General features: G+C 65.6%; 50 protein-coding genes, 2 tRNA genes, 1 other RNA gene and 1 riboswitch (1 of these 54 only partly in view). Of the genes, 30 read left to right on the top strand and 23 right to left on the bottom strand.

The window, feature by feature from the left end; genetic code table 11:
* The 10 genes from FVD38_RS02950 to FVD38_RS02905 all read right to left on the bottom strand — a co-directional run.
* A protein-coding gene (locus tag FVD38_RS02950) for a hypothetical protein (protein ID WP_123068712.1) crosses the window boundary here: on the bottom strand, nt 1-71 show its start. It extends 187 nt beyond the left edge of the window; 71 of the gene's 258 nt are visible here — the first part of the coding sequence; its start codon is at nt 69-71; its stop codon lies beyond the left edge, outside the window.
* A gap of 83 nt (nt 72-154) precedes the next feature.
* Nucleotides 155-230: transfer RNA gene (locus FVD38_RS02945), tRNA-Lys, on the bottom strand.
* A 78-nt stretch (nt 231-308) separates the two neighbouring features.
* Entirely contained in the window at nt 309-1,064 is a 756-nt protein-coding gene (gene ybgF / locus FVD38_RS02940) for a tol-pal system protein YbgF (RefSeq protein WP_123068697.1), read from the bottom strand.
* 101 nt (nt 1,065-1,165) lie between these two features.
* Nucleotides 1,166-1,690, bottom strand: coding sequence for a peptidoglycan-associated lipoprotein Pal (gene pal, locus FVD38_RS02935; RefSeq protein WP_123068696.1), 525 nt, complete (start codon nt 1,688-1,690; stop codon nt 1,166-1,168).
* A gap of 34 nt (nt 1,691-1,724) precedes the next feature.
* Nucleotides 1,725-2,996 carry a Tol-Pal system beta propeller repeat protein TolB gene (gene tolB / locus FVD38_RS02930; protein WP_147933458.1) on the bottom strand — a complete coding sequence of 424 codons (1,272 nt, stop codon included), beginning with the start codon at nt 2,994-2,996 and terminating at the stop codon, nt 1,725-1,727.
* Nucleotides 2,997-3,027: 31 nt separating this feature from the next.
* Nucleotides 3,028-4,014, bottom strand: a complete 987-nt coding sequence (tolA, locus tag FVD38_RS02925; protein WP_147933457.1) for a cell envelope integrity protein TolA — start codon at nt 4,012-4,014, stop codon at nt 3,028-3,030.
* 10 nt (nt 4,015-4,024) lie between these two features.
* The gene (locus tag FVD38_RS02920; RefSeq protein WP_123068693.1) at nt 4,025-4,456 is read right to left on the bottom strand and encodes a biopolymer transporter ExbD; all 432 of its coding nucleotides are present in this window, start codon (nt 4,454-4,456) and stop codon (nt 4,025-4,027) included.
* Nucleotides 4,457-4,486: 30 nt separating this feature from the next.
* The gene (gene tolQ, locus FVD38_RS02915; protein ID WP_147933456.1) at nt 4,487-5,170 is read right to left on the bottom strand and encodes a protein TolQ; all 684 of its coding nucleotides are present in this window, start codon (nt 5,168-5,170) and stop codon (nt 4,487-4,489) included.
* A 20-nt stretch (nt 5,171-5,190) separates the two neighbouring features.
* Nucleotides 5,191-5,595, bottom strand: coding sequence for a tol-pal system-associated acyl-CoA thioesterase (gene ybgC / locus FVD38_RS02910; RefSeq protein ID WP_147933455.1), 405 nt, complete (start codon nt 5,593-5,595; stop codon nt 5,191-5,193).
* A gap of 237 nt (nt 5,596-5,832) precedes the next feature.
* Complete coding sequence (locus FVD38_RS02905; protein WP_147933454.1) at nt 5,833-6,579, bottom strand: SDR family oxidoreductase; 747 nt, start codon at nt 6,577-6,579, stop codon at nt 5,833-5,835.
* A 169-nt stretch (nt 6,580-6,748) separates the two neighbouring features.
* Nucleotides 6,749-6,868: riboswitch (ZMP/ZTP riboswitch) on the top strand.
* Between the two features lie 109 nt (nt 6,869-6,977).
* On the opposite strand from FVD38_RS02905, the gene glyA reads away from it, so the two are divergent.
* The 9 genes from glyA to FVD38_RS02860 all read left to right on the top strand — a co-directional run bounded on the left by glyA (nt 6,978) and on the right by FVD38_RS02860 (nt 13,825).
* Nucleotides 6,978-8,225 carry a serine hydroxymethyltransferase gene (glyA, locus tag FVD38_RS02900; RefSeq protein ID WP_147933453.1) on the top strand — a complete coding sequence of 416 codons (1,248 nt, stop codon included), beginning with the start codon at nt 6,978-6,980 and terminating at the stop codon, nt 8,223-8,225.
* A gap of 67 nt (nt 8,226-8,292) precedes the next feature.
* Entirely contained in the window at nt 8,293-8,760 is a 468-nt protein-coding gene (gene nrdR / locus FVD38_RS02895) for a transcriptional regulator NrdR (RefSeq protein ID WP_123068688.1), read from the top strand.
* 110 nt (nt 8,761-8,870) lie between these two features.
* On the top strand, nt 8,871-9,407 hold the full coding sequence (gene pilV / locus FVD38_RS02890; protein WP_147933452.1) for a type IV pilus modification protein PilV: 537 nt from the start codon (nt 8,871-8,873) through the stop codon (nt 9,405-9,407).
* Nucleotides 9,404-10,342, top strand: a complete 939-nt coding sequence (locus tag FVD38_RS02885; protein ID WP_147933451.1) for a PilW family protein — start codon at nt 9,404-9,406, stop codon at nt 10,340-10,342. Before pilV ends, FVD38_RS02885 begins: the two co-directional genes overlap by 4 nt.
* A gap of 7 nt (nt 10,343-10,349) precedes the next feature.
* Nucleotides 10,350-11,021: a pilus assembly PilX family protein gene (locus tag FVD38_RS02880; protein WP_229493373.1), complete on the top strand. Its 672-nt coding sequence runs from the start codon at nt 10,350-10,352 to the stop codon at nt 11,019-11,021.
* Entirely contained in the window at nt 11,018-11,470 is a 453-nt protein-coding gene (locus FVD38_RS02875; RefSeq protein WP_147933450.1) for a type IV pilin protein, read from the top strand. Before FVD38_RS02880 ends, FVD38_RS02875 begins: the two co-directional genes overlap by 4 nt.
* 8 nt (nt 11,471-11,478) lie before the next feature.
* Nucleotides 11,479-12,036, top strand: a complete 558-nt coding sequence (locus FVD38_RS02870; protein WP_229493371.1) for a GspH/FimT family pseudopilin — start codon at nt 11,479-11,481, stop codon at nt 12,034-12,036.
* 9 nt (nt 12,037-12,045) lie between these two features.
* Nucleotides 12,046-13,167 carry a bifunctional diaminohydroxyphosphoribosylaminopyrimidine deaminase/5-amino-6-(5-phosphoribosylamino)uracil reductase RibD gene (gene ribD, locus FVD38_RS02865; RefSeq protein ID WP_229493369.1) on the top strand — a complete coding sequence of 374 codons (1,122 nt, stop codon included), beginning with the start codon at nt 12,046-12,048 and terminating at the stop codon, nt 13,165-13,167.
* Between the two features lie 31 nt (nt 13,168-13,198).
* Entirely contained in the window at nt 13,199-13,825 is a 627-nt protein-coding gene (locus FVD38_RS02860; RefSeq protein WP_147933448.1) for a riboflavin synthase, read from the top strand.
* Nucleotides 13,826-13,829: 4 nt separating this feature from the next.
* On the opposite strand, the gene FVD38_RS02855 is transcribed toward FVD38_RS02860, so the two are convergent.
* The 6 genes from FVD38_RS02855 to FVD38_RS02830 form a co-directional block, all read right to left on the bottom strand.
* Nucleotides 13,830-14,108, bottom strand: coding sequence for a DUF3325 family protein (locus FVD38_RS02855; protein WP_187271463.1), 279 nt, complete (start codon nt 14,106-14,108; stop codon nt 13,830-13,832).
* Complete coding sequence (locus FVD38_RS02850) at nt 14,105-15,658, bottom strand: PepSY-associated TM helix domain-containing protein (protein WP_147933446.1); 1,554 nt, start codon at nt 15,656-15,658, stop codon at nt 14,105-14,107. Before FVD38_RS02850 ends, FVD38_RS02855 begins: the two co-directional genes overlap by 4 nt.
* Nucleotides 15,659-15,667: 9 nt before the next feature.
* A complete protein-coding gene (locus FVD38_RS02845; RefSeq protein WP_147933445.1) occupies nt 15,668-15,940 on the bottom strand; it encodes a hypothetical protein in 273 nt (90 codons plus the stop codon).
* Nucleotides 15,924-18,053, bottom strand: coding sequence for a TonB-dependent receptor (locus FVD38_RS02840; protein ID WP_147933444.1), 2,130 nt, complete (start codon nt 18,051-18,053; stop codon nt 15,924-15,926). The genes FVD38_RS02845 and FVD38_RS02840 overlap by 17 nt, the downstream gene beginning before the upstream one ends.
* A gap of 95 nt (nt 18,054-18,148) precedes the next feature.
* On the bottom strand, nt 18,149-21,052 hold the full coding sequence (locus FVD38_RS02835; RefSeq protein ID WP_147933443.1) for a M16 family metallopeptidase: 2,904 nt from the start codon (nt 21,050-21,052) through the stop codon (nt 18,149-18,151).
* An 84-nt stretch (nt 21,053-21,136) separates the two neighbouring features.
* Nucleotides 21,137-23,827: a two-component system response regulator gene (locus FVD38_RS02830; protein ID WP_229493367.1), complete on the bottom strand. Its 2,691-nt coding sequence runs from the start codon at nt 23,825-23,827 to the stop codon at nt 21,137-21,139.
* 329 nt (nt 23,828-24,156) lie between these two features.
* Here FVD38_RS02830 and ribBA point away from each other — a divergent pair, with 329 nt between their 5' ends.
* Genes ribBA through nusB form a run of 3 tightly spaced genes read left to right on the top strand, consistent with a single transcriptional unit; the run spans nt 24,157 to nt 26,271 of the window.
* Nucleotides 24,157-25,269: a bifunctional 3,4-dihydroxy-2-butanone-4-phosphate synthase/GTP cyclohydrolase II gene (gene ribBA / locus FVD38_RS02825; RefSeq protein ID WP_147933442.1), complete on the top strand. Its 1,113-nt coding sequence runs from the start codon at nt 24,157-24,159 to the stop codon at nt 25,267-25,269.
* Between the two features lie 32 nt (nt 25,270-25,301).
* Nucleotides 25,302-25,781, top strand: a complete 480-nt coding sequence (ribH, locus tag FVD38_RS02820) for a 6,7-dimethyl-8-ribityllumazine synthase (RefSeq protein WP_005671273.1) — start codon at nt 25,302-25,304, stop codon at nt 25,779-25,781.
* Nucleotides 25,782-25,800: 19 nt separating this feature from the next.
* Nucleotides 25,801-26,271 (top strand): transcription antitermination factor NusB, encoded by a 471-nt coding sequence (gene nusB, locus FVD38_RS02815; protein ID WP_123068672.1) that lies wholly within the window; start codon nt 25,801-25,803, stop codon nt 26,269-26,271.
* A gap of 281 nt (nt 26,272-26,552) precedes the next feature.
* Here the strand turns inward: nusB and FVD38_RS02810 are convergent, their stop codons facing one another.
* Nucleotides 26,553-27,404: a transglycosylase SLT domain-containing protein gene (locus FVD38_RS02810; RefSeq protein WP_229493365.1), complete on the bottom strand. Its 852-nt coding sequence runs from the start codon at nt 27,402-27,404 to the stop codon at nt 26,553-26,555.
* Here FVD38_RS02810 and FVD38_RS26390 point away from each other — a divergent pair.
* From FVD38_RS26390 to FVD38_RS02780, 7 genes are all read left to right on the top strand, one after another.
* Nucleotides 27,403-27,549: a hypothetical protein gene (locus FVD38_RS26390; protein ID WP_187271471.1), complete on the top strand. Its 147-nt coding sequence runs from the start codon at nt 27,403-27,405 to the stop codon at nt 27,547-27,549. The genes FVD38_RS02810 and FVD38_RS26390 overlap by 2 nt on opposite strands.
* A gap of 427 nt (nt 27,550-27,976) precedes the next feature.
* Entirely contained in the window at nt 27,977-29,461 is a 1,485-nt protein-coding gene (gene ubiD / locus FVD38_RS02805) for a 4-hydroxy-3-polyprenylbenzoate decarboxylase (RefSeq protein WP_147933440.1), read from the top strand.
* Nucleotides 29,462-29,539: 78 nt separating this feature from the next.
* An RNA gene (gene ffs, locus FVD38_RS02800) (signal recognition particle sRNA small type) lies at nt 29,540-29,638 on the top strand.
* 161 nt (nt 29,639-29,799) lie between these two features.
* Complete coding sequence (locus tag FVD38_RS02795; protein WP_147933439.1) at nt 29,800-31,938, top strand: DNA polymerase III subunit gamma/tau; 2,139 nt, start codon at nt 29,800-29,802, stop codon at nt 31,936-31,938.
* Between the two features lie 49 nt (nt 31,939-31,987).
* Entirely contained in the window at nt 31,988-32,317 is a 330-nt protein-coding gene (locus FVD38_RS02790; RefSeq protein ID WP_123068667.1) for a YbaB/EbfC family nucleoid-associated protein, read from the top strand.
* A gap of 48 nt (nt 32,318-32,365) precedes the next feature.
* Nucleotides 32,366-32,956, top strand: coding sequence for a recombination mediator RecR (gene recR, locus FVD38_RS02785; protein ID WP_147933438.1), 591 nt, complete (start codon nt 32,366-32,368; stop codon nt 32,954-32,956).
* 116 nt (nt 32,957-33,072) lie between these two features.
* A complete protein-coding gene (locus FVD38_RS02780; protein ID WP_147933437.1) occupies nt 33,073-34,281 on the top strand; it encodes a glycosyltransferase in 1,209 nt (402 codons plus the stop codon).
* On the opposite strand, the gene FVD38_RS02775 is transcribed toward FVD38_RS02780, so the two are convergent.
* Entirely contained in the window at nt 34,272-34,589 is a 318-nt protein-coding gene (locus FVD38_RS02775; RefSeq protein WP_123068664.1) for a hypothetical protein, read from the bottom strand. The two genes, FVD38_RS02780 and FVD38_RS02775, sit on opposite strands and share 10 nt — an antisense overlap.
* A gap of 280 nt (nt 34,590-34,869) precedes the next feature.
* On the opposite strand from FVD38_RS02775, the gene FVD38_RS02770 reads away from it, so the two are divergent.
* A complete protein-coding gene (locus tag FVD38_RS02770) occupies nt 34,870-37,305 on the top strand; it encodes a penicillin acylase family protein (protein WP_147933436.1) in 2,436 nt (811 codons plus the stop codon).
* 182 nt (nt 37,306-37,487) lie between these two features.
* Here FVD38_RS02770 and FVD38_RS02765 read toward each other — a convergent pair whose 3' ends face one another.
* The 4 genes from FVD38_RS02765 to FVD38_RS02750 form a co-directional block, all read right to left on the bottom strand.
* A complete protein-coding gene (locus tag FVD38_RS02765) occupies nt 37,488-39,638 on the bottom strand; it encodes a putative bifunctional diguanylate cyclase/phosphodiesterase (protein ID WP_147933435.1) in 2,151 nt (716 codons plus the stop codon).
* Between the two features lies 1 nt (nt 39,639).
* Nucleotides 39,640-42,519, bottom strand: coding sequence for a hybrid sensor histidine kinase/response regulator (locus tag FVD38_RS02760; protein WP_147933434.1), 2,880 nt, complete (start codon nt 42,517-42,519; stop codon nt 39,640-39,642).
* A gap of 221 nt (nt 42,520-42,740) precedes the next feature.
* A complete protein-coding gene (locus FVD38_RS02755) occupies nt 42,741-42,935 on the bottom strand; it encodes a YbdD/YjiX family protein (RefSeq protein WP_123070577.1) in 195 nt (64 codons plus the stop codon).
* The gene (locus FVD38_RS02750; protein WP_147933433.1) at nt 42,935-45,001 is read right to left on the bottom strand and encodes a carbon starvation CstA family protein; all 2,067 of its coding nucleotides are present in this window, start codon (nt 44,999-45,001) and stop codon (nt 42,935-42,937) included. The genes FVD38_RS02755 and FVD38_RS02750 overlap by 1 nt, the downstream gene beginning before the upstream one ends.
* 201 nt (nt 45,002-45,202) lie before the next feature.
* Between FVD38_RS02750 and FVD38_RS02745 the strand changes: the two genes are divergently transcribed.
* From FVD38_RS02745 to FVD38_RS02705, 9 genes are all read left to right on the top strand, one after another.
* Nucleotides 45,203-46,576: a cache domain-containing protein gene (locus FVD38_RS02745; RefSeq protein WP_123070580.1), complete on the top strand. Its 1,374-nt coding sequence runs from the start codon at nt 45,203-45,205 to the stop codon at nt 46,574-46,576.
* A complete protein-coding gene (locus FVD38_RS02740; RefSeq protein ID WP_123070575.1) occupies nt 46,566-47,210 on the top strand; it encodes a response regulator transcription factor in 645 nt (214 codons plus the stop codon). Before FVD38_RS02745 ends, FVD38_RS02740 begins: the two co-directional genes overlap by 11 nt.
* 92 nt (nt 47,211-47,302) lie before the next feature.
* Entirely contained in the window at nt 47,303-48,478 is a 1,176-nt protein-coding gene (locus FVD38_RS02735; protein ID WP_147933432.1) for an HDOD domain-containing protein, read from the top strand.
* A complete protein-coding gene (locus tag FVD38_RS02730; protein WP_147933431.1) occupies nt 48,471-50,525 on the top strand; it encodes a putative bifunctional diguanylate cyclase/phosphodiesterase in 2,055 nt (684 codons plus the stop codon). The genes FVD38_RS02735 and FVD38_RS02730 overlap by 8 nt, the downstream gene beginning before the upstream one ends.
* Before the next feature lie 159 nt (nt 50,526-50,684).
* Nucleotides 50,685-50,774 (top strand) — tRNA-Ser (locus FVD38_RS02725).
* Between the two features lie 177 nt (nt 50,775-50,951).
* Nucleotides 50,952-52,274 carry a tyrosine-type recombinase/integrase gene (locus FVD38_RS02720; RefSeq protein WP_308616325.1) on the top strand — a complete coding sequence of 441 codons (1,323 nt, stop codon included), beginning with the start codon at nt 50,952-50,954 and terminating at the stop codon, nt 52,272-52,274.
* 13 nt (nt 52,275-52,287) lie between these two features.
* Nucleotides 52,288-52,611: a hypothetical protein gene (locus FVD38_RS26615; protein ID WP_222706879.1), complete on the top strand. Its 324-nt coding sequence runs from the start codon at nt 52,288-52,290 to the stop codon at nt 52,609-52,611.
* Between the two features lie 337 nt (nt 52,612-52,948).
* Nucleotides 52,949-53,551 (top strand): type IV toxin-antitoxin system AbiEi family antitoxin domain-containing protein, encoded by a 603-nt coding sequence (locus FVD38_RS02710; RefSeq protein ID WP_147933430.1) that lies wholly within the window; start codon nt 52,949-52,951, stop codon nt 53,549-53,551.
* Complete coding sequence (locus tag FVD38_RS02705; RefSeq protein ID WP_147933429.1) at nt 53,548-54,405, top strand: nucleotidyl transferase AbiEii/AbiGii toxin family protein; 858 nt, start codon at nt 53,548-53,550, stop codon at nt 54,403-54,405. Before FVD38_RS02710 ends, FVD38_RS02705 begins: the two co-directional genes overlap by 4 nt.
* On the opposite strand, the gene FVD38_RS02700 is transcribed toward FVD38_RS02705, so the two are convergent.
* Nucleotides 54,402-54,656 carry a helix-turn-helix transcriptional regulator gene (locus FVD38_RS02700; RefSeq protein ID WP_147933428.1) on the bottom strand — a complete coding sequence of 85 codons (255 nt, stop codon included), beginning with the start codon at nt 54,654-54,656 and terminating at the stop codon, nt 54,402-54,404. The two genes, FVD38_RS02705 and FVD38_RS02700, sit on opposite strands and share 4 nt — an antisense overlap.
* 456 nt (nt 54,657-55,112) lie before the next feature.
* On the opposite strand from FVD38_RS02700, the gene FVD38_RS02695 reads away from it, so the two are divergent.
* Nucleotides 55,113-55,664 (top strand): hypothetical protein, encoded by a 552-nt coding sequence (locus FVD38_RS02695; protein ID WP_147933427.1) that lies wholly within the window; start codon nt 55,113-55,115, stop codon nt 55,662-55,664.
* The last annotated feature ends 397 nt before the right edge of the window (nt 55,665-56,061 follow it).

Here is a 56,061-nt window from a genome sequence, read left to right as displayed (position 1 = left end):
GCTTCGTCGTCGAGGTTGTAGATCTCGGTGAGCAGGGTCGTTACTTCATCGAGGAAGTCTTCGTAAGTCATGGCGCTATCGTCCTTGAGCAAAAGGGAAATAATAAGGTAAAAACAAAAACGCCAGCCCGAAGGCTGGCGTTTCTGAGAATCTTTGGTAGGCCGTGCGTGGCTCGAACACGCGACCAACGGATTAAAAGTCCGCTGCTCTACCAACTGAGCTAACGACCCGAAGAAACGAGATTATAGGGCCCGGCCTCGAACCTGTCAATTGCCGAGCCAGATCGGGGCGATGCTATCGCCCGACAATCACTTCAGCGAAGCCAGCCGATCGCGCGCCGTCTGCGCCGCGCTCGAGTCCGGGTACTTGGACACCAGCGTCTGCAGCGACTTCTTCGCGTTCTTGTTGTCCTTCAGCAGGGCGTAGCTGCTGGCGATGTTCAGCATGGCGTCCGGCACCTTGGCGCTGTCGGCGTAGGTGGTGGTCACCACCTGCTGGGCCGCGATGGCCTTCTTGTAATCGCCCAGTGCGTAATAGGTGTTGCCCAGCCAATACTGCGCATTCGACGCATACGCCGATTGCGGATACTGCTTGACGAATTCCTGCAGCGCGACGGAAGCGCCCTTGTAGTCGCCCGACTGGAACTGGGCGGTGGCGGCCTCATAGGCGGTCTTTTCGGTCGGCATCACTTCGGCGGTCTGGCCGTCGATGACTTCCTGGCGCGGCTCCATGCGCTTCAGGCGCGCGTCGAGGTCGGCGTACAGCTGCTTCTGGCTGTCCTGGGCCTTCGATAACTCATTTTGCAGTACTTCGATCTGGCCGCGCAGGCGCGCGATCTCGCGCATGGTCTGCTCGTGCTGGTTCAGCATTTCGATCTGGACCGTCTTGTCCGACTTGCCATCGATGCGCGTGGTCAGGTCGCGCGTGATGTTGTCGACCTTGGTGCGCAGGTCCAGGATGGCTTTGCGCGCCTCGTTGTCATCGAACGGGCCGGCCACGGCGTGCAGCGGCATCCACAGGGCCAGGACGAGGCAGGCGAGGCGGGACGGAGACAGTTTGATCATAAGCGTTGCTCTTTCTAAACCGGTTGCTGAGATAAAACGGGGCGGGTAGCAGTCTGCACTGCGTCCCGCCCCGTGTCAATCGGCTGAATCAGCCGTATTGATTACTGGTAAACGATGTCAGCGCGGCGGTTTTCAGCCCAGGCTTCTTCGTTGCTGCCGGTTGCTTTTGGCTTTTCTTCGCCCAGCGAGACGGCTTCCATCTGACCTTCCGACACGCCCAGCGATGCCATCGAGCGACGGACGGCTTCAGCACGCTTCTGGCCCAGGGCCAGGTTGTACTCGGTGCCGCCGCGTTCGTCGGTGTTGCCTTGGATCAGGACTTTACGCGAGGTGTTCTTGGTCAGGTAGCCCGAGTGGTTCTGCACCACTGGCTGGCCGTCGGCGCGGACCACGAAGCTGTCGTAGTCGAAGTAGACGCTACGGTTGGCCAGGACGCCTTTTGGATCGTTCAGTGGATCGACGGTGCCGGTTTCCACTGGGCGGATGTCACGTGCGTCAGCAACTGGTGCTGCTGGCTCTGGCGACTTTTCAACGACTGGGGTTTCTTCCAGTTTGGTTGGCGACGAGCAAGCGGCCAGCAGGGCGGCAGCGGAAGCGATGAAGGCGAGACTCTTGAAGTTGCGCATGGATTTTCTCCTGTTCTGGTTAAGGTTTTACTTCTTACTTCATGAAAGGACCCCAGCTGGGCTCCCGAATGTTTCCCGCTTTGGTCGTCAAGCGTTGCTTGACCCGTCCATCCACAGACACCACTGCAAGCGAGACGCGCCCGCCGCCCTTGGTTGCATACATGATGTACTTGCCGTTAGGCGAAAAACTCGGTTCGGTGGCCCCATCGGCCAGGCGAAGTTCCCGGCCGCTTGCCAGGTCCATCGCGTATAAGGAGAAAGCGCCGCCGCGCTGCGAAATCCAGGCCAGCGTCTTGCCGTCGGACGACACGCGTGGGCTGATGTTGTAGTTGCCGTTGAACGTCACGCGGGTGGCGTTGCCGCCCGAGACGCTCATCTTGTAGATCTGAGGACCGCCGCTGCGGTCGCTCGTGAAGTAAATGGTCTGGCCGTCGGCCGAGAACTGCGGCTCGGTATCGATGCCGGGATTATTGGTCAGGCGGCGATGGCCGCTGCCGCTCGAATTGACGGTATAGATTTCCGTATTGCCGTCCTGCGACAGGGCGACAGCCAGGGTCGAGCCATCCGGCGACCAGGAAGGCGCGGAGTTATTGCCCTTCTGGTTGGAGATCACGTTGCGGCGGCCGGTCATCAGGTCTTGCAGATAGACCACCGGCTTGCGGTTTTCCATCGACACGTAGGCGACCTTCATGCCGTCCGGCGACCAGGCCGGCGAAATGATCGGTTCCTTGCCCTGGGTGGCGATGATCTCGTTCTCGCCGTCGGCGTCGGCCACGGCCAGCGCGAAGCGGCTCGCCGCGCGGTCTTCCTTCACATACGCGATGCGGGTCGAGAAGATGCCGCGCACGCCGGTCAGCTTTTCATAGACGTCGTCGGCGATGCGGTGGGCCTGCAGGCGGGTGTAGCGGGGCTGGACTTCGCCGCCCAGTTGCGAGATTTCGCCGCCCTTGACGGTGTCGAGCAGCTTGTAGCGGATCGCGAAGCGGCCGTCCGGCTGGCGCGCCACGCTGCCGACCACGAGCGCGTCTGCGCCACTGGCCTTGAATGCACTCAGGTTCACCTGGCCGGCGTCGGCATCGCTGATCACCTGGCCGGCGTCGATGACCTTGAACACGCCGCTACGCTCGAGGTCGGCGCGGATAACGGCCGAGACTTTATCGGGGGCGACGGATTCGTCGGCAAAAGCAGCGATGGCCACCGGGATCTGGTTGCTGCCAACGCCAGCGATTTCGATCTGGATCTGCGCATTGGCTGTTGTCCCGATCGCCAGGGAAACGCTGAACAGCAAAATGTGAAGTTTTTTCATGGTGTCTCTAGTAAAACTGGTTCGAACCGAATCAATCGTAATCTTTCATCGAGAAATTCACGTCAAGCGTACGCTCCACGGTCCCGTCCTTCTTCTTGGGAAGTGGAGATGCTTTCTTGATACCATTTTCCACTGCTCTGTCAAATTCTGGCACACCGCTGCTTTTCACGAGGCGCACCGACATGATTTCGCCAGTTGGCAACTGCTCCACCCGGAAGGTGGCGCGTGGATTGCCGCCCACATCGGTATTGCCCGGATACGCCGTCGCGCTCTTGATCGCGGCCGTGATCGCGGCGATATAACCGCCATCGCTGCGCGGACCGGTCGATTTCGCGGCGGTTCCGCCACTACCCATGGCGCCTGCCATGCGTTGCATTTCTTCCTTGCGCAGCTTGTCGAGTCGGGCGTCTTCCGCCTTGGCGGCAGCCAGGTCTTTTTTCTTCTTCTCGGCAGCAGCGGCGTCGGCCTTTTTCTTATCAGCGAGTTCTTTCTTCTTGCGCTCGGCGTCCTCGAGTTTCTTCTTCTCAGCTTCGTCGCGTTTTATCTTCTCGGCTTCGTCGCGCTTTTTCTGTTCCGCTTCCTCAAGCTTCTTTTTCTTCTGCTCGGCCTCGGCTTCCTTGCGCTTCTTGTCCTCAGCAGCAGCCTTCTTCGCTTCTTCTTCCTTGCGCTTCTTTTCCTCGCGCAGCGCGATCTCAGGATCCGGCGTCGGCGCAGGGCGTTCCACCGCCGGCTCCGGTGGAGGAGGCGGCGGCGGCGGTTCCGGCGCAGGTTCGGGCTGCGGCTCGGGTTCCGGCGCCGGCTCGGGCGGCAATTCGGGCGCCGCGGCGGTCTGCACCGACATATCCCACACCTCGGCCTCGACCGATACCGGATTGACCTTCTGCCAGCTCACGCCGATCGCCAGGAAGGCCAGCAGCGCCGCGTGCACCGCCACCGCCAGCAGGAACGATGGCAGTGGTTTCGGTTCTGGCGGCACGTAGTAGGGCGAGCCGTCGTTGGCTGACTTCTTTGCGGTCATATCTTCGGCGTCACTGGGTGGCCAGGCCGACCCGGTTGATGCCCATCTTCTTGGCTTCCGAAATCAGCTGGATCACGTCGTCGTATTTGCTGTCGCGGTCACCTGCAATCAGGACCGGAAAGTCCGGATTCTCTTCGTGCAGCGCGCGCAGGCGTTGCAGCAGGGCGGAGCGGTCGGCCACTTCGTCCTGGGCGACCTTGACCTTGCCGTGCACGCCGATCGACAGCTTGTTGCCCGGCTCGATGGAAATCTGGATATACGTGTCCGGCGGCAGCGCGGATTTCTCGGCGCGCGGCAGATTGACGACGCTCGGCGCTTCATTCGCAGGCACCGCCATGAAAATGATGAGCAGCACCAGCATCACGTCGATATACGGCACGACGTTGATCTCGGCTTTGAACTTGCGGCGACGTCCGCCGCGCATGCTGCTGGAAAATGACATCCCGATGCTCTCCCGGTTCTCGTGGGCGGATCAGCGCGACTGGCGCTGAAGGATGTTCGAGAATTCTTCGACGAAGCTCTCGAAGCGGTTCGCCAGGCGGTCGATGTCGTGGGTGAAGCGGTTGTACGCGACCACGGCAGGGATTGCGGCGAACAGGCCGATCGCGGTCGCGATCAGCGCTTCGGCGATGCCGGGAGCGACCACCGCCAGGGTGGCTTGCTCGACGCTGGCCAGGCCGCGGAACGAGTTCATGATGCCCCACACGGTGCCCAGCAGGCCGATGTACGGCGAGACCGAACCGACCGAGGCCAGGAAGTTCAGGTGCGAATCGAGGGTGTCGAGTTCACGCTGGAACGAGGCGCGCATGGCGCGGCGGGCGCCGTCGAGCACCGAGTTCATGTCCAGGGCTTCGCGCGACGCCTGCTTGCCCTTGATGAATTCGCCCATGCCGGCTTCGAAGATGCGGGCCAGGGGGCCGCTCTGGTCGCGCTGGCTGCTGGCGCTCTGGTGCAGGGTGTGCAGGTTGCCGCCGGCCCAGAAGCTGCGCTCGAACTGTTCGGTCTGCGCGCGTGCGGCGCGGATCGCGAAGATCTTACGGAAAATATAAGTCCAGCTCACTATCGACAGCAACAGCAGCAATGCCATGATCAGCTGCACCAGGATATGGGCATTGGCGATCAGGGAGACAAACGAAAGGTCGTGGGTTGCAGTCATGGCTCAACTTATATGATTTTTCAGGCGGCACGCATTTTAGCAGCCACGTCGTCGGGCAGGGAGCGGGGGCGAGTGGTTCTTACGTCAACACAGCCGATTTTTACGTTGGCCGAATTGAGCAGCACCTCGCCGCGCCATGCTTCCTGGAGAAACTGAATCGAAGCGCCGCCCACTTTTGCCACGCTGGTGCGGATGCTCAGTTCATCGTCGAGACGGGCGGCCCAGCGGTAATCGAGGGTCATGCTCCTGACGACGAAGGCCGTATGGTCGGCGTCGATCAGTGCTTGTTGTTCGATCCCGAGCGCGCGCAAAAACTCGGTACGGCCACGCTCGAAGAACTTCAGGTAGTTGGCATGATAGACAATGCCTCCGGCGTCGGTATCTTCGTAATAAACCCTGACTGGCCAGTTGTACACTGAAGGCATTCTTTGTTGCCGAATTAATGAAAACGGGAAATATTTTACGCGACTTTCCACTTTAATATGTACGCTAACGTACGTTGAAAGTGGAAAAGTTTTACGTGCTGATAGCACGGGGTCGTGCTTTTGAGCAGTAGTAGACTTGAAACGTAGTTAAAAGACCAATCACTGTAACACTTTCTCACAAATGATAGGTGTGGGATTGGTTTTCATGGCTAGCTACGGGGGGACATGTAGGGGCGATTAACCCCGGCGCACGGCAAACGGCGAAAATCCCTGGCACGTCGGCATCAGCTCGATGCTGTTGACATTGACGTGCGGCGGCAGCGTCGCGATCCAGAAGGCGGTGTCGGCGATGTCCTTCGCGGTCAGCGGTTGCGTGCCTTCGTAGACCTTGGCCGCGGCGTCGTCGTCGCCCTTGAAGCGCACGTTCGAGAATTCGGTGCCACCGCACAGGCCCGGCGCGATATTGGTGGCGCGCACGCCGGTCCCGACCAGGTCGGCGCGCAGGTTCAGCGTGAACTGCTCGACGAAGGCTTTAGTTGCGCCATACACATTGCCACCTGGGTAAGGGTAGTGGCCGGCCACCGAGCCGATATTGATCACCAGGCCGCTTCCGCGCGCCACCATGTCCGGCAGCATGGCGCGGGTCATGGTCACCAGGCCCTGGCAATTCGTCGCGATCATGGTGTCCCAGTCTTCCAGCGGCACTTCGTAGGCCGGCGCCGTGTTCAGCGCCAGGCCGGCATTGTTCACCAGCACGTCGATCTGTTTCCATTCGGGCGGCAGGCCCGACAGTGCGGCCTCGATCGAGGCGCGGCTGGTGACGTCCAGGGTCACGGCCAGGGCGCTGTCGCCCAGTTCGCGCGCCAGGTCGGCGATGCGGTCGGTGCGGCGCGCGGCCAGGACGACGCGGTGGCCGTGGGAGACGAAAGTGCGCGCCATTTCGGCGCCGAAGCCGGCCGATGCGCCGGTAATGAAGACGTTCATGATGGGTCCTTGGATGGCAACAGGGTGACAGGCGAGAGAGGCAAGGCGCACTGCCGAACCGTAAAATTGTAGCCGAAACGACCATGAGTCCGCTGGGGGCCGCGCTTTCTCGGCCGGCACAGCGGTTTCCTTGCCCTACGATGGGGAGTTCAGTACAATTTGGAGTCCTTACGTCTCACGTAACTGGCGAAACACCGCGTGTGCGCACCATTCGGATGCACGGCGCGGCAAAGGTGGGTACCCACCGGGGAACGTGAGACGCCATACGCCGTTCGCCTGGGCAGCCATCAACCGGTACGCGTTCGATCGCGGCTGCCTGCGCCCGTGCCTACGGCCCGCCCCGGCTCCCGCCTTCCCATGCCACCAGTTGCCTGGATTACTATCGATTGGAGTTTTACATGTTTGCCAAAGATCATACGCTCGCCAATATCGACCCGGAACTGTGGGATGCAATTCAAAAAGAAAACGTTCGCCAGCAAGACCACATCGAGCTGATCGCCTCCGAGAACTACACCTCGCCAGCCGTGATGGAAGCGCAGGGCTCGCAGCTGACCAACAAGTATGCCGAAGGCTATCCGGGCAAGCGCTACTACGGCGGCTGCGAATACGTCGACGTCGCCGAGCAGCTGGCGATCGACCGCCTGAAGGAACTGTTCGGCGCCGAAGCCGCCAACGTCCAGCCGAACTCGGGTTCGCAAGCCAACCAGGGCGTGTTCTTCGCCATGCTCAAGCCGGGCGACACCATCATGGGCATGTCGCTGGCCGAAGGCGGCCACCTGACCCACGGCATGTCGCTGAACATGTCCGGCAAATGGTTCAACGTCGTCTCGTACGGCCTGACCGCTGAAGAAGACATCGACTACGAAGCGCTCGAAAAGCAGGCGCACGAGCACAAGCCGAAGATGATCATCGCCGGCGCGTCGGCATTCGCCCTGCGCATCGATTTCGAGCGCATCGCCAAGGTCGCCAAGGACGTCGGCGCCTACTTCATGGTCGACATGGCCCACTACGCCGGCCTGATCGCCGCCGGTGAGTACCCGAACCCGGTGCCGTTCGCCGACTTCGTCACCTCGACCACCCACAAATCGCTGCGCGGCCCGCGCGGCGGCATCATCCTGATGAAGGCCGAGCACGAAAAGGCCATCAACTCGGCGATCTTCCCAGGCATCCAGGGCGGTCCGCTGATGCACGTGATCGCCGGTAAGGCCGTCGCGTTCAAGGAAGCGCTGTCGCCGGAGTTCAAGGAATACCAGAAGCAGGTCGTCAAGAATGCCAAGGTGCTCGCAGAAACTTTGATCGCACGCGGCCTGCGCATCGTGTCGGGCCGTACCGAATCGCACGTGATGCTGGTCGACCTGCGCGCCAAGGGCCTCACCGGCAAGGAAGCGGAAGCGATCCTGGGCCAGGCTCACATGACCTGCAACAAGAACGGCATCCCGAATGACCCGCAGAAGCCATTCGTCACCTCGGGCATCCGCCTGGGCAGCCCGGCCTTCACCACCCGCGGCTTCAAGGAAGAAGACGCGGTCACCGTGGGTAACCTGATCGCCGACGTGCTGGACAACCCGCACGACGCCGCGACCATCGAGCGCGTGAAGGGCGAAGTCAAGAAGCTGACCGACAAGTACCCGGTCTACGCGCGTTAATTGCAATTCTCCCGGACCGGTTCGCCGGTCCGGTCGCATCATCCAGCAATACTGCAGCCCCGGCCCCATGAAATGTCCCTTTTGCCAGCATGAAGAAACACAAGTCCTCGATACCCGCGTATCGGAGGAAGGGGACGCCATCCGGCGCCGGCGCCGCTGCGGCAAGTGCGACAAGCGCTTCACCACCTATGAGCGCATCGAGCTGTCGATGCCGATCATCGTCAAGAAGAATGGCAGCCGCACCGAATTCGCATCGAGCAAGCTGCGCGGCAGCCTGATGCTGGCGCTGCGCAAGCGCCCGGTCTCGGCCGAGGCCATCGACGGCGCGGTCGCATCGATCGAGGAAAAGCTGCTCACCAGCGGCCGGCGCGAAGTCGACAGCGTGTATGTCGGCGAACTGGTGATGGAACAGCTCAAGCGGCTCGACAAGATCGCCTATATCCGCTTTGCTTCCGTCTACAAGAATTTCGAGGACCTGGATTCCTTCCAGGCGGCGTTGGCCGAAGTCGGCCACCAGCGCAAGCTCGACAACTGACCTCGTTTCCAAGTTCCTTTTTTTGCCCTGCGCACCCTTGCGGCCACGCATGGGCGCCTGAGCCCTGCCTGATAACTTCTCTGCTCGCACATCGTTAGCGGAGGATAGGCATGCAGGCGCATCTTCCCGGCCGTCCGGGCGGTTTCACCATGATCGAAGTTCTGGTGGCCTTGTTCGTGCTCGCAATCGGCGTGGTCGGCGCCAGCGCGGCGCAACTGGCGGCGCAGCGCACGCGCCAGCACGCGGCGCTGAGCTCCGAAGCGGCGATGCTGGCCACCTCACTGGCAGCACGCATGCAGGCCAACGCCCACGTGGCGAGCCTGCCGGATGGCGCCAACCCTTATTTTCCGCTCGATTACAAGGCGCTCGATGCTGGCCCGCCCGCGGGTGGCGCGCCGTGCTTTGGCGCCGGCGCCTGCGATCCGCTGGCACTGGCCGCCTACGATCTGCGCGAGACGCGCCTGGCGCTGCACCGGGGCTTTCCATCGGGCCGCATCGCGGTCTGCCGCGACGGTGCGCCGTGGGATGCGGAGCATAGCCGCTACCGCTGGGCGTGCAGCGGGGAAGTGACTGCGCCGGTGGCGATCAAGATCGGCTGGCATGGCACCGATGACGGGCCGGGCTACGTGTTGATGGTGGCGCGATGAGGGTCTCCAGTACATTCGGGCGCCAGACCGGTCTGACCATCGCCGAACTGATGGTGGCGATGGCGCTCGGCCTGGCGGTGCTGCTGGCCAGCGGCTCGCTGTTGATTACTAGCGTGCGCGCGCATGCCGCCGTCATGGAGGCATCCGAGATGGACGATAGCGGCCGCTACGCCGTCGATGCGCTGGCGCGCGCCATTCGTCTCGCGGCGCACGTCGACTGGGCGGCGCATCCAACGCTTGACCCGGCAGCGTCGGCGCGGCTGGCGGGCCTGGATGCCAGTTCACTGGAGCGCACCGGCGTCGGCATCGATGCGACTCTGCCTGACGAAGCCAATGGCAGCGACGTGCTGGCCTTGCGCTTTCCCGGCAGCGGTGCGCCGCCGGGTGGCGATGGCGCCACCCTCGATTGCGCGGGCTTTCCCGTTCACCGCGACGAAGACGGCTGGAGCATCTTCTACGTCGCGCGCAATGCCCAGGGCGATGCCGAATTGCGTTGCAAGTACCGGGGCGCTAGCAGCTGGTCGTCGGATGCGGTGGCGGGCCGGGTCGACGGTTTCCAGGTGCTGTACGGCCTGGATGCCGACGGCGACCGCGTTCCCGACCGCTACGTGAATGCGACCGAGCTGGGCGCGCTCGACGCGGCGCTGGTGCTGATCGGCGCCACGCCCGACGAACGCGCGGCTGACTTGCGCAAGCGTACCCACTGGAAACGGGTGGCGCTGGTGCGGGTCGCGCTGCTGCTGCATGGTCCGCCCCTCAACCCCGGGGCGGACGCCAGCGTCGTCTACGACTTGTTCGGGCCAGACCATGGCGCCGCCTTTTCCAGTGGCGACCACGGCACGCGGCTGGTGGGGGCGGTGCTCGATGATGGACGCGAGCCACGCATGCGCAAGGTCTATGGCGCGACCATCGCCTTGCCGGTGGCGCCGGATTGAACGTCGCATGCGCACCTTCTACGCACGGCGGGAAGGCGGCATCGCGCTCCTGACTGCCCTGGTGCTGATGCTGGCGGTGCTCATGACCGGCATCGCGTCCACCCGGGGCGCCATGCAGGGCGCGCGCGCCGCCGCGCACGAACGCGACCGCGTGCTGGCACTCCAGATGGCCGACGCCGCGCTGCTGGATGCGGAGCGCGACATCGAAGGCGGCGCGGAGCCTGGTTCGGCGCGCGCCAATGCGATCGCCGGCGGCAGCGCGGATGCCTTCGTCGCCGGTTGCGGCGGCGGGCGGCCATACAACGGCTTGTGCGCCTACGCGGCCGATCCCGACCAGCTATCCGAACTGCTTGCCGAGGAAGACGGTCCGGCGACCCTGTTCGGCAGCTTTACAGGGTTGAGCATGCCGGACGGCGAGGGCGCGCTGCCGCTCGCGGCGCCGCGCTACCTGATCGAGCTGATGCCGGCGGCGCCCGACGGCCAGCTGTATCGGATCACGGCGCGCGGCGCCGGCAGCATGCCCGGCACCCATGCCGCGCTGCAGGCCTATTACCGCAAGCCGACCGATGGCGCCCCCGGTCGGCGCGTCGGCTGGCGCGAGCTGGGGAACTGGAGTGAAGCGTTCGCAGTGCCTGCTGCCAGCGCGGCTGGCCACCCGACTGGAAAGGACAGGCGATGAGACGCGCCAGCAATGGGTTCACGCTGGTCGAACTGATGGCCGTGCTGGCCATCCTCGCCATCCTGGCCGCGCTCGACTATCCCTCGTATGCGCAGCAGATGGTGAAGGCGCGCCGCATCGAGGCCCAGCTGGCGCTGCTGGACATCATGCAACGCCAGGAGCAATACCGCGCGCTGCACCATTCCTACCTTGCGTTCTCGATCGATACCGACGATGCCGAGACCGGCGAATTCCCGGCCTGGATCGGCAACAGCGCCGCCACCAGCGCCTATGAGCTGGACGGCGACGCCTGTCCCGGCCAGGAGATCGCCCACTGCATCGAGCTGCGCGCCCGACCGGGCACCGCCAATGTCGACGCCGGTTTCGCCGACCCCGACTGCGGCGTCCTGACGCTCGACAGTACCGGCCGGCAAACGGCCAGCGGTCCGTCGGCGCGCTGTTGGCCATGAAGCCAACAATGAGACTGCATCGCTGCGCCGGCCTGTCCCTGGCCGAGCTGGCGGTGGTGCTGGGCATGGTCGCGGTGACGGCCGCGGTGGCCGCCCCCGACCTGCACGCGCTGGTGCGCGGCCAACAACTGCGTACCGCCTCGGGCGACCTGCATGGAGCGATCCAGCTCACCCGTTCTCAGGCGATCGCGCGCAACGAGCGGGTCAAGCTCACGCCCAACGACGAGGCGGGCCGCGACTGGTCGCGCGGCTGGACCGTCTACGTCGACCGCGACGACGACCGCCGTCCGGGGGAGGGCGACGAGATTCTGGCCGTGCGCTCGCCTCTACCGAACGGAATGCAGGTCAGCTATTCCTTCACGAGCCCTGCGCCGCCGCAATACATCGCCTACAATGGCGCGGGACGCAGCTGCAGCGACACCAACAGCGCCGCATCGCGTCTTGGCACGCTGTCGCTATTCCATGGCGGCCAGGTGCGCCGTATTAAAATCAATATGCTCGGGCGCGCACGCCTGTGCAACCCCGCCCGCGAAGACGGGTGCGACGGCGCCGCAGCGCCGCCCTGAAGGAAAGAGATGTCGACAAGCTATAGCGAACTGATCCTGAACGATACCGACGGCATGGCCCTGGCCCTGGACTGGGCGGCGCGCGGCATGTACATCACCGCGCCGAATCCGCGCATCGGTTGCGTGATCGTCAAGGACGGCATCGTGATCGGCGCCGGCCACACCCAGCCCGCCGGCCAGGCGCACGCCGAAATCCAGGCGCTGCGCGACGCCGCCGCGCGCGGCAACGATGTGCGCGGCGCCACCGCCTACGTCACCTTGGAACCGTGCAGCCACCACGGCCGCACGCCGCCATGCTCGGACGCCCTGGTGCAGGCCGGCCTGGGACGGGTAGTGGCGGCCATGGTCGACCCGAATCCGCTGGTGGCCGGCCGCGGCCTGGCCCAGCTCGAAGCCGCCGGCATCGAGGTCAAGGCCGGCGTGCTGGCCGAGGCGGCGCAAGAGCTGAACGTCGGCTTCTTCTCGCGCATGGTGCGCGGCCTGCCGTGGGTACGCCTGAAGGTGGCGGCCAGCCTGGATGGCGCCACCGCGCTAGCCGGTGGCGAAAGCCAGTGGATCACGGGTGAGGCGGCGCGCGCCGACGGCCATGCCTGGCGCGCGCGCGCCAGCGCGATCGTGACCGGCATCGGCACCGTCAAGGCCGACAACCCCCAACTGACCGTACGCGGCGTCGACACGCCGCTGCAGCCGCGCCGCGTGATCGTCGACAGCCGCCTTGAGATCGACCCCGGCGCCCGCATCCTGCAGGGCGAACCATGCTGGATCGTGGCCGCGGTCGAGAACCATGACAAGGCCGCGGCCCTGCAAGCGGCCGGCCATGAAGTGCTCATGCTGCCGAATGCGCGCGGCAAGGTCGACCTGCCGGCGCTGATGCGTGAGCTGGGCCGGCGCGAGATCAACGAGGTGCACGTCGAGGCGGGTTCAAAACTGAACGCCTCGATGGTGCGCGAAGGCTGCGTCGACGAGCTGCTGGCCTACCTGGCGCCAAGCCTCATCGGACCGGGGCAGGGCATGTTCGACCTGCCCGCACTCGAGCGTCTGGCGGACCGCCGACAGTTGCGCTTCCACGATGTGGCGCGCGTGGGCGACGACCTGCGCATCCTGGCCCGGTTCGTCGAACCGGCCGCCTGATACTGAATTTGACTTAACACGAAGGAATCACATGTTTACTGGAATCGTCGCCGCCGTCGGCAACATCACTTCCGTCGCGCCGCTGGCGGGCGGCCTGGACGCCGGCGTGCGCCTGGTCGTCGACGCCGGCCCGCTGCCGCTGGGCGACGTGGCCCTGGGCGACTCGATCGCCATCAACGGCGCCTGCATGACCGTGGTCGAGAAGACCGACAAGGCCTTCACCGTCGACGTCTCGCGCGAAAGCCTGAACAAGACGGTGGGCCTGGAAGCCCAGGGCGAAGTGAACCTGGAAAAGGCACTGACCCTGGCCGAGCGCCTGGGTGGCCACCTGGTCTCGGGCCACGTCGATGGCCTCGGCGTGGTGCATAGCTTCGCGCCGGTCGGCGAATCGTTTGAGCTGATCGTCGACGCACCGCAGGAGCTGGCCAAGTTCCTGGCCTATAAAGGCTCGGTGGTGGTCAATGGCGTGTCGCTCACCGTCAACCGGGTCGAGGACCTCGACGCGGGCGCCAACAAGATCTGCCGTTTCTCGATCAACCTGATCCCGCACACGATCGAGGTCACCACCCTCAAGCATCTGAAGGCCGGTTCGCAGGTCAATCTCGAGATCGACCTGATTGCGCGCTACGTCGAGCGCATGCTGTCGGCCGCGCGCTGATGCACTAGCGGCCTGCGCTGCGCCAGGTGAAGGCGACGGCGATCGACGCCGCCGAGATCAGCACGATCCACAGCAGGCTACCGAAGCTGGCGCCGTCGCGCCAGACGCATAGCCCATAGGCCAGCAGCAGCAGGCACAGGCCGGCAGGGCGCAGCCAGCGCGGCGCCGCAGTACCCTCGCGCCGCCATCCCATCCGTTCCCAGTGTTCGCCCATCGCCAGCGCCAGGCAGGCGAAGCCTGCGTAGCTCGTCAGACAGGCGAGTAGCAGTAGTGCCGCGCTCAAGACCGCACCTCCGCCCGCAACATTCGCGCGCGGGCCTGGACTGGTCTGGCCAGCCGGTGCGCGCTCCATGCCGCCAGCAGTGCCAGCACCAGCAACATCAGGTCGACGCCGGCCACCGCCCATTTCCCGTCCGCGAGCGCCCAGGCGACATGGTCGCCCGTCGTCACCGCATTGAGCAGCACGCAGGCCACGGCCAGCAGGCAGACGATCCAGGCTTGTTCGCGCCAGGCCGCTTTGCCGCGCCACCAGCCGTGGACAAAACTGGCCAGCCAGGCAAGATAAAAGGTCCAGACCTCGAGCGCGGCGCGTTCCTGGCCATCCGGTAGCAGTCGATTCGCCGCCAAAAAGGCGAGGGTCGCGATCACGATCCCGGTGACGCTGCCGACCGTCAGACCTTCCACCACGCGCACCCCGGCCAGTCCCTTCGCGGCATGGCGCGCGCGGCGAGCCTCGATCCAGAACAGGAAGCCGGTGGCGATCAGCACGCAGCCTGCCAGCCCGGCCAGGAAGTAGAGCCAGCGCAGCGTCCAGTGCTCGAACTGGATGAAGTGGATGCCGGAGATGAAACGCTGGGCCGACATCACGGGCGCGGCCTGGAAGCGGTGCAGCACCTGGCCGCTGGCCGCGTCGAAGAAGATCTGGTCCACGTTCATCGTGACCTCGCGCGCGTAGGAGCGGCGCAGTTCGACGTAGCTGTTGGCGTCGCCCGGATGCCAGACCCGCACGAAATATGGCTGGGATTCGGACTGCGTGCCGCCCCACTCGCGCCGCGCGACGTCGGCCATCGCATCGAGCGAGGCCAGGGCGCCGGGCGCGTTGGCCCTGGGCCGGCTGTACTTGCCATAGGCATCGGCGAAGAACGCGGCCTTGGCCGCCTTGCCTTCGCCGTAGGCGCCGGTGTACGCCTGCGGAAAATAAATCATCATGAAGATGACCATGCCGGACAGCGTAATAATGAAGTGGAAGGGCAGGCCCAGCACACCGACCAGGTTGTGCAGGTCCAGGCTGCTGCGCTGCAGGGATTTGCGCGGCCGGAACGTGAAGAACTGGGCGAATATCTTGCGGTGGACGATCACGCCCGAGACCAGCAACAGCAGCATGGCCATGCCCGCCACCCCGACGATCCACTTGCCGACCTCTTTCCACTGCAGGTGCAGGCCGTAGTGAAAGGGGAAAAAGAAGCCGCTGCCGCCCAGCGTGCCTTGCTCAGGCAGGAACGCCAGCCGCTGCGGATCCAGCTGGCGCGGCGCCGGCTCGTCATCGCCGGCCTTGTAGGTCAAGCGCAGCACCGGGGTGCGCTGGGTCGGCAGGTCGACCCGCCACTGGCTGGCGCCGGCGGGCACAGCCGGCAGCACGGTGCGCGCGACGGCGTCGAGCGAGATCGGCGCGCTTGCGGGCGCGAGCCGGGTGGCCGGCATCATCCAGCGGTCGATCTCGCGGTCGAACACGCTCAGGGTGCCCATCCAGAACACGGCGAACAGCACGCTGCCCAGCAAGACGCCGGCCCAGGTGTGGAGCCAGGCCATCGATTTGCGCAAGGTGTCTTCCATGACGCCGTCCTAGTCAAGCACGTGATTGACGGCGGCTGTCAGGACCATCCCGGCTGCCAGCACGATCCACAAGCGCGCCGCGGCGCGTACGCTGAACGCCCAGACCAGCAGCGCGAGATAGAACACGAAGCCCAGCATCGAGGACAGCGCGACGGCTTCCGAGCGCGCCATGCCGAGGCGGGCCAGCACGGCGCCGGCCGCGATCACCGTCGACACGGTGAGCAGGTAGCCGCCCACCACGGCGCCGACGATCCTGAGGCCGCGCTCAGAAGCCGAGCGCATAGCCCACGGTCACGGTGCGGCCGCGGCCGGCGAAGTAGCGGGCCGGCTCGACCAGTGCGCTCTGCGAGTAGTACGTGATGTAGTCCTTGTCGAGCAGGTTGGCCAAGCCCAGGCGCAGGTCGCCCTTGCGCAGCTTGTAGGTCAGGGCCGCGTCGACCAGGGTGTAGCCCGAGAAGCGTTTGGCCGGATCGTCGAAGTCCTGCGAGAACGCATGCTGGGCCTGCACTAGCGACGACAGGCGGTCGCCCCAGTTCGCGGTCCAGCTGGCCAGCACGCGGTCCGGGGAGACGTTCAGGCCGTCGAGCTTCGCGTCCAGGCTGCCGTCGTTATTGCTGTCGTAGCGGCCCTTGGTGCGCGCATACGAGAGGCTGGCGCGGTGCGCGTCATTGAAGCGGTGCGCGATCTTGGCTTCGACGCCTTCGAGGCGCGTCTTTTCGCGCGCCATCATGAACACGCCGCCGACCGAGACGACGCGCGCGCCGAAGTCGGAATCGGAACGGTAATAGCTGGCGTCGAATTCCCAGTCGCCCTTGCGCACGCGGGCGCCGGCCTCCACGCCGTCGGTCAGGATCGGTTCGAGGTTGCGCAGGCTGCCGATGCTCTGGCCAGGCGTGTTGATCGAGCGAAGCGTGCGGCCGATGTCCGGCAGGCCGAAGCCCTCCGAATAATTGGCGTACAGGGTGATATCCTTGACCGGCTCCAGCACCAGTCCCGCATTGAGCAGCGTTTCGTTGAACTTGATCTTGCCGCCTTCGACGAAAGTGTTGCTGTAGGCGGCCAGCGTGCGATAGCTGTCGACTTCGAGGTCGGCGTTCTCGCGCCGCGCGCCGGCATGCAGCGTCAGGTTGCCCGTCAGCTTGAATTCGCCCTGGGTGAACAGCGACAGGTTGCTGTACTTCGACTCCGGCACGAAGGTGCGCCCGGTGCCGTACATATCCTGCTTGCCCTTGTCGACCAGCGTGTCGAAGCCGGCGGTGAGCTTCAGGCGCCCATCGAACAGGCCCTCTTTCGTCAGGCCGACCTTGCTGCCGTATTTCGAGGCGACCGAACGCGACTGGTCGTACAGGGTGCCGCGCGGCGCGATCGTCACGTCCTGGAAGGTGGCCGAGTTGTCTGCGCCGAACAGCCCGACGAATTCCTGGCTATAGGCCATCGCCGACAGTTCCATGCCGGCCAGGCTGGTGTGGGTATAGCTGGCGCTGGTGGTCCAGACGTCGTTCCAGGCCGGCGTGCCGGGCGGCGTGCCCTCGACCGAGGTGGAGGGGATGCCGCGCGCGCGGTCGCCCGGCACGCCGAGGTAGCTGGCCTTCGACTTGATGCGATAGCGGTTGACCGAGAACTGCAGGCGCTGGTGTTCGTCCGGCCGGTAGCCGATCTTGGCCAGCACGTCGTAGCTGCGCGAATCCATCAGGTCGCCCTGGGTCACGTCGACCCCGATCGAACGGCCGGCGCCGTCCAGGTACAGCCCCTGGTCCTCGTAGCCGACCGAGAACAGGTATTCGAGCTTGTCGCCGCGGCCGTCGAGCCGGTAGGTGGTCTTGTAGCCGAGCAGGTCGCCGTTCACGTCGGAGGTGGGCGTCGTCACCTGCACGTCGACGTGCTGGTTGAAGCTGCCCGGGGCAGGGCGGCGCGTGATGATGTTGATGGTGCCGCCGGTCGCGCCGAGGCCGTTGATGGCGTTCGGGCCCTGCACGATCTCGATGCGGTCGACCATCGCATAATCGATGGTGTGGGCCTCGCGCCCGGTGGGGCGCACCGGATTCGATTGCGGCACGCCGTCGACCAGGATCAGCGGGGTGCGTCCGCGCAGCGTCTCGCCCGAGCCGTTCATCTTGCCGCGGCTCGGCGTGTACGAAGGCAGCAGGTTGCTCAGGACGTCGGACGTGTTGGTGGAGATGGTCAGCTGGCGCGCGATGTCTTCCTTGCGGATCACAACCACCGTCTGCGGCGCCTTGTCCACTTCGACGTTGGAGCGCGAGGCGGCGATGACGACCACGGCGCCGTCGCCATCGGCCGGCTGGGCCTGGGTGTGGGCGGCGAGGGTAAGCAAAGTGAGTGGAATGAGCGCCGCGAGTGGACGACGCGTGAAGGGGATGGCCTGCGATGACTGCACGAACGGCTCCATACTAACTGATAATGAGAACTATTATCAATTAGTATGGAGGTCGATGTCAATTCACCATTGGCTGTCGACGGGCAGCGCGCAGATCAGCTTCCCGTAGCGCCCGACTTGCCGGCCTTGGCCACCTTGGCCGCCGCCTGCGTTTCCGGATTGAGCACCACCTGCACGTAGTTGTTCGTGTCGAAGTAACGGCGCGCCGCCGTCTTGATGTCGTCCGCCGTCAGGGCCTGCACCTGCTTCTCCACCGAGAGGATCGAGGCCGGATCGGTGCCCTCGGTCAGTGCCGATTGCAGGTTCGCCACCCAGTAGCCGTTCTCGCGCAGCGAGCGGCGGTGGTTCTGGATCCAGCCGGTCTTGACCTTGTCCAGTTCGGCCGCGTCCGGGCCATGTTCCTGCAGGCGCGCGATCTCGGCGAAGGTCGCGGCGATCACCTTGTCCACGTGTTCCGGTCCGGTCGGCAGGCTGATGCCGACCGAGTAGTTCCCGTACGGGATCTTGCTCAGGGTGCCGCTGGCGCCGCCGCCGTAGATCATCGCCATCTTCTCGCGCAGCACCTCGATGATGCGCAGATTGGTCACTTCGATCAGGGCCGACAGGCGCAGCTGCTCGGCTTCGGTGAATTCGGCCGGGCCGGTGAAGTTGAGCGCGATGCTGCTCTTCGGCTCGGAGCCGCTGCGCACCTCGCGCTTGACCACGCCGGTGGCCGGACGCAGGCCCACGTCGCGGAAGGCGACCGGGATGTCCGGCGTGGGCAAGGTGCCGAGATAGGTCGCCAGCAGCGGCCGGATCTTTTGCTCGTCGAAGCTGCCGACCAGGATGAAGGTCAGGTCCTTGGCGCTCGAAAAGCGCTGGCGGAAGATGTCGATGCTGCGGTCCAGGTCGATCTTGGAGAATTCCTCGGCGTCGAGCGTGCGCGGCGCGCGCGGGTGGTTGTTGTACAGGGCCGCCACCAGCGCGTCGTTGAAGTAGCGTCCCGGCAGGCCGCTCTGGTTGCGCGCGATCTCGGCCTGCTTGTCGATGTAGGCGTGGAACAGGCCTTCGTCGCGGCGCACGTCGGCGAACTTCAGCCACAAGAGCTGCAACATGGTCTCGATGTCGGTGGCGCCCGAGGCGCCCGCGATCACGTCGGAATAGCTGCCCAGGCCCACGGTCACGCCGGCCGCCTTGCCGGCCAGGATCTTGCGCATGTCGAGCGGAGTAAAGTCCTTCACGCCCATGCTGGCCACGATCGCGTTCGAGAAGCGCGCATTGAGGATGTCGCCGTCCGGGAACAGGCTCTGGCCGCCGGGACGGGCCGCGCTCAGCATCACCTGGTCGTTGCGGAAGTCGGTGGGCTTGAGGATCACCTTGACCCCGTTCGACAGCGTCAGGCGCGTCAGGCCCAGCGCCTTGTCGTGCTGCTCGGCGGTGATTTTTCCAGGCTGCGCCGGGCGCTCCATCAGGCGCGTCGCCAGCAGTTTTTCGTCGTGCCGTTCAACGGGCTTACGCGCGGCTTCGCTGACGGCGGCCAGCAACTGCTCACCGGTCGGCGCGTCCGGCTGCTGGTCGCCCCTGCTCACGCCCGTGTACAGCACCAGCTTGCCCGAATCCGCAGGGATCGTGCGCTGCGCATAGTCGTTCATCTCGACCAGCGAAATGCCCGGCACCAGCTGCTGCACGTAGCGCCACTCGGTGTCGATACCGGGAATCGCTTCGTCCTGCAGGAAGTTGCGGATGTACTCGGCGGCGTAGGTCGCCGAGTCGCTCTTGGCGCGCTCGTTCCAGGCCTGCTCGTAGGTACGCACCAGGTTCTTCTTGGCCCGCTCGAGTTCCTGCTCGCCGAAGCCGTGCTGGCGCGCGCGCTCGTTTTCCTGGACCAGGGCCGCGATCGCCGGCAGGGCGCCGCGCGGGCCGATGGCGGCCGACGAATTGTACGAATGGTAGCGCGGCGTCAGCTTGCCGAGCGAGCTGCTCGCGCCCAGGTAGGGCGCGTCGGGCAGTTGCGCCAGTTCCGCCAGGCGCTGGTTGAGCATGGTCCCGAACAGCGATTGCACCAGTTCGTCGCGGTAGGCGCCGATGGTGCCCAGCTCACGCACCGGCTGCACCGGGTAGCGGATCAGGACCGCGTTGCCATTGGCTTCCGGGTCGGTGACGACCAGCGCCTCGGTATCGGCGCGCGCCGGAATGGCGGCGTAGTCGCGTGGACGCGGATTGGCCGGGTTCTTCAGGCGCGCAAAATGCTGCTTGACGAGCTTCTCGGCGCGCGCCGGGTCGACGTCGCCGACCACCACCACCGCCATCAGGTCGGGGCGGTACCAGTCGCGGTAGAAGCGTTTGAGGGTCTCCGGCTTGAAATTACGCAGCACGTCTTCGCGGCCGATCGGCAGCCGCTCGGCATACTTCGAGCCGTTGAACAGGCGCGGATAGATCTCCTTGCCCATGCGGTCCGAGGCGCCTTTGCCCAGGCGCAGCTCTTCCAGCACGATGCCGCGCTCCTTCTCGATCGCGTCGGCATCGAAGCGCACGCCATGGGCCCAGTCTTCCAGCACCTGGAAGGCCTTGCTCACGTGTTCCGGCTTGTCGGTCGGGATCGGGAGGATATAGACGGTTTCGTCGAACGAGGTGTAGGCGTTCAGGTCGGCGCCGAAGCCCACGCCGATCGACTGCAGATAGGACACCAGCTCGTGCTTGCGGAAGTTGGTGGTGCCGTTGAAGGCCATGTGCTCGACGAAGTGGGCCAGGCCACGCTGGTCTTCATCCTCGAGGATCGAACCGGCCTTGACCACCAGGCGCAGTTCGAGCTTGCGTTCGGGGCGCGCATTGCGCTGGATGTAGTAGGTGAGACCGTTGTCCAGTTTCCCGACCTTGACCTGCGGGCCGACCGGGATGGGCGATTCCATCTGCAGCGCCGGCGCCTGGGCCGCCTGCGGCGCGCCATGCGCCAGCGGGGACAGGCCCAGTATCGCGGCCAGCGCCATCAACGGCAGGCCGCGTACGAAGTTGTTGCTCATTCAATGGTTCCCAGAAGACTTGGTTATTGCATTCTACATGGCGCAAGGGCCTGCACGGATGAGCTTAAGGCTGCTCTAAACCTGTCAGAGGATGACCCGTCCCTTCGCCAGCAACTGGGCCATCTCGAAGGCCGGCACCGGCCGCCCGTACAGATAGCCCTGCAACACATCACAGCCGAGGGAGCCGAGAAAATCGCGCTGGCCGACCGTTTCCACACCTTCGGCCACCACCGCCAGCGACAGGCCCTGGGCCAGGGCGATCGTGGCCTGGGCGATGGCGGCGCTGCGCTGTTCGGTGGCGATATTGCGTACGAACGTCTGGTCGATCTTGAGCTTATCGAGCGGGAAGCGCGACAGGTAGCCGAGCGACGAGTAACCGGTGCCGAAGTCGTCCAGCGACAGCGAGACCCCCATCGCGCGCAGCTCGGCCATCTGTGCCTCGGCCGCGGCGCTGTCGCCCAGCATCACGCTCTCGGTCAGCTCGACCTCGAGCCATCGCGCTTCGAGGCCGCTGTCCTGCAGGGCGGTGCGTACCACCTGGGCCACGCTGCCGGCCTTGAACTGGCTGGCCGAGACATTGACCGCCACCCGCACCGGACCCAGGCCGGCGTTTTGCCAGGCCTTGTTCTGGAAGCAGGCCTGACGGATCACCCATTCGCCGATCGGGTGGATCAGGCCTGTGTCCTCGGCCAGCGGGATGAAGTCGGCGGGCGAGACCGACCCGATCTCGTCGCTGCGCCAGCGCAGCAGCGCTTCCATGCCGACCACCTGGCCATCCAGGCGCGAGACCTGCGGCTGGTAGTGCAGCGACAGCTCGTCGCGCTCGATCGCGCGCCGCAGGCGCGTCTCCAGCGCCAGCCAGCGCAGCGCCTCGGCGTTCATCTCGCCCTTGAAGAACCTGAAGCCGTTGCGGCCCGATTCCTTCACCAGGGTCAGCGCGGCGTCGGCCGCCTTCAGCAGGTCGCCCGGGACGTCGCCGTCGCGTGGATAGACGCTGATGCCGATGCTCCCGGTGACCACCACGTCGTGTTCGCCGACCAGCAGCGGCTGGGACACGGCATCCATCAGGCGCTGGGCGCAATAGATCACGTCGTCGGTGTCGTCGAAGCTGGTCAGCAGCAGCACGAACTCGTCGCCCGACAGGCGCGCCACGGTGTCGGTCGCGCCGGCTACTGCGCCGGCGCGGTGCGCCACCTCGCGCAGCACGGCGTCGCCGGCCGCGTGGCCCAGGCTATCGTTGATGCGCGACAGGCGGTCGACGTTAAACAGCAGCAGCGCCACCTGGGTCGCATCTTTACGTGCCGCGGCCAGCGCCTGCTGCATGCGGTCGTTGAACAGCGAGCGATTCGGCAGCAGGGTCAGGGCGTCGTGGTTCGACAAAAAATCGAGCTGGTGGTGGGCCGCCTTGAGCGCCGACAGGTCGGTCGACACCGATACATAGGCGGTGATCCTGCCATGGTCGTCGCGCACCGCGCTCAGGCTGGTGCGCTCGGGGTAGATCTCGCCGTTCTTGCGGCGGTTCCAGACCTCGCCGCGCCATTGCCCCTCATGCTCCAGGCACTCCCACATCGCGCGGTAGAAAGCCGGATCGTGGCGTCCCGAGCGCAACATGGCCGGGCTGCGGCCGAGCACCTCGGATTCGCGGTAGCCCGTGATTTCCTCGAAGGCGGGATTGACGGCGACGATCTTCGCGTCGGCGTCGGTCATCAGGATCGCCTCCTGCGTGCTGTCGAACACCTGGCGCGCCAGTTCCAGCCGGTGCTCGCTGTCGCGCAGGGCGGCGTCGGAATCGGCGCGCGCCATCGCCTCGAGCTGCAACTGGGCGGCGTGGCGCTGCACGACTTCGTACAGGTTCAGGTTCTCGTAGGCCACCGCCAGCTGGGCCGCCAGCGCCGTGGCCCAGCGTTCCTCTTCGTCCGAGAACGGCGCCGCGCCGACCCGACGCGTGCAATACAGCCAACCGAGTGGATGCTGGAGGTCGTGCACCTGCAGGCCGAGCAGGTGGCCAACCTCGGGGTGGTGCTGGGGCAGGGTGGCCAGCAAGGCGTCGTCGCCGTCCAGGCGCAGCGGGGCGCGGGCGCGCAGCAGCACGCCGGGCAGGTCTCGCTCGTTGAGCGCATAGGACTCGAGCAGGCCGCCTTCGACGCCATGGGTGGCCAGGTGGCGCACCGTGCGTTCGGTGCTGGCCAGCAGGCACAGGGCGACGCAGTCGGCGTTGAGCACGCGCCGCGCGGCGTCCACGAAGGCATCGGCCAGGGCCTCGACGCGGCGCTCGCCCACCAGCATCATGCACATGCGTTCCAGCTCGGACAGGCGCGCGCACAGGTCGAACGGCAGGTCGCGGTCGTGCTCGCGGCCGGAAGGCAGCGCCGGCGCCGGTGCGCCGTGCATCACGCCCAGTTCGGCGGCCACCGCGTCGAGGATGCGCTGCGGCTCTGAAGGCTTGCCCAATACCGTGGTCACGCCGCAGCGCGCCGCCATGGCCATCGTCTCGCGCTCCGAATAGACGGCCGAGAAGAAGATGACGCGGGTCGCGTGCAGGGCGGGATCGGCGCGCAGCTGCTGGACGAATTCGTAGCCGTCCATGGTCGGCATCAGGATGTCGGTGATGATCAGCTCGGGCCGCTCGGCGCGCGTGATGGCGAGCGCGCGGGCGCCGTCCTCGGCTTCGAGGATCCGGTGGTCGGTATAGCCGAGCAGGGCGCCGAGATAGCTGCGGTTGCTCGGACGGTCGTCGACGATCAGGATCGTGGCCATCAGCACCGCCCTGTGCATGGGGCGGCGCCTGGATGGCTGACTGGGACGGCTACCGGCATGGCAACTCCGAAAAATGGGCAGCACCGCCTGGATGGGTGCGCTAAAGATGTCTTAATAATAATCCAGTTGGATGTGGACACAGTACGATGTTGCACGTGAAAACATCGAGCTTAACAATTTAAAGCCGCAAAATCACTAGTTGTTGCTCAATCGTAACGCCAGTTGACGCGATAGTACGGCTGTGCTGCCAAATTGGGGAGAGGCAGGGGCCGACAATGCGGTTGAAAGCCTGTAAATCCATTAAAATAGCGGATTACGCATAACTCTCCCGTTTCAAGGAATCCCGTATGTCTATTTCCAGCACCGAGGACATCGTTGCCGAACTGCGCGCCGGCCGCATGGTCATCCTGGTCGACGAGGAAGATCGCGAGAACGAAGGCGACCTCGTGCTTGCAGCCGACTTCGTCACGCCCGAGGCGATCAACTTCATGATCCGCCATGCGCGCGGCCTGGTCTGCCTGACCCTGTCCGAAGAGATCTGCGACCGCCTGGCGCTGCCGATGATGACTTCGCGTAACGGCACCTCGTTCGGGACCAATTTCACCGTGTCGATCGAAGCGGCCGAAGGCGTCACCACCGGCATCTCGGCGGCCGACCGCGCGCGTACCATCCAGGTGGCGGTGAACAAGGGCACGACCCCGGACGACCTGGTGCAGCCGGGCCACATCTTCCCGCTGCGCGCCCAGAAGGGCGGCGTCCTGATGCGCGCCGGGCATACCGAAGCGGGTTGCGACCTGACCCATATGGCGGGCCTGACCCCGGCCTCGGTGATCTGCGAGATCATCAAGGAAGACGGCACCATGGCGCGCCTGCCCGACCTGATCGAGTTCGCGAAAGAACACAAGCTCAAGATCGGCACCATCGCCGACCTGATCCACTATCGCAGCCAGAACGAGTGCCTGGTCGAGCGCGTGGCCGAGCGTACGCTGTCGACCGAGGCCGGTGAATTCCAGCTCGTGGCCTTCCGCGACGCGCCGAGCGGCAGCGCCCACCTGGCCCTGGTCCACGGCGAGCTGTCGCCCGAGAAGGAAGCGCTGGTGCGCGTGCACCAGCCGGTGTCGATCCTCGACCTGCTCGAGAACCGCGCCACCACCCACTCGTGGGACATGGCGTCGGCCATGAAGACGATCAAGGCCAGCGATGCCGGCGTGATCGTGCTGCTCAATTGCGGCGAAAGCGCAGACCAATTGTTCGCCCAGCTGGCGCCGCAGGATGGCAAGGCCAGCCGCGCCGGCGCGCGCGCCGCATCGATGGACTTGCGTACCTACGGCATCGGCGCCCAGATCCTGCGCGCCCTGGGCGTGGGCAAGATGCAGCTGCTGGCCAATCCGCGCAAGATGCCGTCGATGACCGGTTTCGACCTGGAAGTCACCGGTTACGTGCCGCGTCCGGAAGCCTGAACAATCAACCAATCAACAAGAAGAGGTCAGCCATGACGGTAGGAACTTTTGAAAGCAATCTGCAGGGCGAAGACCTGCGTATCGGTATCGTGCAGGCCCGTTTCAACGCCGACGTGGGCCACGGCCTGCTGTCGTCCTGCCTGGCCGAACTCAAGCGCCTGGGCGTGGCCGACGAAGACATCCTGCACGTGACCGTGCCGGGCGCGCTCGAAGTGCCGCTGGCGCTGCAGCGCATGGCCGTGACCGAGCAGTTCGACGCGCTGATCGCGCTGGGCGCGGTGATCCGCGGCGAAACCTACCACTTCGAGCTGGTGTCGAACGAATCGGGCGCCGGCATCACCCGCATCGGCCTCGACTACGGCATCCCGATCGCCAACGCGATCCTGACCACCGAGACCGACGAGCAGGCCGAAGTCCGCATGGCCGAGAAGGGCGGCGACGCCGCACGCGTCGCGGTCGAAATGGCCAACCTCCTGATGGCGCTGGACGAGCTGGTGCCAGAGGACGAATAACAGTAAAGGCAAGAAAACAATGACTGACAAGAGTACGCACGCCAACCCGAGCAAGAACCGCACGCCGCGCCACCGCGCGCGCGAGTTCGCGCTCCAGGGTCTGTACCAATGGCTGCTGAATAATGAACCGGCACGGGTGGTCTCGACCAATATCCGCGGCGCCCATGGCTTCGACAAGGCCGACAGCGAGTTCTTCTCGGCGCTGCTCAATGGCGCGATCGGCACTTCGGTCGAGCTGCGCGAGTCGATCGCCCCGCTGATCGACCGTTCGATCGCCGAGCTGTCGCCAATCGAGCACGCGGTGCTGCTGCTGGGCGCCTATGAGCTGAAGAACCATCCCGAGATTCCGTATCGCGTCGTGATCAACGAGGCGGTCGAATTGACCAAGTCGTTCGGCGGTATCGATGGGCATAAGTATGTCAATGGCGTGCTGGATAAGCTGGCGTCGCGCCTGCGGCCGGATGAAGTGGCGGCGAACGAGCGTCGCTGATCGTTTTGCTTGCAGCTTGACGAGAAAAAGCCACCGTGCGCGAGCCGGTGGCTTTTTTGTCGTCGGTAGATTGCTTGGGACTTTGGTTCCCGCCTGCGCGGGAACGACGTTGATTGGGTCGATCGAACCGCCATTAACGCGACGTTGAATACGTACGTCAGCACGTCATTCCCGCGCAGGCGGGAATCCAAGCCCGCCGCGCAGCCCGAATCAACATATATAGAGCAAACGCAAAAAGCCACCGCCGCAGCGGTGGCTCCAAGGAACTTTCCCTCTTGATCTTACAGGCCGGCCAGCGGCTCCACGTTCGGCACGTGCGCGCCGACGGTGGAGGCAGTGGTGGTTTCCTGCATCGGCTTCGCTTCCGGCTTGACCGTATCGGACTCGGTCTGCTTGGCGGTGACGATCGTTGCCGGCAGCGGCGCCGCGCGTGGAGTGCGCACCGGGACGTTCTGGCCTTTCGAGACCTTCTTGAGCAAACGGTATTCGGTCAGCACCTTGTGACCATAGCCCGAGTCGGTGTCGAAGTTGGCTGCGCCGACGTAGGTTTTCAGGCCGCCTTCGACCGAGCCGGTACGCTTGACGTAATCCTTCAGAATCAGGGCGCCGACACGGATGTTGGCGACCGGATTCAGGGCCGCTTGCGGGCCGCCCACATCCTCGAACTTGTCGTGGTGGACCTTGGCCATGACCTGCATCAGGCCCTTGGCGCCCATCGCGCTTTCGGCAAACGGGTTCAGGCCCGATTCGATCGCCATCACCGCCAGGATCAGCAGCGGGTCGAGTTTCAGCTCGTGCGCCGTCAGGTAAGCGGTCGAGACCAGCATATTGGCGGCGTCGCCGGCGACGCGGTAGCGCTTCGACAGCCAAGTGGTGACGTACTGCTGCTGCTTGCTGTCACCCAGCATGGCATGCGAATCGCGCAGGTGCGTCGTTTCGACGGCCACTGCTTCGGCCACGGCCTTTGGCGTGGGCGCGACGATTGCCACCGGCTCTGCAGCGGCGACGACGACTGGCTGCGGATGCAGCATTTCAGAGACGCGCTTGGCGAAACTGTCATTGGTGTACAGCAGCGCCAGCATGGCAACTGCGGTCAGACCGAATACGGTCAGGGTAGTGCGGGCGGTTTTCATGAAACCGCTTGCCGTTTTGCTCACGGAAGACCACGTGATTGGCTGGCTGGCCATGGATTGCACGAGCCTTGCGCTCGTGGTTAAACGATGGAACATCGAATTTTCCCCTTGTCGCGGCGAAAAGAATCCCGTCGTGTCGCTGTGAGCGAAACGCGGAATGTGTTTGCCGTGCATCAGAAAATCGTTTGTCGCCGCGACGCGGCCGACTAACGCCGTCATTGCTTTGCTTCAGCTGGCTGCTAACCCGTAGGGCAGGGACCAGTGGCTCAACAACTGTCTCGGGGGATATGGGCAGACGCCCAAAAAGAAAACACTCCTTAAAATGTCGTGTGGGGCCCCGACCCCGTGAATGCATGAGAACAGCTAAAATTGTGGCAAAAAAAGTAAGGCCGTCTCATCAAGTAGGACGGATTGTAGGGGCGGACCTTATATCAAGTCAACCCTAGCACGCCTGTCTCTTATTACTTTTGGTTCTGATGAAGTGGCCTTCCAAATAGAAATACTTGACGAATCAATCACTTGGCTCCACCCTCTCACTTACGTTCTGCAATCGAAGAAATGCTCAAAACTTGATGAAATATACAGACTTGCGAGATTTTATGGCCCAGCTCGAACGCATGGGCGAGCTCAAACATATTGACATTCCGGTGTCGACCAACCTCGAAATGACCGAGATCTGCGACCGCACGCTGCGCGCCGAAGGTCCCGCGCTGCTGTTCCGGCAGCCGACCGGGCATACGATCCCCGTCCTTGGTAACCTGTTTGGCACCCCGAAGCGGGTGGCGCTGGGCATGGGGGCGCAGGATTTGAGTGAGCTGCGTCAAATCGGCCACGTGCTGGCGCGCCTGAAGGAGCCCGAGCCACCCAAGGGTTTCAAGGACATCATGGGCATGGGCTCGCTCGTCAAGGCGGTGTGGGATATGGCTCCGAAAGAAGTAAAAGGCGCGCCCTGCCAGGAAATCGTCTGGGAGGGCCAGGACGTCGACCTCGCTCGCCTGCCGATCCAGCATTGCTGGCCGGGCGACGTGGCTCCGCTGATCACCTGGGGCCTGGTGATTACCAAGGGGCCTAACAAGAAACGCCAGAACCTGGGCATTTACCGCCAGCAGGTGCTGGGCCCCAATAAAGTGATCATGCGCTGGCTGGCCCACCGCGGTGGCGCGCTCGATTTCCGCGAGCACGCGCTGGCCAATCCGGGCAAGCCGTATCCAATCGCGGTGGCGCTGGGCGCCGACCCGGCCACCATCCTCGGCGCCGTGACGCCGGTGCCGGACACGCTGTCCGAATACCAGTTCGCCGGCCTGCTGCGCGGCAGCCGCACCTCGCTCACCAAGGCGATCGGCAGCGAGCTGATGGTGCCGGCTTCAGCCGAGATCGTGCTCGAAGGGCATATCTATCCGGACGAGAACCACCCGTCCGGCTTCGAGCATGCGCTCGAGGGTCCATATGGCGACCACACCGGCTACTATAATGAACAGGACAGTTTTCCGGTGTTCACGATCGACCGTATCACGATGCGGCGCGATCCGATCTACCACTCGACCTACACCGGCAAGCCGCCGGACGAGCCGGCTGTGCTGGGCGTGGCGCTGAACGAAGTCTTCATCCCGCTGCTGCAGAAGCAGTTCACCGAAATCACCGATTTCTACCTGCCGCCGGAAGGCTGCAGCTACCGCATGGCGGTGGTGCAGATGAAGAAGCAGTACGCGGGCCATGCCAAGCGGGTGATGTTCGGCGTGTGGAGTTTCCTGCGTCAGTTCATGTACACCAAATTCATCGTCGTGGTCGACGAGGACGTCAATGTGCGCGACTGGAAAGAGGTGATCTGGGCTATCACGACCCGCGTCGATCCAACCCGCGACACGGTCATGGTCGACAGCACCCCGATCGATTACCTCGACTTCGCGTCGCCGATCAGCGGCCTGGGCAGCAAGATGGGTATCGATGCCACTAATAAATGGCCGGGTGAAACCAATCGCGAGTGGGGTACGCCGATCGTGATGGCGCCGGAGGTCAAGAAGAAGGTCGATGAGATCTGGGGGCAATTGGGGATCTGATCGCTCCAGGCAGGGGCGTCCGCTGCGGCGCCCCCTGCCATTTCCCCAAACGGCCTGCCCTGGGGTATAATGAGCGCTGGCGGGCCCCTGCGCATTGTGGCATGGTTTACCTGGTCAGGTCGGGAACGAAGCAGCCAAAGCCGTTCACCGCAAGTGCCGCAGATCAGGCTCGCCTCTTATCTCTTTTCAGTAGTACCTTCTCGGCAGTACCTCCCCATATTTTTTCTCAAGCAGCCAACGGCGCCCGCACGTCCGTCTCTCGCATTTTTCATGCCAGTTGCACAAGAGCCCGACCGTTGAATGTTCGCGACGACCGCCATCTGCGGTAAAATCGTGGCATGTCCTATCAAGTCCTCGCCCGCAAATACCGTCCCAAGAACTTCGACACGCTGGTTGGCCAGGAGCACGTCGTCCGTGCGCTGACCCATGCCTTGCGCACGGAGCGGCTGCACCATGCTTATCTGTTCACGGGCACGCGCGGGGTCGGCAAGACCACCCTGTCGCGCATCCTGGCCAAGTCGCTCAATTGCACCGGGCCGGACGGGCAGGGCGGCATTACCGCCGAGCCGTGCGGGCAGTGCGAGGCTTGCCGCGCGATCGACGCCGGCCGCTTCGTCGACTACATCGAGATGGATGCGGCGTCCAACCGCGGCGTGGACGAGATGGCCCAGTTGCTGGAACAGGCGGTCTACGCACCGAGCAATGCGCGCTTCAAGGTCTATATGATCGACGAGGTGCACATGCTCACCAACCACGCGTTCAATTCGATGCTCAAGACGCTCGAGGAACCGCCGCCGCACGTCAAGTTCATCCTGGCGACCACCGATCCGCAAAAGATTCCCGTGACGGTGCTGTCGCGCTGCCTCCAGTTCAATCTCAAGCAAATGCCGCCGGGCCATATCGTCGGCCACCTCGAGAACATCCTGGGCCAGGAAGGCGTGAGCTTCGAGCAGCCGGCGCTGCGCCTCTTGGCGCAAGGCGCGCACGGCTCGATGCGCGACGCGCTGTCGCTCACCGACCAGGCGATCGCCTATGCGGCCGGCCAGGTCACGCTCGATGCGGTGCAGGGCATGCTCGGCGCGCTCGACCAATCCTACCTGGTGCGCCTGCTCGATGCCCTGGCGGCGCAGGACGGCGCCGACCTGATGGCGGTGGCCGACGAGATGGCCAGCCGCAGCCTGTCGTACAACGGCGCGCTGCAAGACCTGGGCACCTTGCTGCACCGGATCGCGCTGGCGCAGTCGGTGCCCGGCGCCGTGCCGCAAGACCTGCCCGAGCTGGCCGACATCATGCGCCTGGCCGGCTCCTTCGAGCCGCAGGAAGTGCAGCTGTATTACCAGATCGCCGTGCACGGCCGCAACGAGATCGGCCTGGCGCCGGACGAATATGCCGGCTTCACCATGACCCTGCTGCGCATGCTGGCCTTTCGCCCCGGACAGGGCGGGGCAGAAGCATCTGCAGCACCGCCCGCCGCCGCGCCGGTAGGCGCTTCGCCTGCGCGCGCCGCCGCGGCAGCCGCGGCCAGCCATGCGGCGGTGACGCCGCGTTCGGCCCCGCCGTCGGCCGCACCGCCCGCACCTGCACCTGCGGCGCCGGTGCAGCCCAGTGCGCCGACCGCCGCCGCAGCCCCCGGCGCGCCGGCGATGACGTCGGCGCGGGCCGCGATCAATGCGGCGCTGGAAGCGGCGCGCGCCGCGTCGGGCATCCGCACCCCACCCAAGCGTCCAGGGGCCGAACCGGTCGCGCCGGCGCCGTCGGCGCCTGCGGCGCCGCCGCCAGCCGCGCCCGGACCGGCGGCCGCGATGTCGTCCCCTGGCGTCGGCATGCAGGCGCGGGCCGCTGCCGCACCGCCTCCATGGGAGGGCGGGCAGCCGCAGGCCATGGCCCAGCCGCAGCCGGCCATGCAGGCCCGCCAGCAGCCGCAGTCACAGCAGCCGCAGCAGGAAGACGACGTGCCGTCCTGGGTCACCGATTTTTCCGATGACACCGCCGTCGCCGCCGAGGCGCCGGCCGTGGTCGCACCCGCGCCCCAGGTGCGGGCACCGGCCGCGCCGCCGCATGCCTATGTCGTTACGCCCGTGCCAGAGATCAATTGGGACGGCAACTGGCCGGCGCTGGCCGGCAGCCTGCCGCTGCGCGGCGTGGCCCAGCAGCTGGCGCTGCAGACCGAGCTGGTCGCCTGCGTCGTGCACGACCGCTCGGCCACCTTCAATCTGCGCGTGCCGGTCGATACGCTGCGCGCCAGCGGCAATAGCGAGAAGCTGGCGGCTGCGCTGCAAGAACATTTCCCCGACTTCCGCGTGAATGTGGAGTCCGAGATTGGCCCGGTGTGGTATACAGCCGGGGCCGAACAGAAAGCGGCGCGCGAAGAGCGCCAGCGCCTGGCCGAGTCCATCGTTGCCGCCGATCCCTTCGTGCAGGAGCTCGAGCGACGCTTCGACGCGTTCGTCGTGCCAGGCTCGGTCAAGGTCGCCTGAGCACGTCGCTGCCGATCAATCACCCATCCGACTTTTGGAGAAACCCACCATGATGAAAAACCAGCTCGCAGGCTTGATGAAACAGGCGCAAGCCATGCAGGACAATATGAAGAAGGCGCAGGAGCAGCTGGCCCTGGTCGAAGTCGAAGGCCAGTCGGGCGCCGGCCTGGTGAAGGTCGTCATGACCTGCAAGAACGACGTCAAGCGCGTCACCATCGACCCGTCGCTGCTGGGCGACGACCGCGACATGCTGGAAGACCTGGTTGCGGCCGCGTTCAACGACGCCGTGCGCAAGGCCGAGGCGACCGCCGCCGAGAAGATGAGCGGCCTGACCGCCGGTATGCCGGGCCTGCCGCCTGGCTTCAAGATGCCTTTCTGATCCATTGAAAGCAGTCCCGGCCGGCGCCTTGCCGGCGGGACGCCCCACATGTCGACCTCGCTCGAATTTCTCATCGAATCGCTGCGCCGCTTGCCGGGCGTGGGCCCCAAGTCGGCCCAGCGCATGGCATTCCATCTGCTGCAGCACGACCGCGAGGGCGCCGCGCAACTGTCGCGCGCGCTCTACCAGGCGGTTGACACGGTGCATCACTGCGCCAAGTGCAATACCTTCTCGGACATTGAAATTTGCGAGCTGTGCGCCGACCCGGAGCGCGACCACACCCTGCTGTGCGTGGTCGAGACCCCGGCCGACCAGATCATGATCGAGCAGACGCTCACCTGGCGCGGCCTGTACTTCGTGCTGATGGGCCGGCTGTCGCCGCTGGACGGCATCGGCCCGCGCGACATCGCCCTGGACAAGCTCGTCAACCGCGCCACTGATGGCCTTGTCGGCGAAGTGGTGCTGGCGACCAATTTCACCAACGAGGGCGAAGCCACTGCCCACTACATCAGCGAAATGCTCAAGGCGCGCGGCCTGAAGGTCAGCCGCCTGGCGCGCGGCGTGCCGGTGGGTGGGGAGCTCGAGTACGTCGACGCCGGCACGATCGCGCGCGCCATGCTCGACCGCCGCAGCGCGTGATGTTCGCCGTCTTTTTCCGCTAAGCCCGGTCGATCCTGATCACCGGCGCACGCCCTGCGTGCGCGCAAGCCTGCTTGCCGGGCCGCTGCTATCGTGGATTTTTCTGCGAGCCGGCCATGCATCTCGTCGACCTTACGATGTTCTATGCCGCCGAGGGTGGTGGCGTCAGCACCTACCTGAACGCCAAGTCGGCGTGGCTGGCGCGTCAGGGCCGTGCGCGGCACACGATCCTGAGTCCGAACCGCGATGTGGGGCCAGACACCGCGCGTGCCATGCGCGCCACGTCGGCATGCCTGCGCGTCCCCAGCCTGGCCTTGCCCGGCTTCCACGGCTACCGAATGCCGCTGTCGGTGGCCGCCATCGCCCGCCGCCTGCGCCGCCTGCGGCCCGACCTGGTCGAAGTGGGCGACGCCGGCCATTGCGCCTGGGCCGCGCTGCGCGCCCGCGACCGGTTGCGCATCCCGGTCGTGGCCTTCTACCATTCCGATTTGCCGCGCCTGGTCGAGAATCGTTTCGGCCTGCATGCCGCCCAGCTCACCCGGCGCTACCTGGCGCAGCTGTACGGCCAGTTCGACCTGGTGCTGGCGCCGAGCCGGCTGATGGTCGCGCAACTCCATGCGATGGGGGTGCGGGGCGCGCTGCACCAGCCGCTCGGCATCGATTGCACTATCTTCCATCCCGATCGGCGCGACGCCGCCGTGCGCGCCGAACTGGACGTGGCGCCCGGGGCATGCCTGCTGGTATATGCCGGACGCTTCACGGCCGACAAGAAACTGGATGTACTGCTGGCGGCGATGGGCCGGCTCGGCCGAGGCTTCCACTTGCTGATGGTCGGGCCCGGCGAGGCGGCGTTCGAGGTCCCGAAGGGCGCCCGGATCAGCCGCCTGCCGTTCCAGCGCGACCAGCGCGCGTTGGCGCGCCTGCTGGCCAGCTGTGACTTGCTGGTGCACCCGGGCGATTGCGAAACTTTTGGCTTGATCGTGCTCGAGGCGATGGGCTGCGGCCTGCCGGTGGTGGCGGCTGGCGCCGGCGGCCTGGCCGAACTGGTCGACGACAGTACGGGCGTGCTGGCGCGGCCCAATTGCCCCGACAGCCTGGCCGAGGCGATCAGGCATGCGGCTGCCAGCGACCTGGCGGCGCTTGGCGCCAATGCGCGGCGCAAGGTCGAATCGTCATTCGCCTGGGAGGCGGTGTTTGACGGGTTGCTGATGCACTATTGCAAGCTGCTGCCGAAGGATGCAGCGGGCTGCGTAAAGCCGGGCTGCGCGACCCCCGGCCGCGCGCTCGACGAACAATCCTACGCCGGGGCCGGCTCTTACCAGTAAGGGCCCCAGTAGCCGCCGCGATAGCGTGGGCCCCAGGCGCCATATGCGCCGGCGCCATTGCCCATGCGCTGCAATTCCTCGCGCGTGCCCAGGTGCAGCACGCATTCACGCCAGGGATCGGTGTTCGCGCCATAGCCGAGCTGGGTGCATGCCGGGCCGTAGATATTCATGAGTTCCGCCATCTCGGCCTGCGCGCGCGCCGATTTTTCTTGCGGCGTGGAACAGGCCGCGGCCAGCAGGGCCAGGCCGATGACGGCGGACGTGCGCACGATGGCTGGCATTCTTGCGCCCTTGGTGACGTTTTGCATGACAGTTCCTCCCGCCGCATCGCGCGGCATGATTCCAGAATAGCATCGTCGCCACGCACCGCGTGTGGGATGGCCAACGAATAGTGAGATTTCTCCACCTACCTCATTATCGGATATGGGGACGGATGTGTCCGCCTTCAACGACATCTGCAGCTACGGCGCCGCAGGCGTAACGGATGCGCCCGTAATACGACGTGCGACGGGGTATTTTCTCGCGCCAAACCGCATCGGGCGTGGATTTTCTGGCAAGATACGCCCCCAAAACAAGGAGACGCGACGTATGGACAAACCCTTGGGCAAGTCCCGATGGAAGACCTGGACCCTGCGCGGGGCCGGGGCGCTGCTGGCGCTCGTGCTGCTGGCGGCCCTGGCCACCTGGCTATTCCTGCGCGCCAGCCTGGCCCAGCTCGACGGCGAGCGCCGGGTGGCCGGCCTGGCGGGCGAAGTCAGGGTCGAGCGCGACGCCGGCGGGGTGCCCCTGATCAGCGGCGCCAGCCGGCTCGACGTCGCCTATGCGACCGGCTTCGTGCATGGCCAGGAGCGCTTCTTCCAGATGGATTTGCTGCGCCGCACGGCGGCCGGCGAGCTGGCCGAGCTGTTCGGCGCGGCGGCGCTGCCCCCCGACCGCACGCACAGATTGCACCGCTTCCGCGCCCGCGCGCTGGACACGCTGGCGCGCCTGCCGGCGCCGGAACGCGCGCTGCTGGAACGCTACGCGCAAGGCGTCAACGAGGGCTTGGGCGCGCTCGGCGCGCGGCCCTTCGAATACGCGCTGACCGGCGTGGCGCCGCGGCCGTGGACGGCGCCCGATTCGCTGCTGGTGGTATGGGCCATGTACATCGACCTGCAAGGCGCCCAGGAGGCGCGCGAACTGGCGCGCGGCTGGCTGCGCGCGCACAGCGACGAGGCGCAGCTGGCGTTCCTGCTGCCCGAGGCGACCGCTTTCGATGCGACGCTCGACCAGGGCGAGGCGAAGGCGCAAAGCCCGTTGCCGCCGCAGGCCCCGGCCTGGTGGGGCGCCGCGCCGGAGGCACCCGGCGCGCCGGTCAAGCTGGCCGGCCTGGACGTCACCGATTCGGTCGGCAGCAACAACTATGCGCTGGCCGGTGGCCGCAGCAGCACTGGCGCTGCCATCGTGGCCGACGATATGCACCTGGGCCTGCGGCTGCCGAATATCTGGTACCGCCTCGCGCTGCGCTTTCCCGATCCGGGCGCACCTGGCGGGCAACGCCGCCTGGCCGGCGTCAGCCTGCCCGGGGCGCCGCCGTCCGTCATCGTCGGCAGCAATGGCCAGGTGGCCTGGGCCTTCACCAACAGCTATGCCGATTCGCTCGACCTGGTCGAACTGCAGCTCGACCCGGGCCGTCCAGGCCAGGTCGGCCTGCCGGGCGGCTGGGAGACGCCGCGCGAGCACGTCGAGGCGATCGCCGTGAAAGGCGCCGCGGCCGAGCGCATGGTCGTGCGCGAGACCTCGCTCGGCCCGATCCGCGAGGTGGCAGGGCGCAGCTATGCGCTGCACTGGATCGCCCACGATCCGGCCGCGCTCAATATGAATCACCTGAAGCTCGAGACGGTGGCCAACGTCGAGCAAGCGCTGGCCGCAGCCGCGAGCAACGGCATCCCGGCCCAGAACTTCGTCGCCGGCGACGTGCAGGGGAACATCGGCTGGACCATCGCCGGCCTGCTGCCGCGTCGCGCCGCAGAGGCTCAGGCGGCCGGCCTTGCAGCCGGCTTTCCGCTTTCCGCCGGCAGCGCGGCGCAAACCTGGAGCGAGGCGCTGCCCTACGCCGATTACCCGCGCATCCTGAATCCCGCCGATGGCCAGATCACGACCGCCAACAGCCGCCAGCTATCGGGCGCCGGATACGCGCTGCTGGGCGATGGCGGCTACGACCTGGGGCAGCGCAACCGCCAGTTGCATGAAGGCTTGCAGGCCATGGGCGACAAGGTCGACGTGCGCCGCGCCTTCGACGGCGCCCTGGACGACCGCGCGATCCTGGTCGGCCAGTGGCGCCAGCGCGCCCTGGCCGCGCTCGATGCGCAGGCGCTCGCCGGCCACCCGCAGCGCGCCGAGTTCCGGCGCCTGCTCGAGACCAGCTGGAGCGGGCGCGCCAGCGTGGAGTCGATCGGCTATCGCCTGGGGCGCGACTTCATGTGGGCCGTGCACGACCTGCTGTACGGCGGTGTCAATGCGGCGCTGAAGGAGATCGATCCGAAGGCCAGCGCGGCCGCGGCCAGCATGCGCTGGCCGGCGGTGGCGGCGCGCCTGCTGGATGAACGGCCGCCGGGCTGGCTGCCGGCAGGCCACGCCTCGTGGCGCGACCTGGAGCTGGCGGCGGTGGACCGCGCCATCGCGGCCCTGGTCGACGCCGGCACGCCGCTGGCCGAGGCCACCTGGGGCCGGCGCAACACCGCCGACATCGCGCATCCGATCAGCATGGCCGTGCCCGCGCTGCGCCCCTGGCTCGCCGCGCCAGGCCAGCCGCTGGCGGGCGACGCCCACATGCCGCGCGTGGCCGGCCCGAAGTTCGGCCAGTCGGAGCGGCTGACCGTGTCGCCGGGGCGTGAAGAGGAGGGTCTATACAATATGCCGGGCGGGCAGAGCGGGCATCCGCTGTCGCCGTTCTTCATGCTGGACCACGCGGCCTGGGTCGAGGGCAAGCCGGCGCCGTTGTTGCCGGGGGCGGTGAAGCATACGTTGCGCTTCGTGCCGTGAACGCACGGCCGGCGTATCTCTTTTGTCAGCCCCAACACGTCGTTCCCGCGAAGGCGGGAACCTAAGTCCGTACCGTTGCCACTTACATCAAACGCAGCCTGGAGGCGAGCAAGCTTAGGTTCCCGCCTGCGCGGGAACGACGTGCTGGCGGTGCGGGCTGGCGGTATGGATTCTGGCCACCACTACTTGGCCGGCAATGCCTGCTGCGCATGCTGCAGCATCTCGGTGATCTTCTCGGCGCTCGAGGGATGGCCGAGGTAGTAGCCTTGCACCATGTCGCAGCCCAGCTCCTCGAGCAGCAGCAGCTGCTCGCCTGTCTCGACGCCCTCGGCCACTACCACCATCTTGAGGCCGTGGGCCATGGCGATGATGGCGCGCGTGATGGCCGCGTTTTCCGAATCCTGGGGCAGGCCGGCGATGAAGCTGCGGTCGATCTTGAGGGCTCGCACGTCGAAGCGCTTCAGGTAATTCATCGATGAGTACCCCGTGCCGAAGTCGTCGATCGACAAGTGCACGCCGATGCCGCGCAGCTGCTCGAGCGTGACCAGCGTGGCGCGCGCATCGTCCATCAGGGTGCCTTCGGTCAGCTCCAGTTCCAGCAGGCGCGGTTCGAGCCCGGTCTCGGTCAGGGCCGACAGCACGATCTGCGACAGGTTCTCGTCCTTGAACTGCTTGGCCGACAGGTTGACCGCGATGCGCAGCAGGCGCCGCGTCAGGCGTTGCCAGGCGCGGGCCTGGCGGCAGGCGGTGCGCAGCACCCATTCGCCGATCGGGACGATCAGGCCGGTTTCCTCGGCCAGCGGGATGAACTCGGTCGGCGGCACCAGCCCGCGCTCGGGATGGCGCCAGCGCACCAGCGCCTCGACGCCCACGATCTCGGACGTTGCTACGGCCCGCTGCGGTTGATAAACCAGGTACAGCTCGTCGTTCTGCAGCGCGCGGCGCAGGCCCACCTCGAGCTTCACGTGGCTCATGATCTGCATCGTCAGCGAAGAGCTGTACAGCTTGGCGTTGTTCTTGCCGCAGTTCTTGGCATGATACATCGCGGTGTCGGCGAATTTCAGCAGCGAGCCGCAATCGTCGCCATCCTCGGGGAACAGCGAGATGCCGATGCTGGCCGTGACGAAGATCTCGTTGCCCTCGATCAGGAAGGGCCGCCGCATCGCTTCCTTGACGCGGGTGGCGACGTTCAGCGCATGCTCGACCCGTTCCAGGTCGGGAATCAGGATGGTGAACTCGTCGCCGCCCAGGCGCGCCAGGCTGGCGGCATCGCGCTCTGCGCCCTCGCCGCGCGAGACCAGGTCGCTGGGACGGGTGGTCTCGCGCAGCCGCTCCGACACCATCTTGAGCAGCTGGTCGCCGGCGTTGTGGCCCAGCGTGTCGTTGATGCGCTTGAAGGCGTCGAGGTCCATGAACAGCACCGCGAACTTCTTGTTGCCCATCTTGGCGCGCTGCAGCTCGCGCTCCAGCGTCTCGAGAAAGGCTTGCCGGTTGGGGATGCCGGTCAGGCCGTCGCAATAGGCCAGGCGCCGGATCTGTTCCTCGGCGCGCTTGCGTTCGCTGATGTCGCGCACCAGTCCCAGCACTTCGGACGGACTGGTGGCCACCAGCCGCGCCTCGAAGTGCAGCACGTCGCCGCATTCGATCAGCTCGTACTCGACCGAGCGCACCTGCTGGCTGGCGAGCACGGTCTTCACCTTCTCCAGCATGCGCGCCGCGATCTCGGGCGGCAGCGTGTCGGACAGGTGCTTGCCGATGAAGCGCGCGCTGGTCGGGGGCGCGCCCGCCGCGCGTCCCGGACACGACTGGCCGGGGCGCTCCTGGCCGGGCTCGTAGTCGAGATAGAAGCCGTCACTGTTCAGGCGAAAGAAGGTGTCTGGGATGGCTTCGAGCACGGCACGGTTCTGGGCGTCGGCGATGCGCAGGCGGGCGATGGCGTCGCTGGCGCGCAGCACGTACAGCACGCGGTGGCCGAGGATCGGCCAGTTGATCGGCTTGGAGACGAAGTCAGTGGCGCCGACCTCGTAGGCCTGGGTCACGGCCTCGACGTCGTCGCTGCCGGTGACCATGACGATCGGGACGCAGGCGCCGTCCTTCTCGGCCGCGCGGATCGTGCGGCAGGCCGTGAAGCCGTCCATGCGCGGCATGTCGACGTCCATCAGGATCAGGTCGGGCATGCGCGCGCGCGCCAGATCGACCGCTTCCAGGCCGTCGCCGGCCTCGATGCCTTCCATCCCGACCTGGGCCAGCATTTCGAGCATCAGGAGGCGCATGACGGGATCGTCGTCGGCGACGAGCACCGTCCCGCGCTGGTTGGAGGCAAAGGCTGGCATGTCAGGATTCCTTTTCAAGCATGGCGTGGAGCGACTGGCGCACCGACTGGAATTCGCGCTCCATGTCGGCCAGCAGCGGCGCGGCGCCGTCGACGCTGCCGCCGCGGCCGAGCTGTTCGAGATCGCGGCACGTCGCGGCCAGGCGGCCCGCGCCGATGTTGGCGCTGGCCGACTTGAGGCCGTGGGCGATGCGGCGCAGGCTCTCGGCATCGTCCGTGCTCACTGCCTGGCGCAGCGCCTGCAGGTGGCGCGGGGTGTCGCCGACGTAGGCATTGATCACTTTCTGCACCAGGGCGTCGCCGGCGTCGCGGCTCAGCGCGCGGATATTGTCGAGGGCGGCGCGGTCGATCGGGTCGCCCTGCGGCGGCGCTGGCGGTGGGGGAGGCGGTGGGGGGGCAGGCGGCGCAGGCGGCGAAAAGGCGACCGCCAGCTCCGGTTCGTCGTCATGGTGGCGCTCGGCCAGTACCGGCAGCGCGACCCAGCGCCCGATCACCGCTGCCAGCTGCTGCTGGGTGAAAGGCTTGGACAGGTAATCGTCCATGCCGGCCGCGAGACAGGCTTCGCGGTCGCCCTGCAGCGCGTTGGCGGTGATCGCGATCACGGGCAGGGTACGCGCGCGGCCCATCTCGCGCTCGTGGCGCCGGATCTCTCCAGTGGCCGCGAAGCCGTCCATCACCGGCATCTGGCAGTCCATCAGCACCGCATCCCAGCCGCCTTCGTGCACCGCATGCAGCGCTTCCTGGCCGTTGGTGGCGCAATGGGTTTCCAGGCCCAGGCCTTCCAGCATGGCCCTGGCCACTTCGACGTTGACCGGATTGTCCTCGGCCAGCAGCACGCGCCGCGCGCGCCGCGCCGGCTGCTGGAGCGGCGTCGGCGCCGACCGGGGAGCGTCGTACGGCGCCGCAGCGGCAATGGCGGCGCCGGCCGGATGATGCAAGCGCGCCGCGCGCGCCGTCAGGCAGGCATACAGGTCGGCCGCGCGCGCCGGCTTGACCAGCTGGTAGGCCACGCCGGCCTCGCGCCGCTGGACCGGATCGGCGGCCAGCTTCTCGGGGCTGAGCAAGACAATGTGGGTCGAACGGGCTAACGGCTCGGCGCGCACCGAGGCCGCCAGCGCCAGGCCGCTGGTCTGGGTCAGTTCCATGTCGAGCACCGCTGCGTCATAGGGGCGGCCGGCGCGCGCCGCGCTCACAAGGTGCTCGAAGGCGGCCGCCGCGCTGCCCACGCCCTCGCAGTCCGCGCGCCAGGCTTCCAGCTGCTGTACCAGTTCCTTGCGGCTGGCCTCCTGTTCGTCCACCACCAGCACCCGCAGGCCGTCCAGCGTGTGCTGGCGGTGGCCCGGTGCATCGGGGTCGACGCGGCGCTTGTCGAAGCTGAGCGTGAACCAGAAGATCGAGCCTTGCCTGGGGGCGTTCTCGACGCCGATCGTGCCCTTCATGAGTTCGACCAGCTGCTTCGAGATGGCCAGCCCCAGGCCGGTGCCGCCGTACTTGCGGGTGGTGGAATCGTCGGCCTGCGAGAAGGCGTTGAAGATGCGCGCGCGCGCGTCGCGCGAGATGCCGATGCCGGTGTCGTGCACTTCGAAGCGCAGCGCCACCCGCTGCGCGTCCTCGCCGGCCACCCGCACCCGCGCCATGATGCGGCCCTCGGTGGTGAACTTGATCGCATTGCCGATCAGGTTGGCCATGATCTGGCGCAGCCGGTTCGGGTCGCCGCAGATCGCCACCGGGATGTCGTTGGCGATGTCGAAGTCGCAGCCCAAACCCTTGGCCGCCGCCTGCGGGGTGTAGACGTTGTGGATGTCGTCCAGCAGGTCCCACAGGTTGAAATTGATGTATTCGATGGTCAGCTTGCCGGCCTCGATCTTCGAGAAGTCGAGGATGTCGTTGATGATCACCAAGAGGTGCTCGCCCGAGCGCTTGACCAGCTGGGTGTAGCTGCGCTGGGCCTCGGTCAGCTCGGTGGCGAGCAGCATCTCGGTCATGCCCAGCACCCCGTTCATCGGGGTGCGGATCTCGTGGCTCATGGTGGCCAGGAAGCCGCTCTTGGCGCGGCTGGCCGCTTCGGCCGCGTTCTTGGCCTTTTCCAGCTGCTCGGTGCGCACGCCGACCTGGCGTTCCAGTTCGTCGCGGTGGTGCAGCAGGGCGGCCCCGCGGTCCTCGATCTGGGCCAGCATGGTGTTGAAGCTGTCGATCAGCACGCCCAGTTCATCGCTGCGCTTGTGTTGCACGCGCAGGGCGTAGTTCTGGCTGGCCGAGACCTTCTGCGCGGCCTGGATCAGCCTGGCGATCGGCTCGGCGATACTGCGCTTGAGCGGCCGCGCCAGCCCCAGCGAGACCAGCAGCGCGGCCCCCATCGCCAGCCCGATCACGACCATGCTGGCCAGGATCTCGAGCCACATCGGCAGCAGGTCGGCCTCGATCATGACCGCGCCGACCGCCAGTTCGCCATGGCGCACCTCCTGCACCACGCGCATGTGGCGCGACAGCAGGAAGCGGCCGGCGCGGTTGGCGTCGTTCAGGGTGTCGAGCGCGAGATCGTCGAGCGAGGGCAGTTCGGCGCCCAGGCGCGACGGCGCGCGGTACTCGGCCAGTGAGCGGCCGAAGCGGTCGTACAGTACCGCCGCCGAGATGTGCTGCTGCGCTTCCAGCGCCGCCAGCGTGGCGCCGGCCTGGCGCCGGTCGACCAGCATCAGGTCGCCCGACGTGGCCGCGCCGATCACGCGCGCGAAGGCCGCCAGTTGCAGGTTTTCGGCCTGGCGGTGGTTGATGATGGAAGTGACGGCGAAGGCGCAGAACACGAACAGCAGTGCGGTCGCCGTCGAGAGCAGCGAGAGGATGTTCAGCTTCCGGTTCAGGCTCGAGCGCTCGAAATTCTGCATCGTGGTTCCCGCAAACGGCACAGCGCAGCGGATCCGGCAACGGTGCAGATCCTCCTAGCGGGCAAGAACCCGCAGGAAAAAAATATACGCACTAGGGGAGGTGACAGCTTTGCGAATCCGCAAATGTGGCAAAGGGAACAATTCCATGTCGCAATAAGCATCGACGGGCGCAAAAAAAGGGCGCACGCGGCGCCCCTTGTCGGATCAGTCTATGCCGCCTGTCAGCAGCACGACGCCCGGCTTCCCCCATACCGCGCCTCCTGGCGCTCGCGGAAGAATTCCTCGTACGTCATCGCCGGTTTATCCGGATGGGTACGTTCCATATGCGCCAGGTAGGTGTCGTACTCGGGCAGGCCGACCATCAGCCGCAGGCTCTGCCCGAGGTAGTTGCCGGCCTGTTTCAGGGTGCCGAACATCACTGCACCTGTGGGGCAGGCATGGCGACGTACGGCGACTCCTTCGCGGTCGGCCCATTCGCGCGGCGCGCATCCATCACCGTGCGGATGCCGTAGTAGAGCACCGCCAGCACGACGAACATGAAGAAGCCGGCCAGGCTGGCGTTGACGTAGTCGTTGAAGATGATGCGCTCCATGTCGAGGATCGACTTGGCCGGGGCCAGGATCTCGCCCGCGTCGTGCGCCGCCTGGTACTTGTTGGCGTGCGCCACGAAGCCGATGCGCGGATCGTCGTGGAAGATCTTCTGCCAGCCGGCGGTCAGGGTGCAGGCCAGCAGCCACAGGGTCGGCATGATGGTGACCCAGGCGTACTTGGCGCGTTTCATCTTGAACAGCACGCAGGTGCCCAGCATCAGCGCGATCCCGGCCAGCATCTGGTTGGCGATACCGAACAGCGGCCACAGGGTATTGATGCCGCCCAGCGGATCGACCACGCCCTGGTACAGGAAATAACCCCAGGCCGCGACGCACAGGCCGGTGGCCAGCAGGTTGGCCGGCAGCGAGTCGGTGCGCTTGAGCGCTGGGTTGAAGGCGCCCAGCAGATCCTGCAGCATGAAGCGGCCGGCGCGGGTGCCGGCATCGACCGCGGTCAGGATGAACAAAGCCTCGAACAGGATCGCGAAGTGGTACCAGAAGGCCATCATGGCCGGGCCGCCCACCAGGTTCGACAGGATCTCGGCCATGCCGACCGCCAGCGTCGGTGCGCCGCCGGCGCGCGAGATGATGGTGTGCTCGCCGACGTTGCGCGCCATCTGCTCCAGCGCTTCCGGCGTGATCACGAAGCCCATCTGCGAGACTGCCTGCGCCGCCGACTGCGCGGTGGTGCCCAGCAGCGCGGCCGGGCTGTTCATGGCGAAGTAGATGCCCGGGTCGATGGTCGAGGCGGCGATCAGCGCCATGATGGCGACGAAGCTTTCCATCAGCATGCCGCCGTAGCCGATGAAACGCGCCTGGGTTTCATTCTCGAGCATCTTGGGCGTGGTGCCGGACGAGATCAGCGCGTGGAAGCCCGACACGGCGCCGCAGGCGATCGTGATGAACAGGAAGGGGAAGATATTGCCGGACCATACAGGGCCGCTGCCGTCGATGAACTTGGTCATGGCCGGCATCTTGAGGTCTGGTGCGACCACGATGATGCCGATCGCCAGGCCCAGGATGGTGCCGATCTTGAGGAAGGTGGAGAGATAGTCGCGCGGCGCCAGCAGCAGCCACACGGGAATCACCGCCGCCACGAAGCCGTAGCCGATCAGCATCCAGGTCAGTTCGGTGCCGGTGAAGGTGAACATCGGGCCCCAGGTCGGCGAATCGTGCACCCACTGGCCGCCGATGATGGCGAGCATGAGCAGGACGAAGCCGATCAGCGAGATCTCGCCGATGCGGCCGACCCGCACGTAGCGCGAATAAATCCCCATGAACAGCGCAATCGGGACGGTCGCCATCACGGTGAAGGTGCCCCACGGCGAACCGGTGAGCGCCTTCACGACGATCAGCGCCAGCACGGCGAGAATGATCACCATGATCATGAAGGTGCCGAGCAGCGCGATCAGGCCGGGGATCTCGCCCATCTCGGATTTGATCAGGTCACCGAGCGAGCGGCCGTCGCGGCGGGTCGACATGAACAGCACCATGAAATCCTGCACCGCGCCGGCGAACACGACGCCGGCCAGGATCCACATCATGCCGGGCAGGTAGCCCATCTGCGCCGCCAGCACGGGGCCGACCAGCGGGCCGGCGCCGGCGATCGCGGCGAAGTGATGGCCGAACAGGACGTTCTTATTCGTCGGGACGTAGTCGAGGCCATCGTTGAACTTGTAGGCCGGGGTCTGGCGCGTGGGGTCGAGCCCCATCACCTTGGTGGCGATGAACAGCGAGTAGAAGCGGTAGGCGATCAGGTAGACGCAGCCGGCGGCGGCGACGATCCAGATGGCGTTGATGGTTTCACCGCGCTTGAGCGCGATGTAGCCGAGCGAGAACGCGCCCAGGATGGACAAGGCGATCCATCCGAGCATGCTCGAGAGACGTTTCATGGGTGACTCCTCCGAAGTGGATTGATGCTTTTTGCGCCAGTACGTGCCGACGCCATTATTTACAGCATGCCGTTGAGTATCTTGCACTATTGTCAGTACCGCAAGCGCATGATTACGCAGGCCCTACGTAATGCTACGTAGATCTGCCCCTGCCATCGGACGTAGAATGCATGGCTTCGAATCAAACCATGCGGAAGGCATATGCGGCTGAGGCAAAAAGTGATCGTGCTGGCCGTCGTGCCACTGGTGGTGGCGCTGTGCGCGATCGCACTCTACGTGCGTCAGCAGGGCGTGACCCTGGCGGCCGAGCAGCGCGCCACCATCCAGCGCGCCTACCTGGCGAGCAAGGAGGCCGAGCTGCGCCACTACGTCGAGCTGGCGACGCGCTCGATCGCGCACCTCACCCGCACCGGCGACAGCGACCCGGCCACCCAGCAGGAAGCGATCCGCATCCTGTCGAGCCTGAGCTACGGCGAGGACGGCTACTTCTTCGTCTACGACACCCGCGGCAAGAACCTGATGCACCCGCGCCAGCCGGAGCTGGTCGGCACCGATATGTGGGAGTGGCGCGACTCGACCGGCGCGCCGACCATCCAGCGCCTGATCGCACTGGCGGGTGGGGGCGGCGGCTTTTTGCGTTACACCTGGGCCAAGCCCTCGAGCAACAGGCCGGCGCCCAAGCTGGGTTACGTGGTGCCGATCGCGCACTGGAACTGGGTGATGGGCACCGGCATCTACCTCGACGACGTCGAATCGGCGCTGGCGCTGGTCGATGCCCAGCAGTCGCGCAATATCGAAGAGACGCTGCTGTGGATGGCGGTACTGGCCACGGTGGCGGCGGTGGGCGTGGCCGGCGGCGGCCTGGCACTGAACATCAGCGAGGGCCGGGTGGCCGACGCCAAGCTCAAAGCGCTGGCCCAGCGCGTGGTGGAATCGCAGGAAGAAGAACGCGCGCGCCTGTCGCGCGACCTGCACGACGGGATCAGCCAGGCGCTGGTCTCGGTCAAGCTGCAGCTGGAGGCCGGCATCATCCGCATCGATGGCGACGAAGCGCGGCGCGAGCAGGGCCGCGCGGGGCTGGAGCGCACCGTCGAGCAGGTGAAAACGCTGCTGGGCGAGGTGCGCCGCATCTCGCACGACCTGCGCCCGACCCTGCTGGACGATATGGGCCTGGCGCCGGCGCTGGATCACCTGGCGAGCGAATTCGGCGAGCACGCGGGCGCGCCGGTGCGCTTCCGCGCGGCCGGAGCGGTGGACGCGCTGCCCGAGATCGTGGGCACGGTGCTGTTCCGCATCGCGCAGGAAGCGCTGACCAACGTCGAGCGCCACGCCCAGGCGCGCCATATCGAGATGGTGCTCGAGCGGGTGGGCGACATCGTCAGCCTGTGCATCGCCGACGACGGCGTGGGCTTCGACATGGACGGCGTGGCCGTGCATCCCAAGCGCGGCATCGGGCTAAGGAATATGATGGAGCGCATGGAGGCGATCGGCGGACGGTTCTCGATCGCGTCGTCGTCCACGGGCACCCGGGTGGTGGCCAGCATCGATTTGAAGGAGCAAGGCAGTGAGTGGTGAAGCAAGCGATAAAGCAAATGAGGTAAAAATCCTGTTGGTCGACGACCACCCGCTGGTGCGCGACGGCCTGCGTGCGCGGCTCGAGTCGGCGCCGCACCTGACCGTGGTGGCCGAAGCCGGCTCGGGCGAGGAAGCCCTGGCGCGGGCCGGTGAATTCCATCCCGACCTGGTGCTGATGGACGTGAACATGCGCGGCGGGAGCGGCATCGAGGCCACGCACCAGCTCACCGCGCGCTATCCCGGCATCGCGGTGCTGATGTTGTCGATGCACGACAAGCCCGAATACGTCAGCCAGGCCATGGCGGCCGGCGCGCGCGGCTATGTGCTCAAGGACGCGCCGGGCAAGGACATCGTGCTGGCCATCGAGACCGTGATGGGCGGCGGCATCTACTACAGCGCCGCGCTGGCGCGCCAGCTTGCCAATCCGGCCACCCCGAGCGACCAGCTGACGGCGCGCGAGCACGAAGTGCTCAAGCATATCGCGGCCGGCCAGTCGAACAAGCAGATCGCGCGCGACCTCGATCTATCGGTGCGCACGGTCGAGACCCACCGCTTGAATATCAAGCGCAAACTCGGCATCGAAGGGCAGGCGGAACTGATCCGTTTTGCGGTCCAGCGCGCCGGCAGTAACTGAGAGTGAACTCCCAATATCCACCGGGAAACATTGCTGTTGCTTTAAAGTATTCGGTGCAATAAGATTGACTGAATATTATTGAGAAACATTACATGGCCGAGCAGGGACATATTCCGCTGGTAGCAATCGACCCGGTCGCCAATGCGCAGAACGAATGGGTGGCGCTCAGCCTGCGGCTGGCGCCCGGCGCCGACCTGGCGCAACGCCTGCAAGCTGTGTTCGCGGGCGCAGAACTGCTCACGGCGATCGCGCCGCTCGACTGCCTGCTGCACCTGGATGGCCCCGAGGCCCTGACGGTGCCGGTGCTGGCGCTGTTGCCGGCCAACCGCGTCGGCCTGGTCATCAAGGCCGAGGCGTTGGCGTCCGGCAGCGCCGCGCGCCAGCTGGCCGAGCTGCACGCCTACGGCTATCGCGTCTGGCTCGACGGCGACATCCCCGAGGGCGCGAAGGCGCCGCCGGCGCTGCGCTCGGCGGCGCGCGACTGCCGCGCCCATCGCGACACTGCGCTGCCGCCCGGCCGCCTGGTCGCGCTGTTCGGACCGCACCTGGCGCACGGCGTCGACGGCGCGCGCCGCTTTTCAGAATGCGAGAACGCGGGCTTCGACTGGTTCAGCGGCGACTATCCCATCGATCCTGACGCGGCGCCATCGAAGGACGACGACGGCAGCTCGCGCCGCCGCATCCTGACCCTGCTGGGCCTGTTGGCGCGCGACGCCGAATCGCGCGAGCTGGAAGACCAGATCAGGCAGGATCCGGCGCTGGCCTACCACCTGCTCAAGCTGGTGAACTCGGCGGCCTTCGCGGTGAATACCCAGATCACCAGTTTCTCCCATGCGATCACGGTGCTCGGCCGGCGCCAGCTGCAGCGCTGGCTGCAGTTGCTGCTGTACGCGCGCCAGCAGCCGGACGGCTTGCCGAACCTGCTGCTGCTGCTGGCGGCACGCCGCGCAGCGCAGCTGGAAGCCTTGAGCCGCGAAGCGGGCGGCGATCGCGACGCGCAAGACCTGGCCTTCATGACCGGCGTGTTCTCGCTGCTCGACCGCCTGCTGCACATGCCGATGGCGGCGATCGCGGCCGACCTGTATCTGCCGGACGACGTCGCCGGCGCCCTGGTCGACCGGCGCGGCCGGCTCGGCGCCTGGCTGCGGCTGACCGAGACCCATCCGGATGAGTCGCTGCTGGAGGAGGCGGGCGTGAGCCCGGCCGCCTGGTGGCACAGCCAGCTGCACGCCTGGCACTGGGCGATCCAGGTGGGCCGGAATGTCTGACCTGCGCGAACTGGATTCCTTCGACTTCGTCGGCGGCACGACCGCCGTCTGCGACGCCATCCTCCGCCTGCGCGGCGACGCCCTGACCCTGGAGCTGGGCCGCCTGGCGGCGCAGCTTACGGGCAGCCTGGAGGGGCGCTTCGTGCCGGGCGCCGGCCTGATCGAGCCGAATGAAGCAGGCGCGCGCATCCTGCGTCACGCGGTGGCGGCCGGTATCGAGCAGTTCGGCTGGTACGAAGTGAGCGGCGGCGACGGCTACTGTCCCGAGACCGAGCGCAAGCTGGCGGCGCTGGCCCAGCTGACGGCCAGCCTGCTGCAGATGCACGCGCTGGCGCAGCGCTCCACCCACGCCTATGCGCAGATGGAGGCGCAGCTGGCGCACCAGTCGCAGATCCTCGACCAGATCCACGAATCGGTGCTGACGATGGACCAGATGGGTTACATCACCAGCTGGAACCGCGGCGCCGAGCAGCTGTTCGGCTATACCGCGCTGGAAGCGGTAGGGCGCAACATCCTGTTCCTGTACGCCGACGAAGACGGTGGCGACGACATGCAGCCCGACCTGTTCGCGGAGCAGGGCGGGCGCATGATGGAAGTGCGGCGCCGGAAAAAATCGGGCGAGGTGTTCTGGGCCAGCCTGTCGCTGTCTCCGCTGCGCGACCTGGCCGAGCGGCCGACCGGCTTGATCGCCTATCTCACCGACATCACCGAACGCAAGCAGGCCGAGGAACAGCTGCACCACCTGGCCTATTACGACGAGCTGACCGGCCTGCCGAACCGCACGCTGTTCGCGCGCCTGGTCGACCAGGCGCTGGCGGTCTCGCAGCGCAACGAGACGGCCGGCAGCGTGCTGTTCGTGGACCTGAACCGCTTCAAGCGCATCAACGACACGCTCGGCCGCCGCATCGGCGACGAGCTGCTGCGCCAGGTCGCGCAGCGCTTCAAGGATGCCCTGCGCGACGAGGACGTGGTGGCGCGCCTGTCGGGCGACGAATTCGCCGTGGGCCTGTCGGACATCCGCCAGCACTTTGAGGCCACCACGGTGGCGCAAAAGCTGCAGGCTTCACTCGACGCGCCATTCTTCATCGCCGGCCACGACCTGCGCGTGGGCGCCAGCATCGGCATCAGCGTGTATCCGCAAGACGGCAACGATGCCGAGACCCTGCTCGGCCTGGCCGACATCGCGATGGAGCGCGCCAAGCGGGCCGATGCCAATCCGGACCGCAGCGTCGCCTTCTACAGCCAGGACATGAACAAGGGCATGCAGGAGCGCATGCGCATCGAATCGGGCCTGCGCCATGCGCTGGGCAACGGTGAGCTGATCCTGTATTACCAGCCCAAGTTCGAGATCGCCAGCGGACGCATCGTCGGCGCCGAGGCCCTGGTGCGCTGGGTGCATCCGCAGCGCGGCATCGTGCCGCCGTCGGAATTCATTCCGCTGGCCGAGACCACGGGCCTGATCGTGCAGGTGGGCGAGTGGGTGCTGGAGCAGGCCTGCGCGCAGGCGGCGATCTGGCAGAGATCCGGGATTTCGCCGTTCCGGCTGGCGGTGAACGTGTCGGCGCGGGAGTTTACGCCGTCGCTGCCTTCGCGGGTGGCCGATACCTTGCGACGCTATCAGCTCGATCCGTCGTGGCTGGAGCTGGAGATCACTGAGAGCACGCTGATGCACGACTTCGAGCGCGTGACGGCGATCATGGACCGGATCACGGCGCTGGGGGTGTCGTTGTCGCTGGATGATTTCGGGACGGGGTATTCGAGCTTGTCGTACCTGAAGCGCTTCCCGATCCAGACCCTCAAGATCGATCGGTCGTTCACCACCGGGATTCCGAGGGATGCGAGCGATTGCGCGATTGCGGGGACCATTGTCAGCATGGCGCGGCAGCTTTGTCTACGCGTGATTGCGGAAGGGGTGGAGACGCTGGATCAGCTGGAGTTCCTGCGCGAGGCGGGGTGCGACGAGGTGCAGGGGTATCTGTATGCGGCGCCGTTACCGGCGTATGAGTTCGAGCGGTGTTTGCGGGATAACTGGTTGTTGATTGGGTGAGCTGCGCGCCTGTGCAGGCCGGCTTCGTCCGCTTTAACCACTAACGTCCGCACGTCGTTCCCGCGAAAGCGTGAGCCCAAGGTGGTTTGCGTCACCGCGACGTGTGAACAACCTAACCTGACCAGCCTAGATGATTTATGTATAATGCCGGTTCCCTAGGGAAGCGTGGCCGAGTGGTTGAAGGCAGCAGTCTTGAAAACTGCCGACGGGGGAACCCGTTCGTGAGTTCGAATCTCACCGCTTCCGCCAAGCATACTGAACAAGAGCCCCACAAGTTGGGGCTTTTTTTCGTCTCCTCATAGGAGAAATGTCAAAATCAGGGTCCATCGACGTCCACTAGAATTTACCTGCATCCCGCTCTTGAGAGTGGGTAGGGCGGTGGGTAGGTTTGAGAGTGAAGAATGTGGTCGAAAGGTGGGTACACCAATGAGCTACACGATCAACAAGCTCTCCGCGATCAAGGTGCGCGCGGTGATGCGGCCAGGCCTGTACGGCGATGGCGGCGGCTTATGGCTGCAGGTGTCGCGGAGCGGTTCGAAGAGCTGGATCTTCCGTTATGACCTGGCCGGCCGGCGCCGCGAGATGGGGCTTGGGACCTGCATCACCGTCGACCTGGCGCTGGCGCGCGACAAGGCGCGCGCATGCCGCCTGGTTCTGCTGGATAAGCGCGACCCGCTGGAAGAGCGCGACAAGGCCCGCGCCGAACACGTGCAGCGCCAGGCCAAGCGCGTGAGCTTCGGCGAATGCGCCGCATCGTACATCGACGCGCATCGCGGCAGCTGGAAGAGCGCCAAGCATGCGGCGCAGTGGAAGACCACGCTGGCCATGTATGCCAGCCCTGTCATCGGGTCGCTGCCGGTGGCCGACGTCGATACGGACCTGCTGGTGAAGGTGCTCGCGCCCATCTGGAAGACCAAGACCGAAACGGCCACGCGCCTGCGCGGACGCATCGAGAGCGTCCTGGACTGGGCGGCCACGCGCAAATTACGTCATGACGTGAATCCCGCGCGCTGGCGCGGGCACCTGGAGAACCTGCTCGCCAACCCGAACAAGATCGCGCCGGTGAAGAACCATCCCGCGCTGCCGTGGCGTGAAGTGGGCGGCTTCATGACGCAGCTGCGCCAGCGCGAAGGCGTCTCGGCGCGCGCGATCGAGTTCGCGATCCTGACGGCGTGCCGTTCGGGCGAAGTGCGCGGGGCGACCTGGGATGAATTCGACCTCGACGCGAAGCTGTGGGCCATCCCCGCCGAGCGCATGAAGGCAGGCAAGGAGCACCGCGTGCCGCTGTCGACGAGCGCGATCGCCCTCCTGCGCGCTCGAGAGCCGTGGGCGCTTTGCTTTTCCGGGGCGGGACACGAAGACCACGCTGTCCGACATGAGCCTGACGGCCGTCCTGCGGCGAATGGGGCGCACCGACATCACCGTTCACGGCTTTCGTTCGACCTTCCGCGACTGGTGTGCGGAGTGGGAGAACAACGCCTTCCCACGCGAGGTGTGCGAGCACGCGCTGGCGCACAAGCTGCCCGACAAGGTGGAGGCGGCATACCGGCGCGGGGATCTGTTCGACAAGCGTGTGGTCCTGATGCAGGCGTGGGCCGACTACTGCGCAGTCGATGCGGCGCCCAGGCGTTGATGCCCCGTTCGCGCTCCATGCCGGTGGGTGGGGAGGTGAATCGTGAGCGCGCGACCACGATCAAACGCTTCGCCATGGCGGTCCGTTACGCTCTAACGGACTATCTTTTCCTTTGAATCGGGGCGGGCCATGAGCACAGCGAAGACGACGGCGGAACGGCAGGCGGCGTATCGGGCGCGCCAGGCATGCGGCGAGAACGACGGGCAGAAGCGGGTCAGCCTGTGGCTCAGCCTGTGGCTCAGCACCGGTTGCGCCCTGGCCCTGGCCAGACTGGCCAGGCGCCACGGCAGCACGCAACACGAATTCCTTGAACGGCTCGTGCTGGCGGAGGACGACAAGGTCCTGGCGACGATGGCGCTCGACTCGCCGGAGTGGAGCGCGTATTTCCAGTCACAGCCCATGCGGGCCAGGGCAGGGGCTGCGCCCCACGCCGGCGCCGCGCCCGAGGCTTGACGTGATGCGGCGGCGGGATGGCGCTGGCGGCCGCTGTCATGCAATGCCATGGCGTGATCCGCAGCGCGTGGGCGGCGGCCCATTACGTCATGACGTAATGCGGAGCCTGGTTCTGTGGTCGGGCAGCCGCGTTCCGGACCGGTGCTGACGTTTTGTCAACCTGTGGGCGGTGAGCCGGAGAATGCCGCCGAAAGGCCGGTCTGCTTTGCCTCCGTCTGAAATCCACCGGCTTCGGCGCCGTCAGCCTGTACGCGGCCCACGCACGCCAGCTTTCGATGTGTTGAACAATATGTCGGCAAATATGGATAAGTGCCGACATTTTGTGTAGACTGGCTGCATGACGCAAACTGAACGCATTCTTGAGCTTGCCCGATCCAAAGGCATACTGCGAACACGCGATGTGGACAGTGCCGGTGCATCGCGCGCGCTGCTCGCTTCGCTGACCGCCGAAGGCCGGCTGCTCAAGCTCGGCCGCGGCCTGCACACCTTGCCCGACCGGTCTGCCTCCGAATACGATAGTTTTGCCGAGGTGGCGACAAGGAGCCCAGGCGGGGTGCTATGCCTGCTTTCCGCGCTGCGCTTTCACGACCTGACCACGCAGCAGTCATCCGACGTCTGGCTGGCCATCCCGCACAAGGCCAGGGCGCCGCGTTTCGATTATCCACCGCTACGGGTGGTCCGCATGTCGGGACTGGCGATGACGGAGGGCATCGAGATTGCCGACCTGGCTGGCGCCCAGGTGCGCGTGTTCAGCGTGGCGAAGACGGTGGCCGACTGCTTCAAGTTCCGCAACAAGATCGGCCTCGACGTCGCGCTCGAAGCCCTGCACGAAGCCTGGAACGGCAAGCGCGCGACGATGGACGAGCTGTGGCGCTACGCCGAGATATGCAGGGTGGCCAACGTCATGCGTCCGTACCTGGAAGCGGTGGGAGCGGCATGAAGGCGGCCAATCGCGGCGCATCGGTGCGTGCACGGCTGCTGAACCGCGCAAGGGCCGACCGTATCGATTTCAACCTGATCCTGACGCGGTATTCGCTCGAGCGGCTGCTGTACCGCGTGAGCGTGTCGCCTTGGGCCGACCAGTTCTTGCTGAAGGGCGCGCTTCTTTTCGACCTGTGGTTCGACCAGCCGCACCGGCCAACGCGGGACATCGACTTGCTCGGCTTCGGGTCTTCCGAGATTGACGACCTGATCGAGGTCTTCCAGCAGGTCTGTGGCCAGCCGGCCGACGATGGCATGGTCTTCGACCAGGGCAGCGTGCAGGCGGCGCGGATTCGCAAGGAAGCCAACTACGAAGGCGTGCGCGTGACGCTGGTCGGCACACTGGACGGTGCGCGCTGCTCGGTGCAGATCGATGTCGGATACGGCGATGCCGTGACGCCCGCCGCAGAACGCGTGCAGTTCCCGGCGCTGCTGGAGGATGTCGCGCCGCCATCGCTGCGTGCGTATCCCGTCTATACCGTGATCGCCGAGAAGTACGAAGCGATCGTCAGCCTGGGTATGGCCAATACGCGTCTGAAGGATTATTTCGACCTGTGGTTTCTGGCGACCTATGCACAGGTCGATGAGGCTGTCCTTCGACAAGCGATCGGGGCCACGTTTGCTCGCCGGCGGACCGAGGTGCCGAAAGCGGCGCCACTAGGACTGTCTGACGCGTTTACGGCGAGTCCGATCAAACAGCAGCAGTGGCAAGCCTTCCTTTCGAAAAGCAAGCTCACAGCGCCGGGCCTGGCGGAAGTGGCAGCGGTGCTGCGGCGTCTCTTGGGATTGCCCGACAGTGGGGCGGCCGGCTAGGGCTTACTGTCTCGGCGGCTGGTACGGATGCACTGCACGGCCCACTGCTCGACTTCGCTCTTGATCCATGCGGCCGATCGGCCCTGGAGCTTTACCGGTCTTGGGAAAGCGCCCCGCTTGATTGCATCGTAGACGCTGCTGCGCGACTTCCCGCAGATCGCCATCACCTCCTTTAACCTGATGAACCGAATGTCGGCACGGCTGCCTGGCGCGCGACGTTCGATAACGGTGTCAATCGCTTGCTGATTCATGTATGCCTCCAGTGTTAATGTGAGCCGTTGCGATGTGGCCGCGTCGGCAAGATTGATTTTCTACCGCCGTGCGCCACAGATGTGTAAGCACGTGGCGGGGTTATGTGGTGCAGATACTGAATGGCAGTTTGCCTTTTGGTGACTGCTGAGGTGTTGCGCAAATACCGATCGCGGCTGCGCTCGCATGGAATCAAACGCGATGAAGACAACATTTTTGGTTTTGGGTCTTTAGGCAGGATAGACTGTCGTCTTAAATGCTTAATCTCTCCGAGATTAAAAATTGGTTCTCGTCCCTTACGGCATGCGCGCGCGTGCAGCTTCGGGCATGTCTTGACTTGCTGCTGGCTGTCTGAAAAACTCGCGCGTAAACTTGCCTTCAGCCAGGCCGCTTTTGGCCACAAGCGGACCTTCAGGCAGCACTTGAGTATTCAAAACGCAATCACGGCGAAAAATTAAATGTCATCAACTAATCTACATTATGAAACCGAGGAGCTTTTCCGCGGTATAGGCGAAGTAGTGGTTCAATTCCAGCAAGTCGAGCACTGGGTGGCGGATGTCTTAGCTTCGCTCCTTCAGTTGAAACACGAAGCCGACACGCATCGGGTTACGGCTGCAATGAGCTATGGCCAGAAGGTGGACTTGATGTGCGACCTATATCCGGAGCGATGTAATGAGCGTTGGCCCATTGTCAACATAAAGGTAACGCGAAATGCTTTAAAGGCTGCGGAGGAATTCCGAAATGCGGTTGTTCATTCATTCTGGTATGTTGGCGGGACTGAAACCGAATGGATGAGGACAAAAGCAAATCTTCGCAGCAAGAGCCAACTCAAGGTTTCGACCGGAAGTGCGAACATCGGTGCGCTTAAGGAAGGCGCAGATTGCCTACGCGTGGTTAAAGATTGGTATCTAGGTGAGTCCGAGAAAGTAGTTGTTGCAACTGGTAGGCTAAAAATATTGACGCAGGAACTCGGAAATGCCCAAGATAAAAAACATCACCCTGGCCTATAAGTCCAGAGGACGCATGTTAACCGTTTTATAGTCACATTAAACTCGCCAATCGATGTGTTCGCATTTCCGCTATAGGTCGGTTCTAGCCAGTGGTTACAGTCTGTGATTATTTGCGCATGACAAGATGCTATACTAGCCCGACGGTTCGGTTCTCCCTCATCGGACTCTCGATGCAACGAGTCGATTGCCCGTTAGAGACTGCCACTGACCCTTTAAAGTGGGCGCTGCCGCATGCTCCATACGGCCCCAGCTAAGTAGTACAGTTTTGGCTCCGATAATAAGCCGGAGAGCACATATATTGCGCTAGTTAGGTGTCGAGTCCCGTTTGATCATAAACGCGTTTAACGAATAACTCAGGTCGCTTCTGTTGCCATTCCTTGAGCGCGAGGACGGGCGT

Origin of the sequence: Massilia arenae (genome assembly GCF_008014745.1) — a bacterium.
Classification (GTDB): domain Bacteria; phylum Pseudomonadota; class Gammaproteobacteria; order Burkholderiales; family Burkholderiaceae_D; genus Telluria; species Telluria arenae.
Note: the sequence above shows the minus strand (reverse complement) of the source record. Positions and strands in the feature narration are given on the sequence as shown.

What these genes read in the sequence shown, in the direction of transcription:
- ybgF (WP_123068697.1), bottom strand. Translation starts at nt 1,064, where the DNA reads ATGATCAAACTGTCTCCGTCCCGCCTCGCCTGCCTCGTCCTGGCCCTG.
- pal (WP_123068696.1), bottom strand. Translation starts at nt 1,690, where the DNA reads ATGCGCAACTTCAAGAGTCTCGCCTTCATCGCTTCCGCTGCCGCCCTG.
- tolB (WP_147933458.1), bottom strand. Translation starts at nt 2,996, where the DNA reads ATGAAAAAACTTCACATTTTGCTGTTCAGCGTTTCCCTGGCGATCGGG.
- tolA (WP_147933457.1), bottom strand. Translation starts at nt 4,014, where the DNA reads ATGACCGCAAAGAAGTCAGCCAACGACGGCTCGCCCTACTACGTGCCG.
- FVD38_RS02920 (WP_123068693.1), bottom strand. Translation starts at nt 4,456, where the DNA reads ATGTCATTTTCCAGCAGCATGCGCGGCGGACGTCGCCGCAAGTTCAAA.
- tolQ (WP_147933456.1), bottom strand. Translation starts at nt 5,170, where the DNA reads ATGACTGCAACCCACGACCTTTCGTTTGTCTCCCTGATCGCCAATGCC.
- ybgC (WP_147933455.1), bottom strand. Translation starts at nt 5,595, where the DNA reads ATGCCTTCAGTGTACAACTGGCCAGTCAGGGTTTATTACGAAGATACC.
- FVD38_RS02905 (WP_147933454.1), bottom strand. Translation starts at nt 6,579, where the DNA reads ATGAACGTCTTCATTACCGGCGCATCGGCCGGCTTCGGCGCCGAAATG.
- glyA (WP_147933453.1), top strand. Translation starts at nt 6,978, where the DNA reads ATGTTTGCCAAAGATCATACGCTCGCCAATATCGACCCGGAACTGTGG.
- nrdR (WP_123068688.1), top strand. Translation starts at nt 8,293, where the DNA reads ATGAAATGTCCCTTTTGCCAGCATGAAGAAACACAAGTCCTCGATACC.
- pilV (WP_147933452.1), top strand. Translation starts at nt 8,871, where the DNA reads ATGCAGGCGCATCTTCCCGGCCGTCCGGGCGGTTTCACCATGATCGAA.
- FVD38_RS02885 (WP_147933451.1), top strand. Translation starts at nt 9,404, where the DNA reads ATGAGGGTCTCCAGTACATTCGGGCGCCAGACCGGTCTGACCATCGCC.
- FVD38_RS02880 (WP_229493373.1), top strand. Translation starts at nt 10,350, where the DNA reads ATGCGCACCTTCTACGCACGGCGGGAAGGCGGCATCGCGCTCCTGACT.
- FVD38_RS02875 (WP_147933450.1), top strand. Translation starts at nt 11,018, where the DNA reads ATGAGACGCGCCAGCAATGGGTTCACGCTGGTCGAACTGATGGCCGTG.
- FVD38_RS02870 (WP_229493371.1), top strand. Translation starts at nt 11,479, where the DNA reads ATGAGACTGCATCGCTGCGCCGGCCTGTCCCTGGCCGAGCTGGCGGTG.
- ribD (WP_229493369.1), top strand. Translation starts at nt 12,046, where the DNA reads ATGTCGACAAGCTATAGCGAACTGATCCTGAACGATACCGACGGCATG.
- FVD38_RS02860 (WP_147933448.1), top strand. Translation starts at nt 13,199, where the DNA reads ATGTTTACTGGAATCGTCGCCGCCGTCGGCAACATCACTTCCGTCGCG.
- FVD38_RS02850 (WP_147933446.1), bottom strand. Translation starts at nt 15,658, where the DNA reads ATGGAAGACACCTTGCGCAAATCGATGGCCTGGCTCCACACCTGGGCC.
- FVD38_RS02845 (WP_147933445.1), bottom strand. Translation starts at nt 15,940, where the DNA reads ATGCGCTCGGCTTCTGAGCGCGGCCTCAGGATCGTCGGCGCCGTGGTG.
- FVD38_RS02835 (WP_147933443.1), bottom strand. Translation starts at nt 21,052, where the DNA reads ATGAGCAACAACTTCGTACGCGGCCTGCCGTTGATGGCGCTGGCCGCG.
- FVD38_RS02830 (WP_229493367.1), bottom strand. Translation starts at nt 23,827, where the DNA reads ATGCACAGGGCGGTGCTGATGGCCACGATCCTGATCGTCGACGACCGT.
- ribBA (WP_147933442.1), top strand. Translation starts at nt 24,157, where the DNA reads ATGTCTATTTCCAGCACCGAGGACATCGTTGCCGAACTGCGCGCCGGC.
- ribH (WP_005671273.1), top strand. Translation starts at nt 25,302, where the DNA reads ATGACGGTAGGAACTTTTGAAAGCAATCTGCAGGGCGAAGACCTGCGT.
- nusB (WP_123068672.1), top strand. Translation starts at nt 25,801, where the DNA reads ATGACTGACAAGAGTACGCACGCCAACCCGAGCAAGAACCGCACGCCG.
- FVD38_RS26390 (WP_187271471.1), top strand. Translation starts at nt 27,403, where the DNA reads ATGAAACCGCTTGCCGTTTTGCTCACGGAAGACCACGTGATTGGCTGG.
- FVD38_RS02810 (WP_229493365.1), bottom strand. Translation starts at nt 27,404, where the DNA reads ATGAAAACCGCCCGCACTACCCTGACCGTATTCGGTCTGACCGCAGTT.
- ubiD (WP_147933440.1), top strand. Translation starts at nt 27,977, where the DNA reads ATGAAATATACAGACTTGCGAGATTTTATGGCCCAGCTCGAACGCATG.
- FVD38_RS02795 (WP_147933439.1), top strand. Translation starts at nt 29,800, where the DNA reads ATGTCCTATCAAGTCCTCGCCCGCAAATACCGTCCCAAGAACTTCGAC.
- FVD38_RS02790 (WP_123068667.1), top strand. Translation starts at nt 31,988, where the DNA reads ATGATGAAAAACCAGCTCGCAGGCTTGATGAAACAGGCGCAAGCCATG.
- recR (WP_147933438.1), top strand. Translation starts at nt 32,366, where the DNA reads ATGTCGACCTCGCTCGAATTTCTCATCGAATCGCTGCGCCGCTTGCCG.
- FVD38_RS02780 (WP_147933437.1), top strand. Translation starts at nt 33,073, where the DNA reads ATGCATCTCGTCGACCTTACGATGTTCTATGCCGCCGAGGGTGGTGGC.
- FVD38_RS02775 (WP_123068664.1), bottom strand. Translation starts at nt 34,589, where the DNA reads ATGCAAAACGTCACCAAGGGCGCAAGAATGCCAGCCATCGTGCGCACG.
- FVD38_RS02770 (WP_147933436.1), top strand. Translation starts at nt 34,870, where the DNA reads ATGGACAAACCCTTGGGCAAGTCCCGATGGAAGACCTGGACCCTGCGC.
- FVD38_RS02765 (WP_147933435.1), bottom strand. Translation starts at nt 39,638, where the DNA reads ATGCCAGCCTTTGCCTCCAACCAGCGCGGGACGGTGCTCGTCGCCGAC.
- FVD38_RS02760 (WP_147933434.1), bottom strand. Translation starts at nt 42,519, where the DNA reads ATGCAGAATTTCGAGCGCTCGAGCCTGAACCGGAAGCTGAACATCCTC.
- FVD38_RS02755 (WP_123070577.1), bottom strand. Translation starts at nt 42,935, where the DNA reads ATGTTCGGCACCCTGAAACAGGCCGGCAACTACCTCGGGCAGAGCCTG.
- FVD38_RS02750 (WP_147933433.1), bottom strand. Translation starts at nt 45,001, where the DNA reads ATGAAACGTCTCTCGAGCATGCTCGGATGGATCGCCTTGTCCATCCTG.
- FVD38_RS02745 (WP_123070580.1), top strand. Translation starts at nt 45,203, where the DNA reads ATGCGGCTGAGGCAAAAAGTGATCGTGCTGGCCGTCGTGCCACTGGTG.
- FVD38_RS02735 (WP_147933432.1), top strand. Translation starts at nt 47,303, where the DNA reads ATGGCCGAGCAGGGACATATTCCGCTGGTAGCAATCGACCCGGTCGCC.
- FVD38_RS02730 (WP_147933431.1), top strand. Translation starts at nt 48,471, where the DNA reads ATGTCTGACCTGCGCGAACTGGATTCCTTCGACTTCGTCGGCGGCACG.
- FVD38_RS02720 (WP_308616325.1), top strand. Translation starts at nt 50,952, where the DNA reads ATGAGCTACACGATCAACAAGCTCTCCGCGATCAAGGTGCGCGCGGTG.
- FVD38_RS26615 (WP_222706879.1), top strand. Translation starts at nt 52,288, where the DNA reads ATGAGCACAGCGAAGACGACGGCGGAACGGCAGGCGGCGTATCGGGCG.
- FVD38_RS02710 (WP_147933430.1), top strand. Translation starts at nt 52,949, where the DNA reads ATGACGCAAACTGAACGCATTCTTGAGCTTGCCCGATCCAAAGGCATA.
- FVD38_RS02705 (WP_147933429.1), top strand. Translation starts at nt 53,548, where the DNA reads ATGAAGGCGGCCAATCGCGGCGCATCGGTGCGTGCACGGCTGCTGAAC.
- FVD38_RS02700 (WP_147933428.1), bottom strand. Translation starts at nt 54,656, where the DNA reads ATGAATCAGCAAGCGATTGACACCGTTATCGAACGTCGCGCGCCAGGC.
- FVD38_RS02695 (WP_147933427.1), top strand. Translation starts at nt 55,113, where the DNA reads ATGTCATCAACTAATCTACATTATGAAACCGAGGAGCTTTTCCGCGGT.